We start from the raw sequence: 57,671 nt of genomic DNA, 5'->3' as shown, positions 1-57,671 counted from the left end.
CAAGACGCGGTGAAATAAAACAATTTTCAGGTATTGATTCACCTTATGAACGCCCTGTTGATCCTGAATTACATTTAGATGGTACACTCTCTATTAATAAACTTACTCAGCAAATTCTCACTTACCTACAGCAACATCAAATCTACCGTGAGTTTTGAAGTAAAATTCAATTATCTCTACACAAATACCCTATGAAAGTAGGGATGTGTAGAGTTATCAATGTGTTATATGTATAAAACACATTTATCATCTCATCTGCTTAAATATCATTAAGTCTTTTCATCTGAAATGGATTTATTTATCAATTAAGCCCTAATCTGAATATTATAAAAGTGCCCCACGTTTATAGTGAGCTGAATACAAATAATAATGTAATATATTCCAGCGCTTTTGTGGCGTCTGTGGTTGAGTTGTGGGATGATTAGCCCATTAATCTTGGGGGTGGTAATGGGGAAATTAACAGTCTTACTTCTGATTTTACTTGGTTGGCTACAATATTCATTGTGGTTAGGTAAAAATGGTATCCATGATTACAACAAAGTAAGTCAAGAAGTTGAATCTGCATTGGCGCAAAATACGCAGTTAAAAGAGCGTAATGATCGTCTATTTGCAGAGATTGATGACCTCAATGGCGGGCAAGAAGCGTTAGAAGAGCGCGCTCGTAGTGAATTAGGGATGATTAAGCCTAATGAGACCTTCTTCCGTATTGTGAATGATAAGTCTCAACCACGTCGTTAATTTATTGAATTAATAGTGTGTCCTGATACAAATACCATAATGAATATAACAAACTCTACTCTTCCTATTGTTGCCGTTATTCCGGCTGCTGGTATCGGAAGTCGAATGCAATCAATCTGCCCAAAACAATATTTGAAGATTGGTGGATTGACTATTCTTGAACATACCATTAATGCTTTATTAAAACACCCACGCATAATGAAAATTATTGTGGCAATTAGCCCGGATGATCATTATTTTCAAGCTTTGCCTTTAGCTCAAGATGAAAGGATCATTACAGTTAATGGCGGAGGGGAGCGTGCGGACTCCGTATTATCGGGTTTAGAGTACGTCACTCAGCATTTTTCTGATAAGACTTGGGCTCTTGTCCACGATGCAGCTAGGCCTTGCTTGCATTTTGGCGACCTTGATCATCTTATTAAATTAATTGATGAAAACTTTTCAGATCCACAGTTTTGCGGTGGTATTCTTGCAACTCCTGTACGTGATACGATGAAACGTAGCCATCAACAAGATAATCATATTGAACAAACAGTAGAGAGAACAACACTATGGCATGCTTTAACGCCACAGTTCTTTCCAGCCTTGTTATTAAAACAAAATATAGAAAATGCACTCTCAGAAAAAGCAACTATTACTGATGAAGCATCAGCAATGGAATATGCTGGATATGAACCTCTATTAGTGAAAGGGCGTGCAGACAATATCAAAGTAACTCAGCCAGAAGATTTGGCGCTTGCAGAGTTTTTTCTTTCACGCCAAATCACCAATATAAGGAACACACAATAAAATGAGAATTGGACACGGTTACGACGTACATAAATTTGGTGGTGAAGGTCCTATTATTATTGGCGGAGTCAGAGTTCCTTATGAACAAGGCTTATTAGCTCACTCTGATGGTGATGTTGTATTACATGCGGTAACTGACGCTATTTTAGGCGCAGTGGCAATGGGTGATATTGGTACATTGTTCCCTGATACTGATCCGGCATATAAAGGTGCTGATAGTCGAGTATTACTTCGTGAAGCATTTTCACGCGTAAGAGCCAAAGGTTACCGAATTGGTAACTTGGATGTCACTATTATTGCTCAAGCTCCTAAAATGTTACCTCATACACCACAAATGCGTGTCAATATTGCAGAAGATCTTCATTGTCATATTGATGATATTAATGTGAAAGCAACAACAACTGAAAAACTTGGATTTGTGGGTAGAAAAGAAGGTATTGCCTGTGAAGCGGTTGTTTTATTAATAAAAGAGTTATTACCTGAATGAGTGAATTACCAGAACTCCATTGGTTACATGGAAAACCACAAGCAACAGGTTTATTGAAGTCAATTCCTGAAGATTTTATTGTCTGTGAAGATCTTGGTTTCACCCTTGATGGTGAAGGTGAGCATGTCATGGTGAAAGTCAGGAAAACAGGATGTAACACCGCTTTTGTTGCTGAAAAACTGGCAAAATTTGTGGGGATTCACCCTAAAGATGCAAGCTATGCTGGACTAAAAGACAGAAATGCTGTCACTGAACAATGGTTTTGTCTGCGTATGCCGGGTAAAGAGATGCCCGACTTCAGCCAGTTTATTTTAGAAGGTTGTGAAATTTTAGAAACAACTCGCCAACAACGTAAATTACGTATAGGAACACTAAAAGGTAATCACTTTACATTGGTGTTGAGAGAAATTTCAGACCGTACCTTTGTTGATGCACGATTAGCTCAAATTAAAGCTAAAGGTATTCCCAACTATTTTGGTATTCAACGATTTGGGCGTAATGGTGAAAACTTACGTCAAGCAATGCGTTGGGCAACCGATGAAATTCGTGTTAAAGAGCGTGGTAAACGCAGTTTTTATCTTTCAGCAGCACGTAGTGCCATGTTCAATCATCTTGTCAGTAAAAGATTAGAGTGTGATTTATATTCGAAAGTAATACTCGGTGATGCAATGCAACTTCATGGACGAGGCAGTTGGTTTGTTGTCGATGAAGCTGAACTCACTTCAACACAAACTCGCTATGAAGAACATGATGTTCATATTACCGCACCTTTACCGGGCAAGGGTGACTTAGGTACACAAGCACAAGCATTGGATTTTGAAACTGAAAATCTGGCAGAATATGAAACATTATGGTCATTGGCCCGACAAGAGCGTGTTGATAATACAAGGCGTGCTATCAATGTGTTACCAGAAAATATGTCATGGAATTGGGTAGACGACACCACTGTTTCTCTGTCATTCTTTTTACCCGCAGGAAGCTTTGCAACTAGCGTTGTACGCGAATTAATTTTATTAGGGAATGATGATGCTGAAAATATTGGTGAGTAATGACGATGGTGTGATGGCGAAAGGGATACAGACCCTCGCTAAAGCATTACGCCAGCGCTATGATGTACAAATTGTTGCACCTGATCGTAATCGTAGTGCTGCCTCTAACTCTTTAACTATTGATCGGCCATTACGCAAGCAAGAGCTGGAAAATGGCGATATCGCTATTGTTGAAGGAACACCAACAGATTGTGTTTATCTTGGTGTAAATCATTTAGTGCGCCCTCGTCCTGATATTGTGGTTTCTGGTATTAATCATGGCCCTAATTTAGGTGATGATGTTATTTATTCAGGTACTGTGGCTGCAGCAACGGAAGGGCGTTTTTTAGGTTTACCTGCGATTGCTGTCTCATTAGACGGTGAAACGCACTTTGAGACAGCGGCTCAAGTAACTTGTGACGTGCTGGCAATGTTACAACAAGTGCCTTTAAGAGCCGGGAATATTCTCAATATTAATGTGCCAGATATTCCACTAAATGAAGTAAAAGGGTTTCGTATCACACGTTGTGGGAGTCGTCATGCTTCACAGCACGTTTATACTCACACTGATCCTAGAGGGAATAGCCTTTATTGGATTGGGCCTCCAGGCGAAAAAAACGATGTAGGCCCTGATACAGATTTTGCTGCTGTTGACGAAGGTTATGTGTCGATTACACCTTTACATGTCGATTTAACAGCATACAAGGCACTAGATTTACTACAAAATTGGTTAAATAAAGCAGAGGTCAAAAAAACATGTTAAGTCGGTCAATGAAAGACTTACTGACAATGTTAAAGCAGCATGGTATCAAGGATGAAAGCCTGCTGGAAGCAATGAGTAAAGTACCCAGAGAGCTCTTTATTGACGAAGCGCTCTCTCATAAGGCTTATGAAAATACGGCTTTACCTATTGGTAATGGCCAAACTATTTCACAACCTTATATTGTTGCTAAAATGACAACGCTACTAGAATTACAAAGTACAGATTCTGTTTTAGAAATTGGAACAGGGTCAGGGTATCAAACGGCCGTTTTAGCAAATTTAGTCCATCATGTCAGCTCTGTTGAGCGTATAAAGATATTGCAATGGCAAGCTAAACGACGTTTTAAGCATCTTGATTTACATAATATTTCTACACGTCATGGTGATGGATGGGAAGGGTGGTCATCAAAAGCGCCTTTTAATGCCATAATAGTGACAGCATGTGCAACAGAAGTACCACAACAGTTATTGATGCAATTAGCTGATGGTGGCAGGATGATAATACCTGTAGGCGAACAGCAACAAATACTGAAGTTTATCCGACGTTTAGGTAATGATTTTCACTATCAATCTATAGAAGCAGTTAGGTTTGTTCCTTTAATTTCAGGTGAGTTAGCATAACTTCCAGATAAATCTGACCGCTTTTTATTACTGCTTTTTAATAGCTTGTCGTAATCTGCACTAATAAATGAAACATTTTCAAAAAATTGCAGTCTTTTTGTTTAACTCGACAAATTGCTAGACGCTAATGCCTTTTTAAAGGGAGAAGGAAGTATGAATTCAGAAAGCCCAATTAAGCATGTCCGCTGGGCAATCATGTGTTCGGTAATTGGATTTGCATTAACAGGCTGTGCAGACACACCTTATCGTCCTGCACCCATTACCTCTGTAAATGATAGCTCTTCAAATAACACGGTTTCAACTGCGCCTGTGATGACTAACAGTAATGCGACACCGGTTGAAAGAACGACCCCTTTACAATCGTCACCTCCTCCTTCAATTAAGGTGAATAGTGCTTCATCTAATGGAGGCACACATCAGCCCCAAAATCAGCCTCGTCCACAAACATCAGTAGCGACTCAAAATGTGAGTACAGATGGTACTGGTCGCATTGTGTATAACCGTAATTATGACAGTATTCCTAAAGGGAATTACAGCGGTAATACCTATACAGTAAAACGTGGAGATACCATGTTCTATATCGCGTGGATAACAGATAGCGATGTAAAAGAGCTGGCATCAATGAATAATATTCCAGAGCCTTACAGTTTAAATGTGGGGCAGGTGCTGAATATTGGTAACCGTCAAGTCAATACGGGAACCAATACAAATGTGAACACATCCGTTATCAATCAACCAAGTAGTGCTGGTGTTCAAACAGCTCAAACGAAACCGACAAATAACACATCAATGGGGCCATTGATCACTAAACCGGCAACAACACCACCGAAAACAACAACTCCGCCACCAACAACCAACACGAATACCACAACGGCAGCAACACCGGCACCAACAACGGTTTCTGGTAAATGGATTTGGCCAGCACAAGGTAAGATAATCGAAAGTTATTCAAGTGCACCAGGAGGCAATAAAGGTATCGATATTGGTGGTACTAAAGGCTCTCCAATAGTTGCAACGGCGGCTGGTAAAGTAGTTTATGCCGGTAGCGCATTACGTGGTTATGGTAACCTTGTTATCATTAAGCATAATGATGAATATCTCAGTGCATATGCGCATAACGATACCATTTTGGTGCGTGAGCAACAAAATGTAAATGCAGGTCAGCAAATTGCGACGATGGGTAGCTCAGGAACAAGCTCTGTCCGACTTCACTTTGAGATCCGTTATAAAGAAAAATCACTTAACCCAATGAGCTATTTACCTAAAAAATAAATAAGTGATTTTTAACTCGTATTGTGAATAATCCTAAAGTTAAGCCCTCTCTTTTATAACAAAGAGAGGGCTTTTTGTTATCTGTAATTAATTAAAATATTGAAACAAAATACATTTTAACTAAGTAAAACTGCTTAATTAAAGATAAGTAAAAATGAGAGGTCGATATAAAATTATAGATAACGTTAAATTAGACGGTTGATTCTCAAGCAATGAATGCGTATGCTAAAAAATGTTATATAAAAAATGAATAAAGATTCGTCATTGCTAAAGGATGAACTATAAAATAACCCCTTGTTTGAAAGGGTGTTTTCTTTATTAGATTATCTTTTTAATAATAGTAAATAATAAAAATTATTTACTATTACTTTATTATTCTGGATTTTTATTTATTTTTTTAGATACAAATAGTTACAGCTAGCGCATTAAATGAAGTAATTTTACGTATAGATAAATATACGTAAATATAATAAAAAAACTGTTAATAACCTGCACTCAATAGCTAAGTTATATATTGAATAAAGAAAGATAAAATTAACAGTAAAATAGATTATGTTATCTTTTATTTTGTAATTCGTTACAAGGGAAAATCAGTAAACCCGTTGTGTCGTGACACAGCGATAAACTGGTAAATAGACTTTAATATCAAACGTCGTTTACCTAAATTATCAAGGGTAGGAGCAGCTGATGAGCCAAAGTACGCTAAGAGTAGACGAGTTATATACAGATGAAATTGAAGAGAACATGGAAGAGTTCGATGAAGTTGCTGCAAAAGAAGCAGAAAATGAGTCTGATGCTCAAGACGAAATTGAACTTATTGAAGGAGTCAATCAGCGTGCGCTCGATGCAACTCAGCTTTATTTAGGAGAAATTGGTTATTCTCCGTTGCTGACCGCTGAGGAAGAAGTTTTTTTTGCCCGTAGAGCGTTACGTGGCGACATTCCTTCAAGACAACGAATGATAGAAAGTAATCTTCGTTTAGTTGTTAAGATATCTCGTCGTTATACAAACCGAGGTCTTGCCCTGCTTGATTTGATTGAAGAAGGGAATTTGGGACTGATCCGTGCAGTTGAAAAATTCGATCCTGAAAAAGGTTTTCGTTTTTCAACTTATGCGACATGGTGGATACGTCAAACCATAGAACGTGCCATTATGAATCAAACTCGTACCATTCGTCTGCCTATTCATATCGTTAAAGAGCTGAATGTTTATTTAAGAACTGCGAGAGAACTAGCACACAAGCTTGATCATGAGCCTAGTGTTGAAGAAATTGCGCAAACACTTGATAAACCAGTTGAAGATGTGAGTAAGATGTTGCGTTTAAATGAACGTATTACTTCTGTTGATACCCCAATTGGGGGCGATTCAGATAAAGCCTTACTCGATATTATCTCTGACGAAAATGAAGAAGGGCCTGAGGCGACAATTCAAAATAATAACCTCAAGGAAAATATCATAAAGTGGTTATTTGAATTAAATCCTAAGCAACGTGAAGTACTAGCACGCCGTTTTGGATTATTAGGCTACGAGGCTGAAACTTTAGAAGATGTTGGTAGAGAAATTGGTCTGACAAGAGAAAGAGTTCGTCAAATCCAAGTTGAAGGATTACGCCGACTAAAAGACATTCTGCAAAGTCAGGGGTTATGTATTGAAGCTCTTTTCAAAGCATAACTAGCCTTTATTTCTGTCTACAGCGTTATTACCAAAGCCGATTAGTGAGTTGCTAGTCGGCTTTTCTTTATCTTGTATTATGTGATTTAACAAGATAAAACAAGCGTGTGATGTTGCATCTCGTAAATCGGGTAAAAGAGATAAAGGAAGATATGAAAGATTATTTTTTAAACGTCAAATTAGAGAGTTGCCATTTTGACCAAAATAAAACCTCACCGAAAGGAATGGTGAGATTAATAGCATCAGGCAAAGTGTTTTATCTCAATGAAGATGATTTCACTCACTCTCAAGATTTTCTGAAACGTTTAAAACAAGGTGATGAACTTAAAATTTGCGCTGAATTGCTTAATGACGGCAGTTTATGGGTACAATGGATTTATCATGATTACAAAGGAAGGCTTGAGCCAGAAAGAACCTTTACACTTACCACTAAACCAAAAAAATGGTTATTGCTTGCTTTTGTTCTTACTGTAATTGGGAGTGGGTGGAACTATTATTCTCTGCTTTATCTAGAGGCTAATTTCTTTATCATCATTTCCATGGTTATTTCATTTGGTGCTGTAATGGCTGGAGTGAGTTATCTAGGAGAAAAAGCCTATCGTTTTTTTCAGCGTATTAGACCTAAGCATAAAAAAAGAATCAAAGCGCTGGATAAAGTAATGGCTAAACAAGATATTATTGCTCCAGATGGTGAACAACTGATTATTCCCGAAATAAAAACAATACCACTGTTAAAGCATATAACACGTAAAAACCCAACCTTTCATATCAAACAAAGTAAAGTGCAACGAGTACGAGGGAAAATAAAACTCCATCATGTTGATAAAATTAAAATACACTCCCGCAATGCAGAGAATGTGGTGATGCAAATATCTTGTCAGATTGATAAACATCCTTTTATATTTAGTTATAAAGAACGTTTATTTTATTCTGATCATAATTTATTTTTGACTGATGGTGATGATGTTGAATTGTTCTTTTGGCAAGCAGAAGATAACAACTCTGGGCCTGTTGTCTTAGGTGTTTATAATCATACTGATAATGGTGCTTATTCAATTTCAGGACAGCTGTACCTTGGACACCAGCGAACTAAACGATTATCGTTGTTAATTACAGGACTAATCAGCACCTTTATTTTCTCGTTGTTCGCCATTTTTTCTATTTCAGATGTTTACGATAATGGCAATTATTGGGATAAATGGGACTGGTTTTTTGTTGGTGATACTTTTTTAGGTCTGGGGATCATCTACGGTTCAATAATGACAGGATTTGCTTTTTTAATTGCCTTATTTTCGAATCTTTATATTTTACTATCACAAAAGGGAAATTGTAGCTTTCAAACCTATTTTTTGCTTCAACAGCAATGTGTTGAAAATAAAAAGCCGCTTTATGTTACGGAGTTAAGCCAATGAATCCTTTTTTCCGTAAACCCTTCATTATCATCACTGGTTTATTTATTTTAAGCCTATTCCTTTTTTATGGCGTACTTTTTCACGGTTTTGCTTCTAAGTGGCAATGGAAAAATGAAAAAGACGCGGATTTATCTTCCTATCCTTATTCTCGTTATGATTGGCGTAATACGTTTAATGCGCCAAGTGGTATCTTAATTAAAACAGAATCGGATCAAGGGCGATATGATGTTGATCTTTATGGCCGACTCTATAGGCAAGATAACCAGAGAAAATATACACTCTATTTTTCTGACAAAGAAGGCACTCGTTTTATGTCTCAGGGGCAAGGGAGTTTTTATAACGCCTATTGTATTTCTGAAAAGTGTGTTTTATTTACAGAGCAAGGACGGCAAGTGGTGAACTTAGCTAAGTTTATGCTTGATGATTTAATTCCTTGGCAAGAGAGTAATAATGGCTATTACCGTTTTCCTTTAGCACTTATTGGAGGCAAATTATTATATTCAGAGGCGACATCGCAATTAGTATTAGTTGACAATAAAACGATAATGACAAGTTTAGATGAGGGAGAGAGTTGGGAATATTCCATTAATACAGAAGAATTCGTTAAGCAGTATTATGCAGAGGATTTTGGTGAGTTTACACAATTCCATTATGCTTTATCGGGTGATTCTCTCGTTATTTTTTATAATCATCATTACACAACAAATACATTAGAAATTACATTAAATTTAGTTAATAAAGAAGTGACAAAAACACGTTGGCTTCCTGTGCGCGTAAAAGAAGTTGCTCAAAATGACAAAGGTGATATCTATTTTATTGCTCAACATGCTTCTCGTGATCTCTATTCTGTTGTTCAGCGCCAAGTTGATGGAAATATAGAAACTTTCTATGAAAGTGGTTATAAATATCTAAATGATTTGATGATAAGTAATAATGACTTGATTTTAACTAAAGGTCGTAATGATGATAGAGTTACATTGGTTTTTTCATTAAAAACAAAAAATTATACTTCTTATGATAAAATTACTGACGATATGATGTTTAATCCTGCGTTATCTTCATTTATTCGTTTATTTGACAACTATAGTGATGATGACACTTTATTGTTATTGGGTGAGCGACTGAAATATAGTCATGCTTCAATCAATTGAAGTGGTCTTTATCTCTGATTATTCTAGCTTAAAAATGCAGTCTCAAAAGACAATGACACAAATAAAAAACGATATAACAGCGAATCACATAAGTGAAATAGTGTAATTAACTGTGATAGAAATAGAAAAACTGTTATAAAAATGGCGCAGTGAAGATAAACACCACGCCATTTTTGATCATTCATTTGATTTTTATGTCCTATTTGGACATCTCTTTTAATCGATAAAGTTGTTCTAAAGCTTGTCGTGGCGTTAGAGCATCCGGATCGATTTTATCTAAAGCTAATTCAATCGCAGAAGGTTCAGCCTCTGTTAATAACATCAATTGTGACGTTTCAACATGACCAGAGCCAGAGTGACCAGATAACATTTCGAGCTCTTTTAACTTCTGTTTGGCTCGACGAATAACCTCTTTAGGAACACCCGCTAGTGCGGCTACAGCCAAACCATAACTTTTACTTGCGGCACCTTCTTGAACGCTATGCATAAAGGCAATGGTGTCACCATGTTCGACAGCATCTAAGTGAATGTTTGCAGTACCCTCAAGTTTTTCAGGTAATGTGGTTAATTCAAAATAGTGGGTCGCAAAGAGTGTCATTGCTTTAATGCGATTAGCTAAGTTTTCAGCACAAGCCCAAGCTAAAGATAACCCGTCATAAGTTGATGTACCTCGACCAATTTCATCCATTAGAACCAAGCTGTTTTCAGTCGCATTGTGCAAAATATTGGCTGTTTCGGTCATTTCCACCATAAAGGTAGAGCGACCAGAAGCAAGATCATCAGAAGCCCCCACGCGGGTAAAGATACGGTCAACAGGGCCAATTAATGCCTTTTCTGCGGGAACAAAGCTACCTATATAGGCAAGTAAAGTAATTAATGCAGCTTGTCGCATGTAAGTGCTTTTACCACCCATATTCGGGCCAGTAATAATTAATAAGCGACGTTGAGGTGCCAATTGTAATGGGTTAGAAATAAAAGGTTCACTAAGAACTTGTTCAACAACAGGGTGACGTCCTCCTGAGATTTGAATACCTGTTTTCTCACTTAATTCTGGGCGAGTATAATTTAATGATTCAGCGCGCTCTGCAAGGTTAGAGAGAACGTCTGTTTCAGCTAAAGCTTCTGCACTGATTTGTAATGCAGTAAGGTGTGGCAATAATTTTTCAAAAATTTCTTCATAGAGCATTTTTTCAATTGCCAGCGCCTTACCTTTCGAAGTCAGGACTTTATCTTCATACTCTTTTAGCTCAGGAATGATATAACGTTCTGCATTTTTCAATGTTTGACGGCGAACATAATGCATAGGCACTAAATTGCTTTGTCCGCGACTGACTTGAATGTAATAACCATGTACACCATTAAAGCCAACTTTAAGTGTATCAATACCCCATTTTTCACGTTCACGAATTTCAAGTTTATCAAGGTAATCACTTGCGCCATCGGCTAATGCTCGCCATTCATCTAATTCAGTATTATAACCAGAGGCAATAACACCACCGTCACGTACTAATACTGGCGGTGTTTCAACAATGGCTTGTTCAAGTAGTTCACATAATTCATCGAACTGGCTAATACGCTTTTGTAATTCTTTAATGTAAGGCATATCAGCTTGTTCAAGCACTTGATGAATATCATGATATTGCTGAAAAGCATGACGCATACGAGATAGATCACGAGGGCGTGCTGAACGTAGCGCTAAACGTGCTAATACACGTTCTAAATCGCCGATTTGACGTAAAAAAGGTTGTAACTCAAAATAGAGAGGCTGCAATGCGCTAATTGCGTCTTGACGTTTAATAAGTTGTTCACGTTGGCGTAATGGTGTGTGTATCCAACGTTTTAGCATACGGCTTCCCATAGGGGTAACACAAAGGTCAAGTACAGATGCCAGTGTGTTATCAGTACCACCTGCAAGATTTTGTGTTAATTCAAGATTGCGACGAGTTGCCGCATCTAAAATAATCGAATCTTGAGGACGTTCCATGGTAATGCTACGGATATGAGGTAGAGAGGTACGTTGTGTATCTTTCACATATTGCAATAAACACCCAGCAGCGCAGAGCGCGAGATGTGCATTCTCAACACCAAAACCTGTTAAATCGCGAGTACCAAATTGTAGATTGAGCTGTTGTTTTGCTGTTTCAGGTTCAAATTCCCAAATAGGGCGACGACGCAAGCCTTGCTGGCGCTCAATCAATGCCATTGATTCAAAGGTTTCTGGATAAAGTAATTCAGCTGGATGGGTACGTTGTAATTCAGCTATCATGCTTTCACTATCAGGCATTTCAGTAACTCGAAAACGTCCTGATGTGATATCTAATGTAGCATAACCAAATGCGCCATTTTTATCTTGCCAAATAGCGGCTAAAAGGTTGTCTTGGCGTTCTTCAAGTAAGGCTTCATCAGTGACAGTACCTGGTGTCACAATACGAATAACTTTGCGTTCAACGGGACCTTTGCTTGTTGCAGGATCACCAATTTGCTCACAAATAGCGACAGACTCACCTAATTGCACTAATTTAGCGAGATAATTTTCAACGGCATGATGGGGAACTCCTGCCATAGGAATAGGTTGTCCCGCAGACTGACCTCGTTTTGTTAATGAAATATCTAATAAGCGAGAGGCTTTTTTAGCATCGTCAAAAAACAGTTCATAAAAGTCACCCATACGATAGAACAGTAAGATTTCAGGATGCTCTGCTTTAATTTTCAGATACTGCTGCATCATCGGTGTGTGGGAGTCTAAATGTTGAATGTCAGTCATGTTGTTGTCTGTCTTAACGTATTGAAATTTGGTTTATTTGTGAAAATCAATTGTTACACTGAATGTCGTTTTATTTCACAAGCATTGTGTGATCATATCACAAGGTTTCAGTCTGTTGTTTTAATTATCTTATAGTCAGCACTAAACAAGGTAGCACTTATGAGCCAAAAGTAGCCAGCAAAATGAGGCCATGAAACCGAATAGTAAAGTTAGGGCTGATACGAGTGAGAATACAGGTTACGTGTATTTTGTGGCGCAACAGGCATTAAGACATTTTTCTACCGTTATAGTAGCCCAGTTACGCCCAATTTGGCTGATGCCCTGTCACTGAGATAAAAGAAGAAAAGCAATATAAAAAACAGGAACAATGATCTGCTTTAATCAAACAGGACACTTTAATAATGGAATATAATCCAATTATGTGCAGATATTATTAGTTGGACGATTTACATTTTGTGTTAGTTGTTCCATGTTTGGCGTTAATGTATTCAATTTGGTCAAATCAGCTTATTAAATCTTACATTTAGGCAGTTTATTGCTTAAAACGGATGGTATATATCCTTATTCATTCAAACTGCAGGTTCGTTGGCCGTACCTAATCAGCTGGGTCACATACTGATGTATGTTCCCTGTCTATCTTCCCTTGCCGCCTTCCTGCATCTTGAATGACGTTGGGTATAAAGAGCAGGGCATTCCGGCATAAACTCTGAATGCAGGCTTAATACGGTTTCATCCTGAGCTGTTAGCTGTAATTTGAAAGCTATAGGGTATATGGTATCGTACGCGTCAGAAATACCTTTAAGAGAGCCCTTCACGGTGGAAAAAAAGAAAACCTTCCTACAGCAGAAAAGCGGCTTGCACCCGCGTAACCGTCATCGCTCACGCTATGATTTTCCGGCTTTGATCGCCAGTTGCCCTGCACTGGAGCCGTTCGTCAAGCCGAATGCCTGGGGCGATAGCTCGGTAGATTTTGCCGATCCTGCGGCGGTTAAAATGCTCAACCGTGCGTTGCTGCAACATTTTTATGGCATCGAACACTGGGACATTCCCGCCGATTATCTGTGCCCGCCGATCCCTGGGCGTGCCGACTATTTACACCATCTGGCCGACCTGCTGGCGACCAGCAACGGCGGTGAGTTCCCTCGCGGTAAAGGCGTGGCGATCCTTGATGTGGGTGTTGGTGCCAACTGTATTTATCCGATTATTGGCCTGTGTGAATACGGCTGGCGTTTTACCGGTTCGGAGATTGATCCGGTATCGCTCAATACGGCCAAAATGATCGTGGAGATGAATCCGACACTGAGAAACGGAGTGCGCCTACGTTTACAAAAACAACCCGAATTTATTTTGAACGGCATCATCGGCGTGGCGGAGAAATTTGATGCCACACTGTGTAATCCACCGTTTCACAGCTCTGAACAGGAAGCGCAAGCCAGCACCCGCCGCAAACTGCACAAGCTGGGTAAAGGCGAGGTAGCCGACAAGCCGGTACAGAACTTTGGCGGCAAAAATAAAGAGCTATGGTGTGAAGGCGGTGAAGAAGCCTTTGTGCGTAAAATGGTAGAGGAGAGCGTTAGCTTGGCGCAAAACTGCCTGTGGTTCACCTCGTTGATTTCTAAAAACACTACCTTGCCTTCGATTTATCACGCGTTGAAGCTGGTGGGTGTGGCCGAAGTCCGTACCATTGAAATGGCGCAGGGGCAAAAAATCAGTCGCTTCGTGGCTTGGACTTTCCACGACGCACAACAGCAGGTCGCCTGGGCGACAGAACGCTGGCGTTAATTTCCCTGGTGCCGGTTATTTAACCGGCACCGATAAACCTTCGCATTTCCCTTTAAATTTCTGCACGTTGCGTTATTCTCAATATGTCTTCCAATACTAAAAACATTAAAAAAGTTATTTATTCAAAATACAATACTTACCTTACTTAATTGATATTTTAATCCGGTATATATACCCAATGTAATTCAAGCTGCAGGCTGAGCGCAGCCAACGAACCTGCGGTTTGAATGAATAAGGGTATATGATCACATCATAAACACATTAAGGAAGATGCATGGTTTGGAGGAAATCATTCAGGCTTGAAATGACGCAAGGAGCTGCTTGTTTGAGTATACATCCCATGAGTCTCCTTTCCTCCCTCCTGTTTTAAATGACTGGCAGAACTAGCAGCCTCATAATGTCGCAGTACTCACTGCGGCATTATTCATCGAATCCGTTTCTGCTAATAAAATCTATCGTACTTGAAGAGGATCGGAAGTAATTCACGGTCAAGCAGCTTAGCCAGCCCCCATTTATTGGTGCTTAGAATTGTTCGTAATCCTTTATCAGCAGCGAGAACATCAGGTAGGGGCTGGGCAATACAAGTGGCAGCGACAGTGTATTGATAACTTGTTTTTTTGGTCAACTTCATCATTTATGCCTATGTTGGGTTAATCAGATTAACCTTCCCGATAAACAAGGTCCTCATTCACCGACCGAACTCACACCTAGCGACTCATTTACTAGTCGCCTAGCTACACTTTGAATTGGCCGAATGGGACGATTATGGCAATCTGTTATTTTAAGTAAATCGCGTACAGGGTTAGTTTGGTTGCCAGTTGAAACACTTATCCAGCAACATCAAGATGATTATTATCGAGTATTAGGTGAGGTTGATAAACAGAGTGATAGTACCTGCTTTATGGATTTTATATTAAAGCTTATTGCTCAGGCGTTAAAAGAAGGAATTGAAAATAGTTAATATAGATATCTATAAAATCTTTAAAAAATACTTATAAATATATAATATTATGTTTAAGTAAATGTACGTCGTTAATCAAATGTTAATACTCTTATTAAGAGTGTTATTATGTTTCTTAAAATTAATTTAATAAATAATAGTCATTAATTATTAAACTCATTATAGTCTATAGCGAGTTAATTACTTAATAATATAATGAGGGATTATGAGAAAGAGCATATTAGCATCGATAATAAGTCTTTTATTAATATCAGTAGTAGGTTGTGATAATTCAAATGAAAATTCGAATACAGGAACACCCTCGCAAGATAAAAATAAAACAGAGCAAACAACACAATCTCAACCTGATTCAAAAAATATCCAATCAGATGAAGTTCAGTTTAGTCAAAAAATTGAAAAAGGTAATTTGTGGTTAGCAACGTTTAACGAAGATTTTGGCACCATTATACAGAAAAAAACGGGCAGAATTTCAGGCACAATTAACGTTAATCTTTTAGATAATACGAAAACAGTTTTAACAAGTTTAAGTTCTGATAATGGTGAAAGCATTGATTTAACACCTTTCAAAATATTCGAAACTGAAACAGACCAAATAAAAAAAATGAAAGCGAGTAGTGCGATAATGCCTGTTAGAAGCGCTTTCTCTATGCATTTGAGTGCTTCAGGAGCAGAGCGTGCTAAAGAATCTTTTGAATTTATGAAAACTCTTCCTCCCACACTTCCAGAATTAGATGCTGTAGGTAATGCTTATGGTGAAAGTTATGTTGATTTATATGAAAAACTGCTAAAGCTGGGTGATTATCTGGTTGTAAAAGAGACTTATCGTTTAGATGATTTTGCTCAAGCCAGTAATTTGTATGAAGAAGTGAAAAATGCTTATGCCAAACTAATCGATGAGAAAGAAAAAGCTGCTGATGCATATGAAAACTATTATCAAGCAATGCATATTGAAGAGCTTGAATTAGTGAAAAAAGAAGGTCTGGTTGTTCGCTATCAAATTATGCAATCACTGGATACAGTAACCAACACACTTGATTCAATGAACCCAGATAAAATAGATGTGGCTATACTCTCTGCTGCAATTACCAAAATTGAAGCTCAATCAATTGAATTAGAAAAAATATTTGGTGACGAAACATTGCTGAATAAAGAAAATATGAAAGGCTCTGATTATTCAGTTAAAAAATATTTAGAATTATACCAACAACTTGTTATTGAGTTAAAAGTGTTAGAGAAAAAACTCAATGAGAATAAAGATATATCGAGTAGCATAAATACGATTTCAAATGAATATAAATATTTGATAGAGAATTATAACTCTTTAATAGCGAAGTAATATTTGCGCCGAGAAAATGTAAATCGCACTTTAATAGTGCGATTCTTCTCGCAAAAATTGCCTTTTATTCTGTATTTTATTAAACATAAAATGATTATTAGAAAAAGATGATTCAAACTAAAGTTCAGAAGAGTCTTGAAATAGAGTTGAATGCTAGGAAAAAAATATTAAGAATGTAATCTGTCTTTATATACTTATTTATTAATAAGTACTAATGCTTATTTACTTACAGAAACCCTAATTATTTCAATTTTTGACTTAATTTTACTGATAAAAAAATGTATTTTTATCAGAGCAATCTAGGACTATCTATATGGATGTATTGCGCTTTTTACTTAGCCTTCCGTTTAAACTGATCCGTTTATTGGGTTGGGCTATTGTTTTTTGTATTCGTCTTCTTGAAAAAATACTTAGCCCGTTTATAGGACAAATACAATGGAGTACACCTATATGGATTAGTTTTGTTGCTCGGCATTTGAGAAATATTGAAAAGGGTATAGTGGACCACCCGAAAACGGTATTAGGTTCTATTATTTTTCTTCTAGTCGCATCATTCGGTAGTTACTACGGTTATCACAGTTATCTTAATCGCCCTGTTCCTATTGATGTTGCTCCCATTGTTGTGCAAAAAGTTGATATAAAACTGACTGCCCCTACGCCAATCAATTATGCCAGTGACAATCCTCAATCACAGAAAATAACGTTATCTTTTTCACGTTCTGCCGCACCGATTACACTTATTGATAAAGAAGTCACTGAAGGTGTGACATTAACACCTGCGATTGAGGGTAATTGGCATTGGCAAAATGGTTCAACCCTTGTTTTTACAGCGAAAAAACCATTTGCAATGGGAAGCGAATATCAAATAGAACTCGATGAATCTCTGTTGTTAGCACCTCAGTTTTCACTTAAATTAAAAAAATATGAATTTAAAACGTCCATTTTTGATTATCGCTTAGGGAGTGGTGAGTTTTATCAAGATCCTCAGAATCCTGCTCAAAAGCACGCCATTATTAAAATTGCATTTAATGCCCCTGTCGATATTCAGAGCTTTGAAAAACGGCTTTCAATGAAATATGGCGATAATGAGAAACTAAAATATGTTATTAATTATGATAATAAGAAATTAACGGCATGGGTTCATTCTGAACAGTTAGCACTAAAAGATATTAGTAGCAAAGTGTTCCTTAAAATTGCACCTGGTGTTGTGAGTGCAGTGACAGCAAATTCAACATCAAAAGAAAAAACCTATAGCGTGGATGTTCCAAGCTTATATAGCCTTAGTGTTTCCAATATAGAAAGTGAGCTTGTTGAGTCTGAAAATGGTAAAGATGCGCGTGTGCTTATTGTTTCTTTAAATGATGCGTTGAATGAGAAAGAGATAAAAAATGAAGTTAGTGCATGGCTACTACCTCAACATAATTTAGAAATACAAAATGCTGACCTTAACCAAGGTGAAGATGATTATTACGATTGGAATTTGAATGATGTTAGTAACACTATTCTTGAACAGTCAGAAAAATTAACACTTGAGATAAGTGATAATGAGCAAGAAAATCAGGCTACCTTTGCTTTTAAATATAATGCACCTGCTTATCGCTCCTTATTGGTTAAAATTTCAAGTGGAATAACATCTGTTGGAGGATACCAATTAAAAGAAGATCGTTATCAAATCGTCCGTGTCCCTGATTACCCACAAATGCTGAGTTTTGTATCTGAAGGCGCTTTACTTTCTATGACAGGAGATAAACGGATCACCGTTTCTGCTCGTAATCTTCCGGGGTTACAATTAGATATTAAGCGAGTTATTCCAAATCAGTTACAACATATCGTTTCTTTTAAAGATAAATATTTTACTTCAACAAATTTTAACCGTCTGAATGATGAATATTTTACAGAGCATTTTACTTATCAAACAGCGCTTAACAATGAAAATAAAGGTGAAACCCAATATAAGGGTATCGATTTAAGTCGCTATTTATCTGCTGATCCTAATGCTAAACGTGGCATATTTTTATTAAAACTGACTTCTTGGGATCCGAACAAAGCATCAAGAACAGATGATGAAGACGAAGAATATTATGAAGATGATGATGACGATGATGAAGAGGTTTCTGATGCTCGCTTTGTTGTTGTCACTGATTTAGGCATTATCGCGAAATCCTCGATTAATGGTTCAAGAGATGTTTTTGTACAATCTATTTATAGTGGTGAACCGGTTAGTAACGCGAAAGTCTCTGTCATTGCTAAAAATGGAACAACGTTACTTAGCAAAATAACTAATGCTGATGGGCATGTTGCTTTTCCAACGCTTAAAGACTTTAGAAATGAACAAACTGCGGTTCTTTTTTTAGTGGAAAAAGAAGGGGATATTTCATTTTTACCGACAAATGCTTATTACGATAGACAACTAAATCTTTCTCGCTTTGATGTTTATGGTGATGAAACGCCCAATGATCCTCGGACTCTTGATAGTTTTCTCTTTTCTGATAGAGGTGTTTATAGACCTGGTGAAACTTTCAATATTGGGCTAATTACACGGACATTTGACTGGAAAACGGCTATTGAAGGTGTACCTCTACGTGTTGAAATTCGTGATCCTCGTAATACATTAATGTTAAATAATTCCATGACATTAAACGAGTTTGGTTTTAATGAATTGAATTATACTACTTCAGAAAATTCGCCTACTGGAGATTGGAATATTTATCTTTACTTGGTGGGTAAGAATAATGAAGATGCCAGTTTATTAGGCAGTACGAGCATTGTCGTTAAAGAATTTGAACCTGATTTACTTAAAGTTGCACTTAATCTGAAACCTAATAGGCAACAAGGGTGGGTTAAACCTTCTGAATTAAAAGCATCAATTGACGTACAAAATTTATTTGGTACACCAGCACAAGATAGACGTGTTGTATCTAAATTAACGTTACGACCAATTTATCCTAATTTCTCACGTTATTCTGATTATCGTTTTTATGAAAACCGCCGTAATCATGATAGCTTTGAAACAGAGTTAGAAGAGACGACAACAAATGATGAAGGGATAGCTGATATTGATTTAGGGCTAGAGTCCTATGATGATGCAACTTATCAATTACAACTTATCTCTGAGGCTTTTGATGCAGGAAGTGGTCGCTCAGTCACTGCAGCGGCCCGTGTAATGGTATCTCCTCACGATTATCTCGTTGGTGTAAAAGCAGACGGAACACTTGACTATATCAATCAAAATGCACAACGTAATCTCAATTTCATCGCCATTGATCCAACATTAAAACAAGTCACCCAAGAGGCGCTCACACTAGAACGTTATGAGCAAAAATACCTTTCTGTTTTAACTCGCCAAAATTCGGGTGTTTATAAATATCAATCTAAATTAAAAGAAGTTTTTATTAATGAAGTACCATTTTCTATTGATGAAAATGGTAGCCACTTTTTATTAGAGACGCAAACACCGGGTAATTTTGTATTATTAGTCAAAAATAAAGCAGGTAATGTGCTCAACCGTATCAATTATACGGTCGCAGGAAACGCGAATGTTACGCGATCTCTTGATCGGGAAGCAGAGCTACAACTCACTTTAAACAAAGACACATACAAAGCTGGTGAAGAGATAGAAATTGCCATTAATGCGCCTTATATCGGCAGTGGCATTATCACTATAGAAAAAGATAAGGTTTATCATTGGCAGTGGTTTACATCATCAACAACAAGTTCAGTACAAAAGATCCGTGTTCCTGATGAGTTACAAGGTAATGGTTATATCAATGTCCAATTTGTTCGAGATATTAACTCTGATGAAATATTTATGAGTCCACTTAGCTATGGTGTTATACCGTTTAAAGTGAGTCGTGAAAATTTCCAAGCTAATATTGAATTGCAATCACCAGAGGTTATTAAGCCAGGTGAGACCTTGCCGATCACTGTAAAAACAGAGACTCCACAACAAGTTGTTGTATTTGCTGTTGATGAAGGCATTTTACAAGTTGCACGATATAAATTAAAAGATCCGTTGGATTACTTCTTCCGTAAACGATCATTAGAAGTTGAAAGCACACAAATACTCGATCTTATCTTGCCTGAGTTTAGCAAAATGATGTCACTGACATCGGCACCGGGTGGAGATGCGGGAGAAGGTGTTGATCTCTATTTAAACCCATTCAAACGTAAAAAAGAAGAACCGGTGGCCTATTGGTCTGGTATTACGGAAGTAGAGAGTGGATCTGTCTTTAATTATAAAGTGCCTGAATATTTTAATGGCAAGATCCGCATAATGGCGATATCTGTTACCCAAAATCGTATAGGGAATGCACAACGTTATACTACAGTGCGTGATGATTTTGTATTAAGCCCACATATACCGACGACTGTCGCACCAAATGATGAATTTGATGTGACTTTAGGTATTGCAAATAATCTCACTGATCTTAATGGTGTTAAAACAAAACTGGATGTCACGATAACACCAGAAGCTCAATTAGAGGTAATAGGACAAAAGAGTTATCAACTAGAATTAGGTGAGAAAAAAGAAACGGTAGTTTCCTTTAGAGTAAAAGCGAAATCGCAATTGGGTAATGGCGCTATCACGTTCTCAGTGAATAATGAAGGCAAAGTGACTCAAAGAACGATGAATCTTTCTATTCGCCCTGCTTCAGCTTATCGAACTCAATCAAGCTTAGGTCGTATGGATGGAAAAGAGCAGAGTGTCACGTATATTCGTCAAATGTATGATGAGTATGCGCAAAGAGATGCGCGTGTATCTTACTCTCCTTTGGTGCTCAGTAGTGCATTAGCTCAATATCTAGCTAATTATCCTTATAATTGTTCAGAGCAAATAACCAGTCAGGCAATACCGTTGTTATTCCATCAACGTAACCCTGAAATGAAGGCGATCTATTCACAAGATAAAATTCGTTCTCAGCTTGAACAAACAATGGCGACATTACTCACTCGTCAAAATGGGCAAGGGGCGATAGGAACATGGCGCTCTACACCATCGACAGACCCTTTTGTCACCTTATATGTGGTTCAATTTTTACTAGAGGCACAAGAAGCAAATTACCCTGTATCTGATACATTATTACGATCATCTAATGAATATTTAACTAAGCTTGCCGTCAATGTAGGGTTAAATAATCAAGATGAACTTAGAATGCGTGCTTTTGCAGTCTATTTGCTAACGCGTCAAGGCAAAGTTACTACCAGTGAAATAGCTGCTATTCAAACGCGTATGCAAAAGAACTATCCAAAAACATGGCAGAGTGATTTAGGTGCTTTATATTTAGCTGCTTCTTACAAAATGCTGAAAATGGATAAGCAAGCTGACGAGTTGTTAAAGCCCACATGGCAAGAGCTAAGCAAGGCTTATAGTAAAGCATGGTGGTCGCAAAACTATTTAGATCCGCTGGTTCTAGACAGTACAAGATTGTATTTGATTGTGAAACATTTTCCTGAAAAAGCGACTGATATTCCACCGCAGCTCTTAGAGAATATGGTATTGCGCTTTAAAGAGGAGCGCTATACCACACAATCATCAGCGATGAGTATTTTGGCATTAGAGCATTACACTAAACAGATCCAAAGCACCACAGCGTCAGCACAACCATTAACAGTGAGCGTTAAAAAAGGTGAAAATCCGCCAATAGTGATCTCATCAATGACAAATGCAACTGCGATTGGCCAGTTTGGTGCAGGTATTAACGAAGTTTTATTTAATAACTCAACAAATAATCCTGCTTGGTATGTTGTTACACAGTCTGGTTTTGATAGTGAGCAACCTAAAGAAGCGCTTTCACGAGGATTAGAAATTTCTCGTGATTACGTGAATGAAAAAGGTGAGTCTGTAAATAGTGCAACGTTAGGTGAAAAGCTTTATGTACATATAAAAGTCAGAGCCAATGCAAAGCAGGGTGTTGATAATGTTGTGCTGGTGGACTTACTTCCGGGAGGATTTGAGGTTGTACAGCAATCAATGGATGATGTTGATAACCCTGAAGTGGAATGGTTGTCACCAACGGGATCAAAAGGAACACGCTGGTCACCAGAATACAGTGATATTCGAGAAGACAGAGTCATTATTTATGGTAGGGCTAACCAACAGGTACAAGAATTTGTTTATCAAATTAAAGCGACTAATTCTGGGGTATTTACAATACCGCCAGCATTTGCAGAAGCGATGTATGATAGAGAAATACAAGCATTAGCTGTTGGTAAAGGAGTTATGACTGTTAATAAACCGACGTTAAATAATGGCAGTGTAAAATGAAATTAAGTTGGGTTTCTAACGCTGATTTGTGGTTATTCTAAGATGGTCAGAAGTCAGCGTGTTTTACAAAATATTTTGATGGGTGGCTTTTTAGTTGCCCTTTTTTGTGTAGGATTTCGATTATTTCCTCATCCAGCACTTTCAGAGGGTTTCTTATCTTCAACAGCTTATTATGATAGCAATGGCAACCTACTTCGCTTAACACTTGCTAATGATGAGCGTTATCGATTATGGACAGATTTAGACGACATTTCGCCTTTAATGGTTGAGAGCGCCATGCGATATGAAGATCGCTGGTTTTATTATCATATAGGTTTTAACCCTTACAGTTTAATTCGTGGTTTTTTCGTCAGTTATATTTATGGTGAACGATTACAAGGTGGCTCTACAATTACAATGCAATTAGCGCGTATGCATTGGCAATTAAATACGCGAAATGTAGGGGGAAAACTTGTTCAAGTATTACGCGCTATTCAATTAGAACTTAGTTATTCAAAACATGATATTTTAGAAGCGTATTTTAACTATGCACCTTATGGGCGAAATATAGAGAGTGTTGGGGCAGCAAGCCTGATTTACTTTAATAAAAATCCTAAAGAATTAACGTTACCTGAGGCGTTAACACTTGCCGTATTACCTCAATCACCGAGTTACCGAATCGAGCCAAATAGTGATGGCATTAGCCTTTCTTTAATGAAAACGCGAAACCAGCTTTATGATTATTGGTTAAAAGAGCATCCTAAAGATGCCAATTTATCAGCACTCTTTCAATTACCGCTTCGGCTACGCCAGCCTGAGAAGATGCCTTATATAGCGCCTCATTTAGTTGAACAAATTGAAAAGCAGGAAAGGTTTAATCCAAGAAAGCCTACAACCATAGTGACAACAATTGATCTCCCATTACAAAAATTAGTTGAGAAACAAGTTGATGCATTTATTGAACGAAATAAACACCTTGGTGTTAAAAATGCCTCAGTGATCCTTGTTGATACACGAGATATGGGCGTTAAAGCGCTAGTTGGTTCGGCTGATTATTATAATGTTGATATTCATGGGCAAGTTAATGGCACCAATGCAAAGCGTTCACCGGGTTCAACATTAAAGCCTTTTATCTATGCATTAGGATTAGAGCAAGGCATTTTACATCCTCGAACAATTTTAAAAGATGTGCCTTCAACCTTTGGCAGTTATGCGCCAGAGAACTTTGACTTACGCTTTTTAGGGCCTATTTCTGCTACTCAAGCTCTCAATTACAGCCGAAATATCCCAGCAGTAGCCATAGCTTCGCAATTGAAACAGCCTACGCTCTATCAGTTTTTACAAATGTCAGGTGTTAGTAATATGGCCAGTGAAAAACATTATGGTTTATCGCTGGTGCTTGGAGGCGGTGAAATTACGGTACAAGAGTTAGCAAAGCTTTATGGAATATTAGCTAATCAAGGAGAGCTTAAACCATTAAGAATGCAAAGTACGGATACTATTGCCAAACCTATTCGATTGCTAAGTGAAGAAGCAAGTTTTATCACGCTAGATATGTTAGGGCAACATCGAAGACCTGATGATACTTTGGCGCAAAAATCTATGGCTTTACCCATTTATTGGAAAACAGGCACCTCTTGGGGATTTCGTGATGCATGGAGTAGTGGGATCTTTGGCCCCTATGTTTTAGTGGTTTGGATAGGTAACTTTGATGGTAAAGGAAACAGCGCATTAATTGGTGCCGAAGCTGCTGCACCTCTATTTTTTAATATTATAGATAATATAGTTGCAGACTATCCGAAGTTAAAAGAGCCTCGATTTAAACTGCCTGAAAATATTAAACAAGTCGATATTTGTCTGGCGAGTGGTAATTTACCTACACCATGGTGTCAACGTAAGGGTAAAACATGGTTTATTCCAGGAAAATCACCGATTAAAGTGGATGCTATTTATCGGCCTCTAGCAATTGATAAAACGACGGGAGAGGTTGTCTGTCCCCCGTATAATGAAGATCAGGTAAATATCGAAATTTTTGAATATTGGCCTTCTGATTTAGCTAAAGTATTTGCTCAAGCAGGGCTACCGAAGCGAACCCCTCCTTCTACTGCTCATTGTAAAAATGGGGATATGGCAGTGACAGGAACACCTCCTCGTATATTATCGCCATTACGAAATACAACTTACACCTTTAGACGAACATCAACGCCGAATACATCCATTGTATTTAATGCAACAGCAGATAATGACAGTAATATAATTTACTGGTTTGTTGACGATGCTTATTTGGGTAACAGTACCAATCAGCGTTCAATAGAGTGGCAGCCAAAAGAAAGTGGCCGTTACCGCATTCGTGCGGTGGATGATAAAGGACGGGCAGACACTCGTAATATTCGAGTTGATATTATTGGTGTAATGAAAATACAAGTGGCAGAAGTAGATTAATATTAGTGTTAAAAACCACCGGTTTTACTTAATGATTGTCTTAAAATTTTAATATTAATTTCTATCGTGATCTTATTCTAACTATTATAACTCGATATTGTTGCAAGATAATTATTAGGTAAAATATTGAAAAATATTTTATCTTGTCAGCAAGGAAGAAATAATCAGCATGAAAACTCGAATTCTAAAATTAGCATTATTAGGCGCATTAACATTACCTTTGGTTGGATGTGGTGATGGAACACCTAATTGTGATAGTACTGAAGCAAAGAACTTAGTGGTTGATATTACAAAAGACGAATTACGTGACCAAAAAATGGCAGCCGTGATCGATCAAATTAAGATCAAAGTGGAAAGTGTACGTACACGTGAACATGACGAAAAAAGAGATACTTATTCGTGTGCTGCTGAACTTTCTTTTGAAGGTAAAGGCGGTAAGAACTCTATTCCAATTACTTATACCATCGAAAGCACGGATGATGGCAAAGAATTTTATGTCAATGTATTTGGTTTATAATTGATTCAGATAAAAAACCATCGTTATGATGGTTTTTTTCTTAAGAGGGTATATGACTGTTTTTGATAAACAGGGAGATTTTTGTGATGGATCAGTAAAAAACAAATACTTAACCATCATAAATTTAGCAAGAAATACGGTTTTAAAACATGATGAATTAGAAGATAATCTTTTATGCTCTACTAATTTAGTCGATGTTCTTAATATTAATGAAAATAAGCATAGTATTATTTTAAAGAAAATATTAAATAATAAAAAAGGTAATGAGTATAAATTTATCCCTTCTTTTTTAAAACGGGTTTTAAAGAAAGAAATTATCTTTAATTATAAAGAACTAAAAATTAAAACAGAAAAGAATCGAGTTGATATTAGTATTGAAGATGGATTTTATGCAATCATAATAGAAAGTAAAGTTTGTAATGCGCCAGATCAAGAACGACAATTAGAAAGATATATTGAAAAATTTATCTCTGATGGGTATCAAGAAGAGAATATTTTTGTTTTGTATTTAACGGGATATAAGAAAGAAGATTACCTGCCTGAGAGTCTTGGTAAGTATAAAGAGAGTAATAAGGTTTATTTTAAACTTTCTTCATTTGAATGTGAAATATTAATGTGGTTAGAAAAAGATGTTTACCCTCAGATAAATAAAACTGATAAAAATAATAAAGTTTTTGATTCTTTTGTGTATCAATATAAAGATAGCTTGGAAATTAAATTTCTAAATAAATATGAAAAAGAAAAAAATAAAATGAATGATGAAATAAATGACTATATTCTTAATGCAATAAATGTATCTGATAATTACATTGATGACGGAATTGATGAAATAAAAAAGATCATTAATGATACAGAATCATTAAGAAAAAACTTAAATACTCTCTTAATTAGAGAAATAGAAAGAGTTTTTACTTTATGGGGAAATAAAATAAAAAATGATTATCCTCAGTTAGAATTTTCAGATGACAACTGTGAGATAAATGAAAAGTATGTTGGTGTTTTAATCGATTATAATAAAAATAAATTTTCTGTTGCTATCGAAAAAGATAGTTCGAATATTTATATTGGTGTGAAAGTTCATTCTTATAAAGAACCAGGACTTAATGAAAAAATTGTTAAACTATTAAATAACGTATTTGATACCTCTTATAAAATAGGAGTAAATTATTGGTATGGATGGAAATATATCGATGATTATGGGCAGGTTTACTCTAATTTTGAATTGTTATTGAACAAGATAAACCAAGAAATAGAACTGCTATCTGAGAATAAAAAGTAGATATATAAATACCGCCCTATATATCTACTTGCAATGAAAATTACGCTAGATCATCCATAAACTCGGGTGATGGAACAAAGAATAATGTGCCTGTTACAGGGGTACTGAATTTAAGTAATTTATCAGTATGACCTTCAGGTGTGCCTGCAAACATATTTTCTAACATACGATGGGTTGTTGAAAAATAACGTGCATAACCAATAAAATAAGTACCATATTCATTCTTTGATGGATTGGAAAAAGGCATATTGGCTCTGACAATTTTCAAATCATCACCGTTTTCATCTTGAATATTAGTGACAACATTATGAGAACCGGGCTCTTTCTCTTCATCGGTTAATTCAACATCGTTGAACTTATGTCTACCAATGACTTTTTCTTGTTCGATAAGAGGCTGTTTTTCCCATGCTTCCATATCATGAATATATTTTTGTACAAAGGCGTAACTACCTCCTGTAAATTCAGGATCTTCATCACCAATAACGGCATAAGAAGCACGCTCATCTTCATATTCAGGATTTTCAGTTCCATCGACAAAACCAATAATAGAACGCCCATCAAAATATCTAAATCCATGTACTTCATCGACAGGTGTAACAATATTCTTTAGCTTTTGGCTGATGATAGAGGCTAATTCGTAACAAGCAGAAACTTTGAGAGCACGAATATGGAAAAAGAGATCGCCAGAAGTAGAAACCGCAGTATAAGTATCACCTTTGATTTCTTTAAAGGTATTTAGTTCTTTGGGTTTTGCTTGATTGGGGAATAATGTTGTCCATGCATTTGCACCGAATCCCATTACACAGCTTGTTTCCAATTCAGGAAAACGTGTCCTCATACTACGTATTAGGCCAGAAAAATTATTACAAAAATCGATCAGAATTTCGCGATTTTCAGGTGAGTGGGTGAGGTTAAAAACTAAAAAATAAGCATTCTCACAGGGTGATTTCGTAACATCTTGGTATTTCATGGTGATCCCTAAATGACGAATAATAGATAAATAATAATTAAGTCATATTTACAAAATATTGTTTTTTAGTTTTACACCAAAACTCTCCCTATTACAAAGAAAGGGAGAGTTTTTTGTCCTGATTTTTATAAAAAAAGAATGGAAGGCTATGTTATTCTTTTTATTTCGTAGCATATTAATGTGATATGTTAATTAATACTTTCATGACTACGATAAATTAAAGATAAATGAGGATGTTGCCATAAACTTGCTGGAGTGACGGTCGTTCTTTCCCACGGGATTTGCCCAATAAACCATAATTTCCAGAATTTTAATTTAGCATTGGGATTTTTACTTAATAACTCTTGGAAGGTTTCGATTTCACCTACACGAATAGAAAGTGCTGATTTATAAATATCGAAAACAAATTTAGAGCAAAATTGCCGGGAAGAATCGTATTTAAATCCTGTGTGGTAAAGCTTATTTAATCTTTCAGGGACTTGTGCGATAAGTGCATTTTTTTGTTCATCTGATAATTGTGTTGATAAACGGCGTATTGCATAGCGTTTACCTGATGAACGATTAATAAAGCGAGTTAATGTCGTTGTTGTTGATAGTGGAACACGGCTTTCTGCCACTAAATAATCTTCACCATTATGGCCAACAATAATGCCAACATGATTACTCCAGCATAAAGAAGCGGAGGAAATTTGACGAAATAAAGAGGTACCAATACATGTAAATACGATATCACCAACTTCTAATTCTTGTGGATAATCAAGTTTTATCATCATTATATTACCTATTAAATAGAAGCATAATTACCATTCTTTGACTCTAATAAATAGATATAGTTTCTATTTGATAATTCAATGACTTCCAAATAAAAAGTAGGCTATATTTTAATAAAGTCTTAATTTTAAGAATAATGTAATCTTTTATTGATAATAGGAAGTTTAATTTAGAATGTTAAAAATAATTACTGTGATTAATCCAATTGTTCATCTGAAATATCATATTTTACGACAACACTATTTTTATAAAGTAATTCAGATTTCAGTAATTTAGGGAAAGCACCTACATTATTTTTAGTATAAATATCTCGCCAAATTTCATTGCAGCGATACACATGCTCTCCTTTTTTGATAAACGCAGAGGATTTTTCGTAGATATGATAGCGATACTCCCTCGCTTCGCTACAGAGCAATTCTCCTTCTAATTGATGCTCTGCTACATGTAATTTAATTTGATAATCATAAGGTGTTGGATTATATAAAACTAAATCCACATAATTATAGAAAATAGCAGCGCCAGATCCAAAAGGAAGAACTCTTCCCTCATCAGGAAAAGGATCAAAACTATGATTAGCTTTTTCAATCACCTTTAATTCAGAATGTAGTGCTAGCCAATGAATTAAATTACTTGCCTGACAAATTCCGCCGCCGACACCTTTTCTAGCTTCACCGTAAGAAAGTTGCATGCCGTCAATAAAACCTCGTTTATAACTAGGTTTTCCAACTAGATAGCAAAAAGAGAAATACTCACCAGGATGGATAATGACGCCATCAAGTGCTGTTTCAACTAATTTAAGATTTGTTATTTTATTGTATTGTAATTGAATATCACTTTCGCCACGGCGACTAATTAATTTAGATGTATGTTTCAGATAACGGTATAAAAGTCGTTGTTTTGGTTGAATGTCTCTACTGTATTTCCGGCCTGAAAATCGCCAGCTTAGCGAACGAAATAAACGACGTTGTGCCACTCTCAAAGTATAAAGAATAGGGTGATAGGATGAGAGTGTTTTACGCATAAAATCCTTTTAAACGGTATTAGAGAAAAGGTAGAAAATTGAGGATGTATCATAACGATTTAACAGAGATATTGATACGCGAATATCCCTAAAACAAGGTAAATAAGAGATTGGATAATCAATTTACTTATTGATATCTTTAGTTAAAATCTGAGCTTGAGATTGTAAAACGGATAAAAAATTCTTAGTAGCAGGAGAGATATACTTTTCTTTATGATGAAAGTAACGAATGCCTCGGCTAAATTGAATATCATCAAAAGAAATCTCACATAAAAGGCCTGATTTTAATTCTTGTAAAATAGATAAGCGAGATAAAACAGAAATTCCTAATCCATGAATAACACCTTGCTTGATCCCCTCTAAGCTATTTATTTCCATTATATTTTTGATCTCTGTATTATTTTCTTTGATCCTGTCTAATAAAAAATCACGAGTGGCAGAGTGCTCTGGCTTGATCAGAAAAACTTCAGATTCAATATCAGAAAATCTGCAACGTTTCTTTTTGGCTAACCAATGTGTTGGAGAACAGATAAGCACGAGGGGATCGATAAGGAAAGTATCAAGATGATATTCAGTCGGATCTAAATAGATATGATCTGACATGATTAAAAACTCTAATTCTTGGGTATCAAGTTTATGGATAAGTTGTGTCGAACTGGAAATATCCATGCTGAGTTTTACGTCAGGATACTGTTCTCTAAATTGCGCCATAATTTGTGGTAATAGGTAAACACCAACAAAATGGCTAGCGCCAAACTTAATTTCACCTTTAGAGGGATCATCAAATTGTCGCATATGCTCAGAAGAGGATTTTACTAAATTAATAATCTGGGTTGCGTATTGTTGATATACCTTACCTTGAGGCGTTAAATAAAGCCGATTGTTGATCCTTTCGAACAATGTTGTTTGTAACTCCTCTTCCAATTTTCGAATTTTTATACTGACACTGGGCTGAGTGCAAAATAGGCGCTCTGCGGTTTCTGTCACATTAAAACCGTTAGCAAGTAATAGAAAGGCATCTAATTGGCTTAAATTCATATCAAAACCATAAATTATTTTTATAGTAATAATATATTAATACAATTATCTTTATACCTCAATATTTCTATACTGAATTTTCCTACCCTACATATTAAGAGGAATCGGTTATGGAAAAGACTGCGAAGCGAGATGATATCGCTAAACCAGCGCCATCATCACCAAAACAAAACGGTAATAAAATAACGTTAAAAACAATAGGAATACCTTTAGCTCTATTAGTATTGCTAGTTCTATTTTTTATGCCAACGCCAGATGGATTAAGTATTGAAGGGCAAAAAGCGATTGCTATTTTTTGCGCAGCGTTAATTTTATGGGTTTGTGGTTCTTTGCCTATTTATTTAACCTCGATGCTAGTCATTGTGTTATTACCAATAACAGGCACTGTAGCAAAAGAGAAAGTTGTTTTTGGGACGTTAGGTTATGACGTTATATGGTTGATGGTTTCAGCTTTTGTTTTAACTTCAGCGATGATCAAATCGAATATCGCCAGACGCTTTGCTTTATGGATGATCACAAACTTTGGTCAGACACCCAAAAAAGCATTATTTGTCCTGATATTAATTAACTTCTGTTTAGTTTTCTTTGTACCTTCAACAACAGCACGTGCGACATTAATGGTGCCGATTTGTATGATCTTATTAGAGATACATAAGGCGATCCCTGGAAAAAGCAATTACGGGAAATTAATGATGTTGCAAGGGGTACAGGCTGACGCTTTAGCAACATCCGGTGTTATGACAGGAACTGCTGCCAATATTATTGCGGTTGGATTTATTAATTCACAAGCAGGTGGTTCTATTGGTTATATGGATTGGCTAATTGCCTCTTTCCCATTGGCAATTGTTGGTATGACTATCTCCTTTTTTATTGGATTAAAATTATTTTCCTTCAAAGGAGAGGTGGATTTCGAAGGTTCACTGGGAAAATTAAAACAAGAACGCTCTCAGCTTGGTGCGCTTACTAAGAATGAGAAAAAAGCCATGTATATCTTTTTAATGGCAGTGTTCTTATGGGCAACCGAAAGCTATCACCAAGATATGTTTGGCTTCAAGATTAGCGTTTATATGACCGCTGTTATTGCTGCCATTCTTTGCCTGATGCCTCGTATTGGCTTATTAACGTGGAATGAAGCCAATATCAAATGGGATCTAATGATATTTGCAGCAGGTGCTTATGCGGCTGGTAACACCTTAGAATCTACAGAAGGCGCACAATGGCTAATTGGTAAAATGGTTTATGGGCTTGGGCTAGAAAATATGAGCACTACAATGGTTTATATTGTGGTTGTCTTTATCTGCATGTATAGCCATTTAATTTTTACCAGTAAAACAGTAAAAACAACCATCTTAATTCCAGCCATTATTGCACTTGCTAAAACATTGGGCATGGATCCGGTTACATTGGCATTAGCTGCGTCATTTACACTGACTTATACCATTACCTTACCACCACATTCGAAAGTAAATACTATCTATTTCTCAAGCGGCTACTTTAGTGTGTTAGAGCAAATGAAATATGGATTAATTACTTGTTTTGTTGGGGCATCGGTAATTTCTATTGCGATATTTACTTGGTTCCAAATTCTTGGATATGGTCTTTAAACCATTAAATTAAGGAATAATAATGAGACTAATTTTATTAAGACACGGTGAAACCTTATGGAATATGGAATCGCGCTTACAAGGACATGCTAATTCATGTTTATCACCAAAAGGTATTAATCAAGCAATGGCGATAAAAGAGAGCATTAAATTGTTATCGCCAACTCGGATTATTACGTCAGATTTAGGCAGAACAGTACAAACCGCAGAGATTGTCGGTCATCCAGAAGCAGTTAAAGAACCGTTATTGCGTGAGCTAAATATGGGGGAATGGACAGGACAAAGAAAACCAGAACTTATAAGACACCATGCAGACAAATATAAAAATTGGCGAGCAGGTACATATACGCCACCTAAAGGCGAAAATTGGTTTGATTTTTGCGATCGTATTGGTGCGGCATTACAAGGATGGGTACGTAAAGAAGATAGTGATTTATTAGCTGTTGTGCATAGTGGTGTGATCCGCGCAGCTTGCAAAGTCTTTTTAAATCTATCTCCAGAGTTTTTATTACCTGCAACACCAGGAACAATAACAATATTAAATTTTGACTTAAATTCTGATAAAGCACCAAAATTAGAAGCTTATAATATTGGTTCCTATATGCCAGATAAGAATGTCGCTGATTAAGATTAATAAGAAGTGGTTTTCAAATTAATCGTTGTAATTGAGATTATGTAACTATCTAAAAAGCACTCCGATATTAAATCAGAGCAAGGGAAACCTTGCTCTTTTTTTGTCTATGACAATAAAGCCATACATTTTATAAATAATATTTTTTATTCTTTTTTCATTCAATTTGTAACTGATAGGTTAAGTCGGAATTTGTTCAAAAATAACACATTAAAGAGTTATTTTAATCAAATAGAATAAAAAGTAGCTTTTATTATTAAGAGGAAATAATACTTTTTTTTATTCACACCATATGCGTTATAAAATGAAATAAAAGATGTGTTTATTAATAAAAAATAGTATTTAACTTTTATTTTGATTTAACAATGTTGTATCAATATATGAAAATTTAAAATAATCAAAAATAAACTTCATTGATTAACTAATAAAGGGTTTGCTTGGTTTTAAATTCTGATTTAAATCAAAAAAATGAATATTATACCGCTATAACCAAAACTTGTTTATTATAAAAAACAATTAGATAATACTCACATACTGAGTTAATTAAGTGTTTTTTAATTAATTTGGTTTTATTAATAAAAATTAATCGGAGAAAAAAATGAGAAAAAGCTTACTTGCAACATTAATTGCTGCAGCGACTATCTTTGTCACTAATAATGCATTAGCAGCGGATGGTACTATTGATTTTACAGGGGAAATTATAGATAACGCATGTGAATTAGCTGCGGGTTCTGATGCTTTAAAAGTTAATTTAGGTACCGTCTCTAAAAAAGCATTACCAAGTACCGGAAGTACTGCCGCAGCGACAAAATTCACAATTAAATTAATTAATTGCCCTAAAACAGTGACCACTGCATCTGTTAAATTTGACGCAGATTCATATGTAGGTGATGACAGTGTTATTGCCCTGAAAAAAGAGTCGGGTGTAGCAACTGGAGTGGGTATTCAAATTACGGATGATGCGAATGTTGTAGTACCTTTATTTACAGCATCTAAAGCCTATCCATTAAAAGAAAATATTGAAAATAATTTAGATTTTAGAGCTCGTTATATTGCTAAAACAGATTCTGTTACTGCGGGTTTAGCAAATGGTAATGCAACATTTACTATTAACTATAACTAAATAAGATTAAATATAAATTAAGGTTTAAAAGGACTTGAACCTTATTATAAAAATACAGTGGTGATAATATGAAGTCTATTATTGTCTTTTTAATTTCTATTCTTTTTTTTATTAATCAATCTTCTGCTGGCGTTATTATTGGTGGAACTAGAGTTATTTATACAGAAGGGAATAAAAACGTTAGTATTAATGTTGAAAATCCAGATAAAATTCCCTATTTAATCCAGTCTTGGATAGATGATGTTAATGAAAATAAACAGTCAAAATTTACCATTACTCCACCTTTATTTAGATTAAATCCAGATAAGGCGAATACGCTGAGGATTTTTTTAACTGAAGGAAATTTGCCTAGTGATAAAGAGTCTCTATTTTGGCTAAATATAAAAACAATACCTGCTACAGAAAAAACAGAAAATTCATTGCAGATTGCTTTTAAGACTCAAATGAAATTAATTTACCGACCTGAAAATTTAAAAAAGGTGAATTTTGAGGAAGAGCAGAAAAAATTAATATGGTCAAAAGTTGGAAATAAAATCAGTGTGAATAATCCAACACCTTATTATTTTAATTTTCAGATGATTAATTTTAATGGGAAATCAGTAAATGATGTCTCTTATGTTGAACCTTTTTCAACAAAATCATTTGATATAAATGATGGTAATGAACATGGCACGATAAACTGGGAAGTTATTAATGATTATGGTGCTAGCGTTAACTTATCAGAAGTTAAAATATAATAAATTATAAATTTAGGTTTTAATATGAAAATTAGCAAAATATGTATTAGCCTAATTTTATATTTGGGCTATACGGCTTTATCATATGCGGAAAACGACAAGTCAGATAATATTTATTTTGATCCTGATTTCCTTGAATCGTCGGATAAAGAAAGTATCGATTTATCTCCTTTCGAAAATAACCAACAATTAGCGGGGAATTATTACGTTGATATTTATGTAAATACTAACTTGATTTTAACTAAAAATATTAGATTTGAAAAAAATAAAAACAACCAACTTATTCCCTGTTTATCAATGCAAGATCTTAATGATTTTGGTGTTAAAACAACGGATTATCCAAAACTGTATACAATGACTGATAGCTGTGTGAATTTATCTGCGATACCTGATGCTAAAAGTGAATTAGAATTTGATTCTCAAAGATTATATTTGAGTATTCCTCAAATTGCTTTATCTAAGGATCCTCGAGGGTATATAGATTTAAATAAGATAGATAATGGTATCACTGCACTTTTGCTTAATTATAGCTACAGTGGGTCGAGAAATTACGATCGCAAAGATAATAATTCAAGTGAAACATCTCATTATATAAATTTAAGACCTGGATTGAACTTTGGACCGTGGCGATTGCGCAATTATACCACATGGTCAAATTCAGATAATCAATCAGGAAAGTGGAATACTGTTTACACTTATTTATCGCGTAATATAAATAAGATAAAAAGCCAATTAATGTTAGGTGATGGTGTTTCTCCATCTGCTATTTTTGATAGTGTGCCATTTAGAGGTGTTCAATTATCAACAGATGATGATATGTATCCTGAAAGTTTAAGAGGTTATGCTCCCGTTATTAGAGGTATTGCGCGCAGTAATGCCCAAATTACTATTAAGCAAAATGGATATATTATTTATCAGACAGAAGTCGCCGCAGGGCCTTTTGAGATTAATGATTTATATCCCACAGGGAGTAGTGGGGATTTATACGTCACGATAAAAGAATCTAATGGGAGTGAACAGCATCAAATCGTGCCATTTGCTTCTTTACCTGTTTTACAACGTGAAGGCTATTTATCTTATAGTGTGACGGGAGGTGAATATCGCTCTTATGATAAGAATGTGGATAAAACTAAGTTTGGGCAATTTACATTAATTTATGGCCTACCTTATGGAGTGACAACTTATGGTGGTAGTCAATTAAGCCAAGACTATCAATCTTATTCTTTGGGTGCAGGAAAAAACTTAGGTGTTTTTGGTGCAATATCTGTCGATATTACACATGCAAGTTCAGCTTTTGATAATGGTATTAAGCAGCAAGGGCAATCTTACCGTTTTAGATACAATAAAAATCTGAACGATGTGGGCACAAATATAGCGTTAGCGGGTTATCGTTATTCTACAAACGGTTTTTATAGCTTATCTGAAGTATTCGATAGTTTTCGACGTACAAATTATAGTCCAGAAGTTGAACGTCGCCGTAATCGTGCTGAAATTACGATTAATCAAAATTTAGGTGAAGGAAATGGTTCTTTAGCCATAGGCTATATAAAAGAAGATTACTGGAATAGTGATAAAAAAACGCAATCAGCAACGTTAGGCTATAACAATAGCTGGCAAGGTATCAGTTATGGGATGAACTATACCTATAATAAAAATACTAATCGTTACTCTTATGTGACGGGAGACAAAACACAAAGTGATGATGAACATCAATTCGCCTTTTCAGTAAGTGTACCTTTTAGTGTATTTGACGATACTTTCTATTATAACTTTAATACAAATAGTAGTAGTAACAATGCAAGTACAGGAAGTGTCGGAATTTCTGCGTCTCAGCTCAATAATCAATTAAATTGGAGCGCACAGCAAGGATTTACCAACCAAGATCAAGGATCTTCTGGAAATATCAATGCATCCTATAAAGGTCAACTAGGTGATATTACGGGGGGGTATAGTTATAGCAAAGATAACCATAATCTTTATTATGGGGTCAATGGTAGCGTAGTTGCTCACTCTGGAGGAATAGTCCTTGGACAACAACTGGGTGAAACGTCTGCAATTGTTGATATTCCCAATGCAGGTGATGTTGCGATACTAAACCAAGCGGGTGTCAAAACTAATAGCATGGGTTATGCATTAGTGCCTTATGTTACACCATATCGCAAGAATACCTTAGAAATTGATACATTAATGCTGCCTGAAAATACAGAAATGGAATTGACTAGCCAAACGATTTCACCTAGTCGAGGTGCTTTAGTCAAAGCTGATTTTTCTGCTAACGTGGGTTATCGCGTATTGATGACGGTTAATCTTGCAAATAAAAAACCAGTTCCATTTGGTGCTCAAGTTATTTTTAAAGATAACAGCCAATTGAATAGTATTGTTGGTAATGATGGAGAGGTTTATTTATCTGGGTTAGAACAACGCGGAAACTTAACTATTAAATACAACAATGAAACATGTCATGTAAATTATGATTTATCAAGTGTTCTTGATTATTTAGGACTCTATAAAATCACTGTGACTTGTCAGTAGTAAATTTAAATAGCATTAAAGTTAATATATTAAACCCAGTTATTTCTTTTATAGCTGTCGATATTTGCTACGCGTAGGAAAGTGAAATGACTATATTAATAAGATTTTTTGTTTTAATAACCAGTGTAATAATAAGTTTTCCTTTACTCGCTGGGAATACGGTTACGGTTAATTTTTCTGGAAATATTAAAGCAGCAACTTGTAATATTTCTGGAGGAAGTAATATTAATATTGATTTAAAAGAGATGCCTGCAAATTTATTTAAGACAACAAATTCGAGTTCGGTGTGGAATAATTTCACGATTAAATTAATTGATTGTTCACCCACAATAAATCAAGTAAAGCTAACATTTACCGGTACACCAGATAATGCTGATGTCGATAATTTATATAAAAATGAAGGAACTGCAAAGAATATTGCTGTGCAATTGCAGAATGAAAATAGTAATGGATTAATACCATTAGGCAATCAAAAATCACTGTATATCGCGGTTAATGGTCAGTCATCAGTGAATATTCCTTTAAGAACACGGGCATTTAGTAAGCTTGGAAATGCCACACCAGGTACGGTATCTGCAAAGATCACAGCAACCATAGTCTATAGGTAGAGGCAGAATATTATGTATAAAATCATACTCTTATCCTTATTTTTTTTATTTTCTCCTTTTGCAGTAGGAAGTGTTGTTAATATTAATGTTTATGGATCTGTGATTGCATCACCTTGTGAATTAGAAACAAAAAATTATTTGATTGATCTTAACAAAATAAATATTAGAAATATTAAAAACAATCAAAAATCAGATTGGGTTAATTTCTCTATAAAGTTTAAAAATTGCCCAATAACAACGAATAAAATCACAATGACCTTAAAAGGGATTGTTGATCCTAATTATCCAGAATATTTTATTAATAGTGGCACAGCAAAAAGTACGGCATTAAATATCGCGACACAATTAAATAAAAGTATTATAAAAAATAATGAAAAATTAATAGTGAACGTTAATCAGCAGACACACAATGCTGAATTTCCTTTATCGGCAAGAATTATAGGTTATGGAAGTAATATCACTGTGGGTTCATTTAAAAGTCATCTTGAATTTACGCTTCTTTATAATTAACGAATAATGAAGGAAATAAAAATGAGTCATATTTATCCTGCCTCAAAAATGATTGGAAAAAAAATAGCTTATTATAGAGTTATGAATGGGTACACTTTAAGTGAGCTGGCAGAAATAATTGGTATCAGTCAACAACAGCAATCAAGATATGAACGAGGTATTAATAGAGTTAGTTTGGATAGACTTTATCAATATGCTCGTGCTTTTGATATTTGTTTAAGTCAATTTTTTATTTTAGATGAAGAAGAACAAAAAGAGATGAAAACTAAAATAATAGATAAGTTAGGAGATAAAAATGCGCCATGTAAACACTAAAACTATTCTTTTATTAAGTGGAGTCTTATTTTATTCAACATACACTTTTTCCGCTTGTATTCAAAATCCAAATCTAAGAAATATTAGAGTGGATATACCGAATAAAGTTTATTCAATTCAATATGATGATATGGGAACACGTGTATTAGATGAATTTCGTATAAATTATAAAAATGGACCTATAAATACATTTTCTGGTAACGATGGGCAATGTGGTAATGCAACAGTCTCAGGTACTTATATTAATGGTTGGGTGCCTAATGCTAATAAAATAGTGCAGACCAATATTCCTGGTATTGGTATACAAGTTAAACTACATGAGTTAGGACTGTTAAATTTAACTCATAGTAATATAGTAAATCCATCAGGAAATCATTATACAATAATAAATCCATACTGGACTGTTAAAATATTAAAAACAGGTAGAGTTACTGAATCAGGAAGTGTGAATTGGGGAATGCTTGCTAAAGTTGTACAAAATAATACATTACCTAGAAATACTACTTGGAATATATCATCATTATATTTGCCGTTAAATGCAATAAGAATAAACTCTTTAAAATGTACAACTAAATCATCGACTTATAATGTTAATATAGGCACTTGGTATGATACCCAATTTAAAAATATTGGCGATGTAAGTAAAAATGTTGATATTCCTATTACGTTAAGTTGTGCTGCGGGAACCAATATTAAAGCTACTGTAACGAGTAGTGCTGGATATATTGATGTAAATACAGGTAAATTAAAATTATCGGGTACAAATCCAGCAACAGGAATTGGAATTCAGTTATTAGATAAAAATAATAATCCTATTAAATTAAATACTAAAAATAGTTTACAAAATCAGGTTGCATCTGGCGATTATATTTTTGGTTGGAAAGCGCGCTATATAAAAACAGGAAGCACTATAACACCAGGAAGTGCAAACTCAATTGCTACAGTAAATATTTTGTATGAATAATTAATGAGTGTATTTTTGATATTATCAATTTTATTTTTGGAGATGTTATGAATAAAGAAATATCAAGATTAGTTGGCGCTAAAATTAGAGAGTTAAGAATAACACACAGTATGAGTGGCAGTGAGTTTGGTGCTTTATTGGGAATAAGCCAGCAACATCAATCTCGTTTTGAAAATGGTGAGTCAAACATCCATGCAGAAAGTATTTATATTTTATCCTATCTTTTTGATGTTGATTTAAATTATTTTTTTGATGGCGTTCAACATACCGTTGAGAAAGATAAAATAGAGAATAAAAAAAGTCATTATCAATCAGAGTCAATTATCGCAAGTAACGATATCTGGCGTTAACTTTATAAGATGCCTAACAATAAACTAGGCATCTTATATTTGTTTTATTTAAGGCTATTTTTTTTAAATCTTACCAATATCCTAATACTTTCCACCATACACTACCCAACGTTATCCAAACAATAAGGTTAACTACACTCATCACAAAGCCAGCTTTCCACCATTCGCCCAATGTGGCGTAACCTGAACCAAAAATAATTGGCGCAGTACCAGTGCCGTAATGTGTTAATGACATCATTAATGAAGATGAGAACGCCAAAATAAGCCCTAATAACATTGGTGGTGCGCCAAGGGCTAAGCCTGCGGCATAGAAAGCGGCAAACATTGCGGTAATATGCGCGGTGGTACTGGCAAAAAAGTAGTGAGAATAAACATAAATTAGTACCAGTAATATCATGCCACTGACCCAACTTATTCCCATACTATCAATACTTGCCCCTACGCTGAGTGACAACCATTTAATCAATCCTAATTTTCCTAAGAAGGATGCCATCATTACTAAGGCAGAGAACCAAACAACGGTATCCCATGCACCTTTGTTTTTTAAAATATCATCCCAATTTAAAACACCTGTACATAATAAAATCGATAAGCCAATAAATGCGGCTGTTGTGGCATTAACACTAAATCCATCACCAAATAACAATGCAGGTACACCCGCCCACATAATTAATAATAAGGCGAAGACTGCAAGGGTTATTTTTTCAGGTAACGAAATAGGGCCTAATTGTGCTAAACGCTCTTTAGCAAAATGTGGAGCATTCGGGGTGCTGGTTATTTCAGGTTTATAAAGAAGGTAGATAACAATTGGCATTAATATTAATGAAACGATAGCGGGCACAAACGCAGCAATTGCCCACATAGACCAACTAAGTTCATGTGTAGGGTCAGTTTCACTGATAATTAAACTCACAATAAGTGGGTTAGGAGCTGTTGCCGTAATAAACATGGCAGAAGTAATTGGATTTATATTGTAGTTCACTAAAGAGAGGTAACGACCTATTTTTCCACTTGTGCCATCTTCTGCTTTAGAGTTAAAACTGTCTGAAATTGAACGCATAATTGGGTGAATAATACCGCCACCCCGTGCGGTATTACTGGGCGTTACTGGCGCTAATATTGTTTCGGCAATGGCTAATGAATAGGCTATTCCAATCGTTTTTTTACCAAATAACGAAATAAAATAATAACCAATTCTGGCACCAAGCCCAGTTTTATTTAGGCTCATAGAGACCATAATGGAAATACCAATTAACCAGATAAGATCATTGGAAAAACCACTTAATGCATCACCGATAGCAGCTTTAGTTGAATTAGGGTTAGTGACACCTGTAACAGCCACTAATGCGATAGCAATAATAGAAACAGCACCGATAGGAAGTGCTTTACCAATAATAGCAGCGATAGTACCAACAAAAAGGGCTAATAAATGCCAAGCATTGGGATCAACGCCTTCTGGAACGGGAATAAAAAACCAGATAATAAGGGTAATAGAAATAGCGATTAAGGTAGGTATGGGTCGTAATGGAGTTAATTTGTTCATCAGGTTATTCCATTAGGTTGCAGGTTAAATAAATAATCGGAAGTAAAAATAAAGCTAATAAGTATTTTTATTAAGGATGATCTTATTAACATATTATTAAATATTCATTGATTAATGTCATAAAAATAAAATTATTTATTAACTTGTTTTTAAAATAAGTTTTTTTATGTAACTTGATGTTATTAATATGCAAAGTAATTATCTATCTTTATGTTTTATAATAAATTTTACTAAATCAATCAAAATTTAATAATAAAAACAAATTTCAGTGATAGGTGGTAATAAAATTCAATTATGGTAAGTGAATTAATTCAATGTCACATTTGTAATATTAATTTAATTGGTTTTTTTTGAATTATGATATTATTTTAGGTCGTCTTTATTTTATTACCCCATGTGATTATAATGTTATTAACAAAAGTTGAATAATGGAAAATAGTAATTACAATTATTTTCTCCATAACATCAATAACTGAAACAATTCAGCTTAATATGTTAAATAACCTAATGGGTGATACACAATGAAGTATGATTTAAATGACCTCTACTATTTTGTGAAAGTCGTTGAGTTTGGTGGTTTCTCTCAAGCGGCTGAAACATTAGGAATACCTAAATCTAAGCTGAGTCGCCGTATTGCTGATTTAGAACAAAAGCTCAATGTTTCTTTAATTTATCGTTCTACGCGACAATTTCATGTCACCAAAATTGGGCAAACTTTTTATCAACAATGTAAAAATGTGGTTGCTGAAGCTGAGATTGCGGAAGAGGTTATTTGTTCAGCACAAGGGCATCCTCATGGCACAATTAAACTCTCTTGTCCTGTCGCATTATTACAAATATATATTCAAGATATTTTGGTCGATTTTATGGAAAAATATCCGGATATTAATATTCAGATATTAGCCATTAATCGCCCAGTTGATGTGATTAGTGAAGGCCTTGATCTTGCATTACGAGTCAGAGCATTGCCACTAGATGATTCAGGTTTAACAATGAAAATTCTAGGTTATTCTCGGCGAGTGTTAGTTGCTAGCCCATTGTTATTTCAAGGGAGAGAGATCCCCAATTCCCCCGAACAACTTACAGATTATCCCATTTTGGCAAATAGCGAACATTCCCAGCATTATACACTCACACTCACTCATGAAGATGGTGCGGTTTCTACACAACATGTTATGCCTAAATTAGCCACAACCGATGTTTTGACTCTTTATAAAGCAACATTAAAGGGATTGGGAATAACAAGATTACCCTTAAGTGTGGTTGAAAAAGAGTTACAGGATGGCAAGTTAATTGAGGTATTGCCATCTTGGCGTTTTCCTAAAGATGTGGTTCATGCTGTTTATCCATCAAGAAAAGGGCTATTACCTGCAATCCAAGTCTTGTTGGAATACCTTGCTGATAATATGTCACCAATGAAAGAGTAAGATTGATATAAAAACGGCTCCGAATAGAATAGGGAGCCGTTTGATTTCATTGTTTTTGTATAAAATAAAAACGTTATTCGTTAGATATACGACCAAATTTACCTTGGTTAAAATCATCAATGGCTTGTCTGATTTGAGCTTCGCTATTCATTACAAAAGGGCCATAACCTGCAATAGGTTCATTAATAGGCTCACCACTGAGATATAAGATAACGGCATCTTCAATGGCTTCAAGATTAACAGAGCCTCCTTCATTATCTAAAATAACCAAATCTCCAGTTTGTAATTGGGTTTGATTATCAAGATAAACACTGCCATGTAAAACCACTAAACCAACATAACGATCTTTTTTCGTTAGTAATGTGGTCGATTTTGCACTCTTTAATTGAATATCCCATACATCAACAGGCGAAAAGGTTTTTGCTGCGCCTTTCGTATCGTGATAATCCCCTGCAATAACGCGAAGCAGCCCTGCATTATCAGATAAAGGCAATACAGGGATCGCACTTTCTTTCAGTAATTGATAACCAGCAGGTGCTGATTTGGCATCTGATGGGAGATTAACCCATAATTGCACCATATCTAATACACCACCTTCTTTGGTAAAAGCATCAGAATGGTATTCTTGATGCAAAATACCCGATGCCGCAGTCATCCATTGGACATCTCCGGGACCAATAACACCGCCTTCACCCGTTGAATCATGATGTGCAACCTCACCTTTGTAAACGATGGTCACTGTTTCAAATCCACGGTGAGGATGTTCACCTACCCCTCGGTTATGGCCTTGAGATGCAGGAAAATCAGTAGGCCCAGCTCGGTCTAATAGTAAAAATGGATTTAAATATTTACCATGGTTGCTATAACTAAAGAGTGAACGAACATGAAAGCCATCACCAACCCAATGTTGACGAGGTGCTTTATAAATACCAATAATCTTTTTCATCATAATGTTCCTATAAAATTTCTATAGGTGTATTTTAAAGTGATTAATATATTTAAGTAGTATTAAAAATAGATTTCATTATTCTGAATATAGAACAATAATAATATGTTTCAGTGTTCTATTTTTGGAATAGTGTTTATCATAATTGACTCTATCGATATTTTAATTAATTGACTATTGTTTATTACAACGAGGGAAATCGATATAAAGATATCATTTTTTAATATTTCTCCTTAACTTAGTTAATAATCAATATTTATTAATTAAAAGGAATAAATAAATGAATGCTCCAGCAAATTTTAATGGACAACGTCCTGTTATTAATCCAGAAGATGCTGTTATGTTATTAATCGATCACCAAAGTGGTTTATTCCAAACGGTTGGTGATATGCCTATGACTGAATTACGAGCACGTGCTTCAGTATTAGCGAAAATGGCAACATTAGCTAACATGCCTGTTATTACAACAGCTTCTGTACCGCAAGGTCCGAATGGCCCATTAATTCCTGAAATTCATCAAAATGCACCACATGCTAAATATGTTGCACGTAAAGGTGAAATAAATGCATGGGATAACCCTGAGTTTGTTGAGGCTGTTAAAGCGACAGGCAAAAAGCAATTAATTATTGCTGGTACTATTACGAGTGTCTGTATGGCATTCCCTGCTATTAGTGCTGTTGCTGAGGGCTATCAAGTCTTTGCAGTTATTGATGCTTCAGGAACTTACAGTAAAATGGCGGAAGAAATTACTTTAGCTCGTATCGTTCAAGCTGGGGTTGTACCAATGGATACCGCAGCAGTTGCTTCTGAAATTCAGAAGACATGGAATCGTGATGATGCAGCACAATGGGCGCAAGCATACACCCAAATTTTCCCAGCTTATCAATTATTAATTGAAAGCTATAGCAAAGCTCAAGATGTATTAAAAAATAACGAGATATTAGATTCTCAGCGTTAATTAATTCTCAACTCTCTTTGTACTTTATATTATCTGTATTTAAAAATGCCTATAAAGTATTTTCTTTATGGGCATTATTTTATAAAAAATAGATTAGGAAATTATAATGAAATTTATTTTATCTACCGTATTATCTTCATTATTACTTGTGCCAGCAGTACAAGCTAATGAATATAAACTTGAACCAACGCATACTAAGGCAATGTTTTACATTGATCATTTTGGGACTTCAACTAACAGTGGTGGTTTCTATGAAATTGAAGGTGATTTAACATACTCACCAGAAAAGAATATAGGAAAAATAAACGTTTCTATTCCAGTTAAAATACTAAATACGGGATTAACGGCATTTGATAATCATGTGAAAAGTGCAGATATCTTAGATGCAGATAAATACCCAACAATTCAGTTTTCTTCAACAAAATGGTATTTCTCTGATAATAAACCCACATCCATTGAAGGGCTATTAACGATGAAAGGAAAAACATTGCCAGTTAAATTAACAACAACCAAGTTTAATTGTTATGAAAGCCCTGTGTTTAATGCGCCAGTCTGTGGTGGTGATTTTAAAACAACCATTAAACGTTCAGATTGGGGGGTGGATTTTTTGGTCAAAGAAGGGATGGCGGATAATATGACATTAAAAATTCAAGTTGAAGCTATTAAGCAATAAATTAAGTCATATTTTATTTTTATTTTATAGAAAAGGCCTTATTAAATATGAGGCCTTTCCTGTTTTTATATAATAATAAATATAATTTAAGTTAGGCGTTAAATTCTAAAAATAGAGTTAAAAGAGAGTTTATTTTTAATCGTTGATAATAATGATTTAATGTTGTATGTTATCGAAATGTTGCTTTACTTTTATTTCCTATTGTTTTATATGATTTTTATCACTATTGTTTTGTTTATTATCCGTTAAATTTTACCTTTCTATTTTTGGTTTTATCTCTGAATTAATAAACTTTCCTCATCATAATTTATTTAATAAATATCATCCGATTAAATAAAAATTTTTTACAATAAATAAGTGTGACTTCAATCACTCTACATTTCGATATTTCTTCAGTATGTTTATACGCAGAGATTCAAAATTAATAAATCAGACATTTATTTATATTGCTTAACAGTTTAAGCAAATAGGCTTCTTATTATCAAAAAAACGAAATGCAAATAGATATGTGCTGTTACATATATTAAATGCGTTAAGGATATCATAATGATCCATGCTTTTATTAAAAAAGGGAGCTTTCAGGATTCAGTTAGCCTGATGATTATTTCCCGAAAATTAAGTGAAGCCCCAGAGGTGGAAGAAATTTCCGTCATGATGGGAACACCAGCGAATAAATCTCTTCTTGATGTCACCGGCTTTTGGCATGACATGTTTAACGAAGCAACGCCGAATGACATTTGTGTTTCGATTAAAGCAGAATCAGACGATCCTGCCATTATCGATATGATTTCTACTGCTTTAGAAGAAGCATTAGCTGAAATTGCAAGTGGCCAGAAAGGCGGTAACAAATTAACGACAGTACGTAGCTGGCGTACCGCTAAACAAAAAAGCACTAATGCCAATATGTTACTTATCTCTATTGCTGGTGAATATGCCGCGGAATTGGCTGACACGGGCTTAGAAGATGGTTGTAACGTCATGCTGTTCTCTGACAATGTCTCTATTGCAGATGAAAAAGCACTAAAAGAAAAAGCAGCAGCAAAAGGTCTGATTGTGATGGGGCCTGACTGTGGTACTGCAAATATTGCAGGTGCACCTCTTGCTTTCGCTAACATTGCACCTAAAGGCTCTATTGGTATTGTTGGCGCATCAGGTACGGGTATTCAAGAAATTACCTCTCAAATCGTTTTACAACGCCAAGGTATTTCTCATTCAATTGGCCTAGGTGGTCGTGATTTAACAGAGCAAATTGGTGGTATCAGTGCAATTACTGCTATCAATATGCTAGCGGCAGATCCTAATACGCGTGTTATTGCTTTTGTTTCTAAGCCACCAGCGCCAGCGGTTCGCCAAAAAATTATTGCTGAAATGAAACGCCATAATAAACCGATTGTGGCGCAATTCTTAGGAACAACACCTGAGAAATTCCAAGACGACAATATCTATTTTACTCGCACGTTAGATGAAACGGCGCGCATTGCGGCTGAACTAGCGCGTGTTGAAGATATCGCAGCGGAATTACCAAAAGTTACAGGTAAGAAAATCATTGGTCTTTATGCCGGTGGTACGCTAGCGGCTGAATGCGCCATGTTGTTATCTGAAAAACTTAATGTTGAAGTCGATAACGAGCATAAACAAGGCACAATGCTAGATGCTGATGGTCACAAAATCATCGATATGGGTGATGATTTTTATACACAGGGTAAACCACACCCAATGATTGACCCATCTACACGTAACAAATTTATCAGTGAGCTAAGCAATAAAACAGAAGCTGGCGTGTTACTGGTTGATTTTGTTATTGGTTATGGTGCAACTCAAGATCCTGCCGGTGCGTTAATTCAAGAAATCAAAAAACTGAATGAAAAACGTGGCGAAGCCAATCCATTAATCACCATCGCAACCATTACTGGTACTGAAGACGATCCGCAAAACCGTAGCGAACAGCAAAAACAGCTAAAAGAAGCGGGCATTATTGTCATGGATACGTTGCCAGAAGCGGTTTTATTAGCAAAAGAATTAATCCAGCCACATCCAGCAGAAGCACATGCTGAAGTGTCACCACTGCTTAACGGGATCTCCGTGATCAACGCCGGTCTACGTAGTTTTGCAGATGATCTGCAATCAAGTGGGACTCCTGTTGTGCATTATCAGTGGGCACCTGTCGCAGGTGGTAATAAAAAACTGGCTGAAATATTAAAGAAATTGAAATAAGGAATTGCAGATATGTATTCAACTATCGAACAAGCGAATGAAGCAGTTATCGAACGTATCCGTGAAGCCCGTCCTCACTGGTGTGATGTTAACTTAGCAAAAGAAGTTGTACCGGCTTTAGAAACAGGCAAAAAATTACTTCATGCAGGTCCTCCTGTAACTTGGGGTGAAATGAGTGGTCCTGTTCGCGGTGCATGTATCGGTGCTTCTTTATTTGAAGGCTGGGCAGAAACTGAAGAACAAGCATTAGCGATGTTAGAAGCGGGTGAAATTGAGTTTATTCCTTGCCACAACGTAAATGCAGTAGGCCCAATGGGCGGTATTACTTCTGCTCATATGCCAATGTTGGTGATTAAAAACCACATTCACGGTAACTACGCTTACTGCAACATGAACGAAGGCATCGGCAAAGTGATGCGTTTTGGTGCTTACGGCCCAGATGTGCAAGAGCGTCTACATTGGATGCAAAATAGCTTAGCGCCAGTATTAAAAGCCGCAATAGCAACGTTTGAAGATGGTATCGATCTGACTGCAATTATGGGGCAGGCAATTACTATGGGTGATGAATTCCACCAACGTAATATCGCAGCTTCAGCCCTGTTACTGCGTCAATTAGCTCCAGTATTAAGTACATTAGATTTTGAAGATGCTGAAATCACAAAAGTGACTAAATTCCTGAGCATTACAGATCAGTTCTTCCTGAACTTAGCAATGGCTTACTGTAAAGCTGCGATGGATGCAGGTGCTCAAATCAAACAAGGCACTATCGTTACCGTTATGACCCGTAATGGTAGCAACTTTGGTATCAAAATCAGTGGAATGGGCGACCAATGGTTTACTGCCCCAGTAAATACACCACAAGGTCTGTTCTTCTCTGGTTTTAGTCAAGCAGATGCAAATCCAGATATCGGTGACAGTGCGATTACTGAAACTTTCGGTATTGGTGGCGCAGCAATGGTTGCAGCTCCGGGTGTAACACGCTTTGTTGGTGCATCAGGTGGTATGGATGCAGCACGTGAAGTGACTGAAGAAATGGCTGAGATCTACCTTGCTCGTAACATGATGTTGCAAATTCCAACTTGGGATTTCCAAGGTGCATGTTTAGGATTAGATGCTCGTCGCGTTGTTGAAACGGGCATTACCCCGCTGATTAACACGGGTATTGCACATAAAGAGCCGGGTGTTGGCCAGATTGGTGCAGGTACTGTACGCGCACCTTTAGGTTGCTTTGAAAAAGCGATTGTTGCATTGGCAGAAGAATTAGGCATCGACGCTTAATCGTGCTTTGTAACGATTAATCACAGCAATAAAGGGGGCATTATGCAAATTCAAGCACTTCAAACCAGCCAGCATATCACTGATTTTGAAGGTGAAATTAAATGTGTGGGCATTTATGACCATGCTTTGAATTTCATTTGCCCTCAACAACGCTTAATCACTTTTCATCGCGAAGGGAGAGGATTAAGCCCGATGGGATGGTTATTGAAACAAGATGATTTCGATTATTTTGCTAAACAGTGCCATCCCTCGGTCATGATGAGTCTAAAAGATCATCAAGCAATACTTGCAAATAAACTCACTCTACTCGCAGGTCAGAGTGAAAATTTACGTTTACAAGATAAAGCGGAACTAGATTTGCGTTGGTTAGAAAGTTTTTTTTCTCTACTCTCACCCTCAATTGCAACAGGGTTATATGGACCATTAAAAAATTATCGCCAAATCGCGCAACTCAGTGAAATTAAGTTATTAATTAAGCTATTTCATAATCAGTTAGTGGGCAATGCTGTTAACTGGGCCATTTTTACAGGGAAAGGTCCAGGATTAACGCCAAGTTCAGATGATATGCTAGTGGGAATGTTATTTGCACATTATTTAGCAGAGCCAGAAAAAAAACTTAATTATTTTTTTAATAACACACCTCCTTTATCTGAATTGACCACCGTTGTCAGTAAGCATTATTTGGAATATGCCACCCAGGGAATATTTTCTACCTATCTCATTCAACTAGGTAAAAAAATAAAGAATAAAGAGATTATTTTTAAGGATATGTTGGAAATACTCTCTATTGGTCATCATTCCGGTGCAGATACATTACTGGGATTATGGATTGGTTACCAAACTAAAAAACAACAACAGCATATTGATTAAATTTCTTTAATAAAAGAATTTATATAAACATTCGGATACGGATAATTATGAAAACAATTGTTATTGCTTTAGGCGGAAATGCATTATTGCAACGCGGAGAAGTTTTGTCTGCTGAGAATCAATATAAAAATATTGAATTAATGTCAGAGACAATTAATAAATTAGCAAAAGAGTACCGTGTTGTATTAGTACACGGCAATGGGCCTCAAGTTGGATTGCTTGCACTACAAAACCTGGCATATCAAGATGTTCCTGCATATCCGTTGGATATTCTAGTGGCTGAAAGCCAAGGTATGATTGGTTATATGATGATGCAAAAAATTAATCAAAATAACCCAGATCAAGCTATTACAACGGTAATGACGCGAGTTTCTGTTGATATTAATGATGAAGCATTTAACGACCCAAGTAAATTTATTGGCCCTATTTATGATGAAGCTGATAAAGAAGAATTAATTGCGAAGTATCAATGGACATTTAAGCAAGATGGTAAACATTATCGCCGTGTTGTGCCATCACCAACACCGAAAAAGATTATTGATATCGAAGCGGTAAGACTTTTATTAGATAAAGGTCATGTTGTTATTTGTGGTGGTGGTGGCGGTATTCCAGTTAACAACACAAATAATGAATTTATTGGTAGTGAAGCGGTTATTGATAAAGATTTAACAGCGGCTTTAATTTCTCGTGAATTAAATGCAGAACACTTTGTTATTTTAACAGAGGCTGATGCTATTTATAAAAATTGGGGTACACCAGAACAAGCCGCAATTCGTGAAGCAACACCAGAAGAACTTGCACCAATGGCTGTCGCTGATGGCGCAATGGGACCAAAAATTATGGCGGTGAGTGATTTTGTTAATGCAACTGGGCAACAAGCACATATTGGTGCATTACAAAATATTCAACAAGTTATTGAAGGTCAGTCTGGCACTTTAATTTATAAGTCTTAATAAAAATTCTTTCAGGAGCGTCATTATGAACGATGCACAAGTGAATGAGAAAGGCAAAGTCCCTTATTGGGTCAAACTGACCATTATCTTCTTCTTTGGTTGGATTGCACTTTATGGTAGCCGCGCCATTGTCGGCCCATTAATGGTAAATATTGGTGCTGAGTTTGATCTTACTAAAGCTCAACTTGGTTCTATCATGAGTATTTTCTTTATCGGATATACTGCACTCAATATTCCATCAGGCATGATTGGTGACTATTTAGGTAAGAAAAAAGTATTAGTAACTGGGGTTGTGCTCTTTGGTGGATTCACCATTATTGCGGGGATGATGCCAACTTACGTGACCTTTATGTTTGCATGGGTCATGGTGGGGATCTTCCAAGGCTTCTATTATGGCCCTCAGTATGGCTTATCTTCAGAAGCGATACCGAAACATCGTATTACGCTAGGTAGTGCGATTATCAATAGTGGTATGGCATTTGGTCTGTCTATTGGTTATTACATCTCAAGTATTTCTGTTGGTGAGATGGGAATGAGCTGGCGTGCGCCGTTCTATATTATTGGTGTCCCTATTATCATCATTGGTTTGGTGATGTTATGGATCATTAAAGATAAACCAAAAGCACAATCTGCGACAGAAGCTGGAGCACCAAAACAGAAAGTTAAACTGACATTTAAAGATTTATTTGGTAATCGCAATATCAACCTTGCGTATGTCACTATCTTCTGTTCAATCTATGGTTTCTTTGTACTAGTTACTTGGTTACCGTACTATTTAGAAACTGAACGTGGAATTACAGGGACACAAATTTCAACTATTGCATCATTAATGCCATGGTTTGCTATTCCTGGTTCACTTATTTTTAGCTGGGTTTCAGATAAAATTGGTCGTCGTAAACCTGTATTACTGATCATGTTACCGTTGTCATTAGTCGCTATTTTGGCTGTACCAATGTCAGAATCAATGCCTGTGTTAATTGGTGCACTGATCCTTTACGGTATTGTAGGTAAAATCAGTACAAACCCAGTATTAGTTGCTGTAGTTGCTGATAACTCACCGCGTCATGCGTTAGGTACATCGTTTGGTGTTTATAACTGTATTGGTATGTTAGGTTCTGTTTTTGCGCCAACACTAACGGGTTTCTTATCAGATAAAACAGGAAGTATGGACTCAGGTTTCTACTTTGCCGCTATTCTGATTTGTATTGGTATTGTGGCAAGCCTCTTTATTAAAGAAAGCAACAATAATAATGAAGAAGCAAAAGCATAATTATCTATTCAGATAGTTACTGAATTAGCAGCAAAAGGGCAAACTTCGGTTTGCCCTTTTAATTTAAAGGATCATAAAACGATTGCACGCTGGGATGATTTTGCTTAAATAATTCCACTAAATAACTGACTACCGCACCTTTTTTATCTTCACACCACGCTAAAGAAAGTGGTGAATTATGACGACGATTCCTTACTTCCTTGGCAATTAGTTGCCCACTATCAATAAGAGGTTTGCATAAACTTAATGGTAAAAATCCGATACCGACGCCTTTTAAATGACAGGCTAATTTGGTGTGTAAATCAGGTACGCGAATTTCGTGCTGACCCGATAAGCGCCATGCAGTGCGTTTAGAAAGATGGCGAGACGTATCTTCGACGTTAACCGCAGAATACATGCGCATTTGGTCATCACTTAATACGCCACTGATATTGGCTAAAGGATGATTAGGTGCGACAACAAATTGCCATTGAATTTCACCCATCGCACAAATGTTAATATTATTCTTAAGGGATTCATTCCCCGTAACGCCAATAGCAAAATGATAATCTTCGTTAATAAGTGCATCCCAAACACCCATATAAACTTGGCGAGTAATATGAAATTGTGTTGAAGGAAAACGTTGATGAAGGCAAGCCAGCATACTGGCAACCGCAGTGCGATCATAAAGAAGATTATTTATGACAATATTCACTTGATGTTCGACACCTGCATTCATTTGCTGAAGTTCCACCGGCATTGATTCTAACCATACAATCCATTGGCGGCATTTTTCTAATAAATATTCACCAGCCGGGGTTAACGTTACGGTTCTGGTTGTACGATTAAAAAGTTGAGTGCCGATATTTTCTTCTAATGTTTTAATTCGATAACTAATGGCTGCGGATGTTTTATGAAGCATATCAGCTGCTTTGGTAAAACTTTGGCAATCGGCGACCTGTATAAAAGTACGGATCATTTCTTGGTCTAACATATCTTTTGTCCTGGTAATAAGAGAGGCAAAATTTCAGCAGATAATGCTGAACTAAAAAAAGCAAACAAAGCAAAGCTTACCTATTTTTTCTAAGGTCTATACTGCAAAGTAAGACAACTTCTTATCGTGTTAATGGATGTTATTATTATTGGCTTGATACTGTGTACCGTATGAAGTTTTGATTATTTATAGATAAGCGATAAAGCATACTAACAAAAATTTCATCGGATGATGGGCGCAAATAAGAATATCTATATTCCATTTGTGTGATTGCTTTCACGTTTCACTCATCCTTTTACCGATGAAGTTAAGATATCAGTAAAAGGTGGTGAAAGTCAGGATAAAAAATCTTCAATAAGAGGTAAAAAAGAGATCAGGCTATTTTAAATGGGTAAGTAAAAAAGAGTAGATGAGTTAAATTAAGCGCAAAATGAAACGCGGTCGAAACCCAAAGCCGACCACTCCACATCCAAGCCAAACCATAAATAATCCCTGCCAACGAAGCGAAAACAACTAACAATATTCCTCCTGCAATATGCGCAAGGCCAAAAATTATGGCCGCAATTAATAGTGCAACATAAGGAGGAAGATAACGTGATAAGGTTTGTTGAATAACACCTCTAAATAAAGCTTCTTCAGCAAGAGAGACAAAAAAGATATTTGCCAAAATAAATGCAGGTAACCAATGTGGTAAATGAAGCTCAATGGCTAATCCCCCTAATTTTACGGCAATAAGTAACAATGCAGGAATAGCGATAATCAACATTATCCATTGTAATTTATTCGCTTTTTTTAATGGAGGACAGACAAAAAGGGTGGGAATGAAAATGAGAAAAATAAAGGGTATCAATGCTTTATCCGCATTGAAATAAAACGTAAAAGGGACGCTTTTTACTCCTATAGAGGTGTGTGAAAGGTAACGTAAATTGTTAAAGCCAGGAATAAGATGAAAGGCTAAGCCACTAGCAATGATAATAAGAGCAAGAATGATAATTGCCCGAAGCAGTGGTTGTGTTTTATAACGGGAATAAGCAAACGTTAATAACAGAATACTAAAGATAATCGGCAAGGCTTGCCATGTAATAATGCCTGTTATAAATGCGCTAAGTGCGGTGACTGCAAGTGTAATAAGTGCAAGTATGCGATTAAAACCTAAAAATAATAAAGAAGCAGCGAGAAGTAGCCAAGTGATCATAATTATAGATATTCAGAATGAAAAGGGGCGTTAGGGTAAAAGATAGCTTCCATTTAGGCTATCATAATGAATAAAAAATACAGAAATCAGACCTCTTGATTAAGAATGTTATTAATTAATAACTTGATTTTATTATGAAAATAATAAAATTTACTTTTAGTCTAAAACCAAAACAATTGTTTAATTATTATGTTGATAATCAATATCTGATATTAAATTAGTATGAGTAATCGGATAAAAGTGAATATATAAAAATGCCGATAATGTGGATATCGGCATGTTTGTTTGTCTTGAATTCGCTTATTTTTGACTAAATAGTGTAAAAATTAAACGTAAAAATAGCGAATAACATGAAAGAAAATAGGGGCCGCAAAACAGAGTGAATCCATTCTATCCATCATGCCACCATGGCCTTCTATCATTGTGCCAAAGTCTTTTACACCACTGTCTCTTTTTATCGCTGACATACATAGACCACCGGCAAAACCCGCCAATGTAATGACTAAAGAGAGTAAAAAGGCTGCCCACCATGAGAAAGGAGTTGCCCACCACAACATCATACCAATCAGGCTGGCAGAAATAATGCCACCAAAAAATCCTTCGACTGTTTTATTTGGGCTTAATTTAGGCACGATAGGATGTTTGCCAAATAATTTACCAAAGACATATTGGAGTACGTCAGAAACTTGTACCACAATCATTAAAAAGAGCAGTAAGTTGATATTACGGCCTTCAAAACCTTCAATAGGTAACATTAATAGTGCAGGCGCATAACTTAGACAATAAATGGCTATCATCACACTCCATTGTACTTTTGCCATACGCTCTAAGAAATGACGGGTATCACCTGAAAGTGCCATGCGTGTTGGGATTAATAAAAAGGCGTAAACAGGAATGAATACTGCCATTAAATTATACCACTGCACACCAACGAGAATGTATTGGATAGGCAAGATCACGAAGAAACACCAAAACAAGGCTTCATGATCGCCTCGATGTGTTGGGGTTAATGTAATGAGTTCACGAAGAGCAAGCCATGAAATAATAGTAAACAGTACCACTGAGCCAATTGCACCAATACCGATTGCAACACCCGCAATAATGCACATTACCCACCAAGCATTGATCCTTGAGTTAAGGTTAGTAATTGTTGATGTAGGGCCTTTAATTGCTGCAAGAATAGCGCCAATAATGCTGGCAACAATTAAGAAAGAGAAGAGTCCGATAAATATCCAGAGGACTTCATTATTAATACGTTCCATTGTGTAACTCCTCTAACGCACTTTTGGCTCTTATCAGAAACTCTTGTTTACTTTCATTTTCATGAGTAGGCACTATGGGAGCGCCAAAAATTGCACTACAAATAACGGGAACAACTAAGCGAGAGCCTTTAGGGAGTACCCGATTTAAGTTTTCAAGATAAATAGGGACTAATTGAACATTCGGATTTTTACGAGAAAGATGCCAAAGCCCCGCTTTAAAATCTTGAATAGATTCGCCATTGCCTCTAGTGCCCTCTGGGAAAATAATTAGAGATTCACCTTGGTCTAAAATATCTTGCATGATAGCTAGTGCATTTACTTTATTCGATGTTGATGATGCAGTTTCGTCCGTTGATTGTTCAAGTATTTTTTCGCATAGGTGACTTTCTTCAGTAATATTCATTTTAGCAGCATGGCGAGGGATAAGGATTGCCCTAAAAATACGGCGAGATAAATAACGACGTAGGCGATTTTTATTCCAGTAATCCTCAGCGGCAACGGGATGTACATAAGGACGAATATCAGGCGCAAGGCAAGACCAAATTACCAAACCATCTAAATGGCTAGAGTGGTTAGCGTAATAAATACAAGGTGTATCTTTCGCTATCGGAGACGTTTGTTTGGCCCGAATTCCCGTTAGAAAACGACAGATAGAGACTAATACGGATGACACCACTTTTGCGTCTAAAGCAAGTTTTCCATTTTTCATTAATCAGACACCTTGTGCTAAATCCCGTAAAATTCGACGGGTTCTGAAAATTGTGGTTAGCGTTGAACCTAAAATAATAATCCATAATGCGATAAAAAAGAGCCATACTCCCCAAAGGTTAGGAATAAAAGCAGCAATTACAGCAATTGAAGTGAGTAAAGCCATTCGGTGTTGTTTAGCCATAGGGCCTGTAAAGTGTTGTTCTAATCCACAACTCCCACCTAACACACGAACATAAGCAGTCATTACTGCAAAAAAAGCACCTACCCAACCTAAAGTAATAGCCATTGAAAAGTCGTTGGATAAACCATAACCGATACCTAAAATGATCAGTGTATCTGCAATTCTGTCTGGTAATTCATTATAAACCGCTCCAACAGGGCTTTTCATTCCGCCTTCAACCGCAACCATGCCATCTAATAAGTTACAAATAAGGCGACCTTGGATCATTAAAGCACCAAGGATCAATAAGAACGAGCGTAATAAGCCATGAGAATAAGAAAGGGCAAAAAAGAGTGATAGGGCAGCAAGCAATGCAAATACAATGCTAAACACCGAAATACCGTTGGGCGTAGCCCCTTTTTGCTGTAAATAGCGACTTGACTTTGTTGCCCAGTTTGTTTGTCTTGCTTTTATAGGACGGCGATTTTTATCTTGATTATTCATTTTTCTTTGTAAAAAAGCGAGTTAGGAGGGGATAGCATAAGGCTATTTGGTCAAGGTGAGAATAAGAATAAACGTATAAGTTTATCTTATATTTCAAAAGTGAATATTTATCCCATCTTATGATGCTCAAATCAAGACTATAAATAAGTATCAATAAATATTTACTTTTCTAGGGGTTAATACTTATTTGATGGTAGTGCATTATACTTACTTGCTATGTTCATTTAATGATTATCTTTATTGGAGCGTTATTGAGTAGAAATGATAAATAATGTATTACATTAATTAAACTATAAAAAGAATA

The 57,671-nt window shown here is 35.9% G+C and carries 48 protein-coding genes (1 of these 48 running past the window's edge); 36 read left to right on the top strand and 12 right to left on the bottom strand.

The features are described 5' to 3' along the window. From cysC to LW139_RS16570, 11 genes are all read left to right on the top strand, one after another. A protein-coding gene (cysC, locus tag LW139_RS16620; protein WP_166539749.1) for an adenylyl-sulfate kinase crosses the window boundary here: on the top strand, positions 1-158 show its final stretch. It extends 454 nt beyond the left edge of the window; 158 of the gene's 612 nt are visible here — the last part of the coding sequence; its start codon lies beyond the left edge, outside the window; it ends in the stop codon at positions 156-158. Between the two features lie 289 nt (positions 159-447). After that, on the top strand, positions 448-738 hold the full coding sequence (gene ftsB / locus LW139_RS16615) for a cell division protein FtsB (RefSeq protein ID WP_072070183.1): 291 nt from the start codon (positions 448-450) through the stop codon (positions 736-738). 39 nt (positions 739-777) lie between these two features. Next, a complete protein-coding gene (ispD, locus tag LW139_RS16610; RefSeq protein WP_166539750.1) occupies positions 778-1,527 on the top strand; it encodes a 2-C-methyl-D-erythritol 4-phosphate cytidylyltransferase in 750 nt (249 codons plus the stop codon). Position 1,528: 1 nt separating this feature from the next. Next, positions 1,529-2,014 carry a 2-C-methyl-D-erythritol 2,4-cyclodiphosphate synthase gene (gene ispF / locus LW139_RS16605; RefSeq protein WP_227335997.1) on the top strand — a complete coding sequence of 162 codons (486 nt, stop codon included), beginning with the start codon at positions 1,529-1,531 and terminating at the stop codon, positions 2,012-2,014. Then, entirely contained in the window at positions 2,011-3,063 is a 1,053-nt protein-coding gene (gene truD, locus LW139_RS16600; RefSeq protein WP_109409752.1) for a tRNA pseudouridine(13) synthase TruD, read from the top strand. Before ispF ends, truD begins: the two co-directional genes overlap by 4 nt. Next, complete coding sequence (gene surE, locus LW139_RS16595) at positions 3,041-3,805, top strand: 5'/3'-nucleotidase SurE (RefSeq protein WP_109409753.1); 765 nt, start codon at positions 3,041-3,043, stop codon at positions 3,803-3,805. The genes truD and surE overlap by 23 nt, the downstream gene beginning before the upstream one ends. Next, positions 3,799-4,425 (top strand): protein-L-isoaspartate(D-aspartate) O-methyltransferase, encoded by a 627-nt coding sequence (locus LW139_RS16590; protein ID WP_072070178.1) that lies wholly within the window; start codon positions 3,799-3,801, stop codon positions 4,423-4,425. Before surE ends, LW139_RS16590 begins: the two co-directional genes overlap by 7 nt. A gap of 153 nt (positions 4,426-4,578) precedes the next feature. Continuing rightward, positions 4,579-5,697, top strand: a complete 1,119-nt coding sequence (nlpD, locus tag LW139_RS16585) for a murein hydrolase activator NlpD (RefSeq protein WP_247850269.1) — start codon at positions 4,579-4,581, stop codon at positions 5,695-5,697. Positions 5,698-6,384: 687 nt separating this feature from the next. After that, positions 6,385-7,368 (top strand): RNA polymerase sigma factor RpoS, encoded by a 984-nt coding sequence (rpoS, locus tag LW139_RS16580; RefSeq protein ID WP_023582671.1) that lies wholly within the window; start codon positions 6,385-6,387, stop codon positions 7,366-7,368. A gap of 152 nt (positions 7,369-7,520) precedes the next feature. Next, complete coding sequence (locus tag LW139_RS16575; RefSeq protein ID WP_247850268.1) at positions 7,521-8,780, top strand: hypothetical protein; 1,260 nt, start codon at positions 7,521-7,523, stop codon at positions 8,778-8,780. Then, positions 8,777-9,931 (top strand): hypothetical protein, encoded by a 1,155-nt coding sequence (locus LW139_RS16570; RefSeq protein ID WP_166539752.1) that lies wholly within the window; start codon positions 8,777-8,779, stop codon positions 9,929-9,931. The genes LW139_RS16575 and LW139_RS16570 overlap by 4 nt, the downstream gene beginning before the upstream one ends. A gap of 199 nt (positions 9,932-10,130) precedes the next feature. Here the strand turns inward: LW139_RS16570 and mutS are convergent, their stop codons facing one another. Further along, entirely contained in the window at positions 10,131-12,695 is a 2,565-nt protein-coding gene (gene mutS, locus LW139_RS16565; RefSeq protein ID WP_166539753.1) for a DNA mismatch repair protein MutS, read from the bottom strand. Between the two features lie 816 nt (positions 12,696-13,511). Between mutS and rlmF the strand changes: the two genes are divergently transcribed. The 7 genes from rlmF (at position 13,512) to LW139_RS16530 (ending at position 27,256) form a co-directional block, all read left to right on the top strand. Then, positions 13,512-14,477 (top strand): 23S rRNA (adenine(1618)-N(6))-methyltransferase RlmF, encoded by a 966-nt coding sequence (gene rlmF / locus LW139_RS16560; protein WP_247850267.1) that lies wholly within the window; start codon positions 13,512-13,514, stop codon positions 14,475-14,477. Between the two features lie 754 nt (positions 14,478-15,231). Continuing rightward, on the top strand, positions 15,232-15,438 hold the full coding sequence (locus LW139_RS16555) for a hypothetical protein (RefSeq protein ID WP_227335989.1): 207 nt from the start codon (positions 15,232-15,234) through the stop codon (positions 15,436-15,438). 205 nt (positions 15,439-15,643) lie between these two features. Further along, the gene (locus LW139_RS16550; RefSeq protein WP_227335988.1) at positions 15,644-16,774 is read left to right on the top strand and encodes a DUF3829 domain-containing protein; all 1,131 of its coding nucleotides are present in this window, start codon (positions 15,644-15,646) and stop codon (positions 16,772-16,774) included. Positions 16,775-17,087: 313 nt separating this feature from the next. Further along, positions 17,088-23,039 (top strand): alpha-2-macroglobulin family protein, encoded by a 5,952-nt coding sequence (locus LW139_RS16545; protein WP_247850266.1) that lies wholly within the window; start codon positions 17,088-17,090, stop codon positions 23,037-23,039. A 42-nt stretch (positions 23,040-23,081) separates the two neighbouring features. Next, entirely contained in the window at positions 23,082-25,460 is a 2,379-nt protein-coding gene (gene pbpC, locus LW139_RS16540; protein ID WP_247850265.1) for a penicillin-binding protein 1C, read from the top strand. Between the two features lie 169 nt (positions 25,461-25,629). Further along, positions 25,630-25,977 carry a hypothetical protein gene (locus LW139_RS16535; protein WP_072070169.1) on the top strand — a complete coding sequence of 116 codons (348 nt, stop codon included), beginning with the start codon at positions 25,630-25,632 and terminating at the stop codon, positions 25,975-25,977. Between the two features lie 52 nt (positions 25,978-26,029). Then, positions 26,030-27,256 (top strand): PD-(D/E)XK nuclease family protein, encoded by a 1,227-nt coding sequence (locus tag LW139_RS16530; protein ID WP_247850264.1) that lies wholly within the window; start codon positions 26,030-26,032, stop codon positions 27,254-27,256. A 40-nt stretch (positions 27,257-27,296) separates the two neighbouring features. Here the strand turns inward: LW139_RS16530 and LW139_RS16525 are convergent, their stop codons facing one another. The 4 genes from LW139_RS16525 to LW139_RS16510 all read right to left on the bottom strand — a co-directional run bounded on the left by LW139_RS16525 (position 27,297) and on the right by LW139_RS16510 (position 31,056). Further along, on the bottom strand, positions 27,297-28,226 hold the full coding sequence (locus LW139_RS16525) for a Dyp-type peroxidase (protein ID WP_227335984.1): 930 nt from the start codon (positions 28,224-28,226) through the stop codon (positions 27,297-27,299). 188 nt (positions 28,227-28,414) lie between these two features. Next, a complete protein-coding gene (locus LW139_RS16520; protein ID WP_247851233.1) occupies positions 28,415-28,996 on the bottom strand; it encodes a YebB family permuted papain-like enzyme in 582 nt (193 codons plus the stop codon). Positions 28,997-29,193: 197 nt separating this feature from the next. Next, the gene (locus LW139_RS16515) at positions 29,194-30,018 is read right to left on the bottom strand and encodes a VanW family protein (RefSeq protein ID WP_166539761.1); all 825 of its coding nucleotides are present in this window, start codon (positions 30,016-30,018) and stop codon (positions 29,194-29,196) included. A gap of 123 nt (positions 30,019-30,141) precedes the next feature. Continuing rightward, positions 30,142-31,056 (bottom strand): LysR family transcriptional regulator, encoded by a 915-nt coding sequence (locus tag LW139_RS16510; RefSeq protein ID WP_227335983.1) that lies wholly within the window; start codon positions 31,054-31,056, stop codon positions 30,142-30,144. A 110-nt stretch (positions 31,057-31,166) separates the two neighbouring features. Here LW139_RS16510 and LW139_RS16505 point away from each other — a divergent pair, with 110 nt between their 5' ends. From LW139_RS16505 to LW139_RS16460, 10 genes are all read left to right on the top strand, one after another. After that, a complete protein-coding gene (locus LW139_RS16505; RefSeq protein WP_166539763.1) occupies positions 31,167-32,660 on the top strand; it encodes an SLC13 family permease in 1,494 nt (497 codons plus the stop codon). Positions 32,661-32,682: 22 nt separating this feature from the next. Next, entirely contained in the window at positions 32,683-33,288 is a 606-nt protein-coding gene (locus LW139_RS16500; RefSeq protein ID WP_109409767.1) for a histidine phosphatase family protein, read from the top strand. 601 nt (positions 33,289-33,889) lie between these two features. Further along, on the top strand, positions 33,890-34,414 hold the full coding sequence (locus LW139_RS16495) for a fimbrial protein (RefSeq protein ID WP_166539764.1): 525 nt from the start codon (positions 33,890-33,892) through the stop codon (positions 34,412-34,414). Positions 34,415-34,482: 68 nt separating this feature from the next. Then, a complete protein-coding gene (locus tag LW139_RS16490) occupies positions 34,483-35,151 on the top strand; it encodes a fimbrial biogenesis chaperone (RefSeq protein WP_166539765.1) in 669 nt (222 codons plus the stop codon). Between the two features lie 24 nt (positions 35,152-35,175). Then, positions 35,176-37,683: a fimbria/pilus outer membrane usher protein gene (locus LW139_RS16485; RefSeq protein ID WP_227335981.1), complete on the top strand. Its 2,508-nt coding sequence runs from the start codon at positions 35,176-35,178 to the stop codon at positions 37,681-37,683. Between the two features lie 86 nt (positions 37,684-37,769). Then, positions 37,770-38,291, top strand: coding sequence for a fimbrial protein (locus LW139_RS16480; RefSeq protein WP_247850263.1), 522 nt, complete (start codon positions 37,770-37,772; stop codon positions 38,289-38,291). Between the two features lie 12 nt (positions 38,292-38,303). Further along, positions 38,304-38,801, top strand: a complete 498-nt coding sequence (locus tag LW139_RS16475; RefSeq protein ID WP_247850262.1) for a fimbrial protein — start codon at positions 38,304-38,306, stop codon at positions 38,799-38,801. A gap of 21 nt (positions 38,802-38,822) precedes the next feature. Then, positions 38,823-39,116 carry a helix-turn-helix domain-containing protein gene (locus tag LW139_RS16470; protein ID WP_109395422.1) on the top strand — a complete coding sequence of 98 codons (294 nt, stop codon included), beginning with the start codon at positions 38,823-38,825 and terminating at the stop codon, positions 39,114-39,116. Then, the gene (locus LW139_RS16465; protein WP_247850261.1) at positions 39,097-40,080 is read left to right on the top strand and encodes a fimbrial protein; all 984 of its coding nucleotides are present in this window, start codon (positions 39,097-39,099) and stop codon (positions 40,078-40,080) included. Before LW139_RS16470 ends, LW139_RS16465 begins: the two co-directional genes overlap by 20 nt. Before the next feature lie 47 nt (positions 40,081-40,127). After that, on the top strand, positions 40,128-40,430 hold the full coding sequence (locus LW139_RS16460) for a helix-turn-helix domain-containing protein (protein WP_109409774.1): 303 nt from the start codon (positions 40,128-40,130) through the stop codon (positions 40,428-40,430). Positions 40,431-40,500: 70 nt separating this feature from the next. Here the strand turns inward: LW139_RS16460 and LW139_RS16455 are convergent, their stop codons facing one another. Then, on the bottom strand, positions 40,501-41,973 hold the full coding sequence (locus LW139_RS16455; RefSeq protein ID WP_166539770.1) for an anion permease: 1,473 nt from the start codon (positions 41,971-41,973) through the stop codon (positions 40,501-40,503). A 521-nt stretch (positions 41,974-42,494) separates the two neighbouring features. Between LW139_RS16455 and LW139_RS16450 the strand changes: the two genes are divergently transcribed. Then, positions 42,495-43,400, top strand: a complete 906-nt coding sequence (locus LW139_RS16450) for a LysR substrate-binding domain-containing protein (protein WP_166539771.1) — start codon at positions 42,495-42,497, stop codon at positions 43,398-43,400. A 73-nt stretch (positions 43,401-43,473) separates the two neighbouring features. On the opposite strand, the gene LW139_RS16445 is transcribed toward LW139_RS16450, so the two are convergent. Then, positions 43,474-44,346, bottom strand: coding sequence for a pirin family protein (locus tag LW139_RS16445; protein ID WP_247850260.1), 873 nt, complete (start codon positions 44,344-44,346; stop codon positions 43,474-43,476). A 280-nt stretch (positions 44,347-44,626) separates the two neighbouring features. Here LW139_RS16445 and LW139_RS16440 point away from each other — a divergent pair, with 280 nt between their 5' ends. The 7 genes from LW139_RS16440 to LW139_RS16410 all read left to right on the top strand — a co-directional run bounded on the left by LW139_RS16440 (position 44,627) and on the right by LW139_RS16410 (position 52,562). Next, complete coding sequence (locus LW139_RS16440; protein ID WP_247850259.1) at positions 44,627-45,304, top strand: hydrolase; 678 nt, start codon at positions 44,627-44,629, stop codon at positions 45,302-45,304. Between the two features lie 106 nt (positions 45,305-45,410). Further along, the gene (locus tag LW139_RS16435) at positions 45,411-45,977 is read left to right on the top strand and encodes a YceI family protein (RefSeq protein ID WP_247850258.1); all 567 of its coding nucleotides are present in this window, start codon (positions 45,411-45,413) and stop codon (positions 45,975-45,977) included. 546 nt (positions 45,978-46,523) lie between these two features. After that, positions 46,524-48,191: an acyl-CoA synthetase FdrA gene (locus LW139_RS16430; RefSeq protein WP_072070148.1), complete on the top strand. Its 1,668-nt coding sequence runs from the start codon at positions 46,524-46,526 to the stop codon at positions 48,189-48,191. Between the two features lie 12 nt (positions 48,192-48,203). After that, entirely contained in the window at positions 48,204-49,469 is a 1,266-nt protein-coding gene (locus LW139_RS16425) for a DUF1116 domain-containing protein (RefSeq protein WP_166539775.1), read from the top strand. A gap of 42 nt (positions 49,470-49,511) precedes the next feature. After that, positions 49,512-50,339, top strand: coding sequence for a DUF2877 domain-containing protein (locus LW139_RS16420; protein ID WP_109409779.1), 828 nt, complete (start codon positions 49,512-49,514; stop codon positions 50,337-50,339). Positions 50,340-50,386: 47 nt separating this feature from the next. After that, positions 50,387-51,292, top strand: a complete 906-nt coding sequence (locus LW139_RS16415) for a carbamate kinase (RefSeq protein ID WP_109409780.1) — start codon at positions 50,387-50,389, stop codon at positions 51,290-51,292. Positions 51,293-51,317: 25 nt separating this feature from the next. After that, on the top strand, positions 51,318-52,562 hold the full coding sequence (locus LW139_RS16410) for an MFS transporter (RefSeq protein WP_072070144.1): 1,245 nt from the start codon (positions 51,318-51,320) through the stop codon (positions 52,560-52,562). 58 nt (positions 52,563-52,620) lie between these two features. On the opposite strand, the gene allS is transcribed toward LW139_RS16410, so the two are convergent. The 5 genes from allS to LW139_RS16385 all read right to left on the bottom strand — a co-directional run bounded on the left by allS (position 52,621) and on the right by LW139_RS16385 (position 57,367). Beyond that, the gene (gene allS / locus LW139_RS16405) at positions 52,621-53,535 is read right to left on the bottom strand and encodes an HTH-type transcriptional activator AllS (RefSeq protein WP_109409782.1); all 915 of its coding nucleotides are present in this window, start codon (positions 53,533-53,535) and stop codon (positions 52,621-52,623) included. Between the two features lie 373 nt (positions 53,536-53,908). After that, a complete protein-coding gene (locus tag LW139_RS16400) occupies positions 53,909-54,730 on the bottom strand; it encodes a CPBP family intramembrane glutamic endopeptidase (protein WP_166539776.1) in 822 nt (273 codons plus the stop codon). A 326-nt stretch (positions 54,731-55,056) separates the two neighbouring features. After that, the gene (locus LW139_RS16395) at positions 55,057-55,992 is read right to left on the bottom strand and encodes a phosphatidate cytidylyltransferase (protein ID WP_166539777.1); all 936 of its coding nucleotides are present in this window, start codon (positions 55,990-55,992) and stop codon (positions 55,057-55,059) included. Further along, the gene (locus tag LW139_RS16390) at positions 55,979-56,701 is read right to left on the bottom strand and encodes a lysophospholipid acyltransferase family protein (RefSeq protein WP_166539778.1); all 723 of its coding nucleotides are present in this window, start codon (positions 56,699-56,701) and stop codon (positions 55,979-55,981) included. Before LW139_RS16390 ends, LW139_RS16395 begins: the two co-directional genes overlap by 14 nt. 3 nt (positions 56,702-56,704) lie before the next feature. Next, a complete protein-coding gene (locus tag LW139_RS16385; RefSeq protein ID WP_227335974.1) occupies positions 56,705-57,367 on the bottom strand; it encodes a CDP-alcohol phosphatidyltransferase family protein in 663 nt (220 codons plus the stop codon). Between the last annotated feature and the right edge of the window lie 304 nt (positions 57,368-57,671).

The sequence above is a fragment of the Proteus vulgaris genome (genome assembly GCF_023100685.1).
In the GTDB taxonomy this organism is placed as follows: domain Bacteria; phylum Pseudomonadota; class Gammaproteobacteria; order Enterobacterales; family Enterobacteriaceae; genus Proteus.
This window is presented reverse-complemented; position numbering and strand designations above follow the sequence as displayed.

Coding starts and splice junctions, on each gene's coding strand:
- LW139_RS16530 (WP_247850264.1), top strand. CDS start 26,030: ATGACTGTTTTTGATAAACAGGGAGATTTTTGTGATGGATCAGTAAAA.
- LW139_RS16395 (WP_166539777.1), bottom strand. CDS start 55,992: ATGGAACGTATTAATAATGAAGTCCTCTGGATATTTATCGGACTCTTC.
- mutS (WP_166539753.1), bottom strand. CDS start 12,695: ATGACTGACATTCAACATTTAGACTCCCACACACCGATGATGCAGCAG.
- LW139_RS16515 (WP_166539761.1), bottom strand. CDS start 30,018: ATGCGTAAAACACTCTCATCCTATCACCCTATTCTTTATACTTTGAGA.
- rpoS (WP_023582671.1), top strand. CDS start 6,385: ATGAGCCAAAGTACGCTAAGAGTAGACGAGTTATATACAGATGAAATT.
- truD (WP_109409752.1), top strand. CDS start 2,011: ATGAGTGAATTACCAGAACTCCATTGGTTACATGGAAAACCACAAGCA.
- ispD (WP_166539750.1), top strand. CDS start 778: ATGAATATAACAAACTCTACTCTTCCTATTGTTGCCGTTATTCCGGCT.
- LW139_RS16570 (WP_166539752.1), top strand. CDS start 8,777: ATGAATCCTTTTTTCCGTAAACCCTTCATTATCATCACTGGTTTATTT.
- LW139_RS16520 (WP_247851233.1), bottom strand. CDS start 28,996: ATGATAAAACTTGATTATCCACAAGAATTAGAAGTTGGTGATATCGTA.
- LW139_RS16465 (WP_247850261.1), top strand. CDS start 39,097: ATGCGCCATGTAAACACTAAAACTATTCTTTTATTAAGTGGAGTCTTA.
- LW139_RS16485 (WP_227335981.1), top strand. CDS start 35,176: ATGAAAATTAGCAAAATATGTATTAGCCTAATTTTATATTTGGGCTAT.
- nlpD (WP_247850269.1), top strand. CDS start 4,579: ATGAATTCAGAAAGCCCAATTAAGCATGTCCGCTGGGCAATCATGTGT.
- LW139_RS16475 (WP_247850262.1), top strand. CDS start 38,304: ATGTATAAAATCATACTCTTATCCTTATTTTTTTTATTTTCTCCTTTT.
- LW139_RS16455 (WP_166539770.1), bottom strand. CDS start 41,973: ATGAACAAATTAACTCCATTACGACCCATACCTACCTTAATCGCTATT.
- LW139_RS16510 (WP_227335983.1), bottom strand. CDS start 31,056: ATGAATTTAAGCCAATTAGATGCCTTTCTATTACTTGCTAACGGTTTT.
- LW139_RS16410 (WP_072070144.1), top strand. CDS start 51,318: ATGAACGATGCACAAGTGAATGAGAAAGGCAAAGTCCCTTATTGGGTC.
- LW139_RS16590 (WP_072070178.1), top strand. CDS start 3,799: ATGTTAAGTCGGTCAATGAAAGACTTACTGACAATGTTAAAGCAGCAT.
- LW139_RS16480 (WP_247850263.1), top strand. CDS start 37,770: ATGACTATATTAATAAGATTTTTTGTTTTAATAACCAGTGTAATAATA.
- LW139_RS16500 (WP_109409767.1), top strand. CDS start 32,683: ATGAGACTAATTTTATTAAGACACGGTGAAACCTTATGGAATATGGAA.
- LW139_RS16450 (WP_166539771.1), top strand. CDS start 42,495: ATGAAGTATGATTTAAATGACCTCTACTATTTTGTGAAAGTCGTTGAG.
- LW139_RS16400 (WP_166539776.1), bottom strand. CDS start 54,730: ATGATCACTTGGCTACTTCTCGCTGCTTCTTTATTATTTTTAGGTTTT.
- pbpC (WP_247850265.1), top strand. CDS start 23,082: ATGGTCAGAAGTCAGCGTGTTTTACAAAATATTTTGATGGGTGGCTTT.
- LW139_RS16415 (WP_109409780.1), top strand. CDS start 50,387: ATGAAAACAATTGTTATTGCTTTAGGCGGAAATGCATTATTGCAACGC.
- LW139_RS16495 (WP_166539764.1), top strand. CDS start 33,890: ATGAGAAAAAGCTTACTTGCAACATTAATTGCTGCAGCGACTATCTTT.
- LW139_RS16435 (WP_247850258.1), top strand. CDS start 45,411: ATGAAATTTATTTTATCTACCGTATTATCTTCATTATTACTTGTGCCA.
- LW139_RS16555 (WP_227335989.1), top strand. CDS start 15,232: ATGGGACGATTATGGCAATCTGTTATTTTAAGTAAATCGCGTACAGGG.
- LW139_RS16470 (WP_109395422.1), top strand. CDS start 38,823: ATGAGTCATATTTATCCTGCCTCAAAAATGATTGGAAAAAAAATAGCT.
- LW139_RS16440 (WP_247850259.1), top strand. CDS start 44,627: ATGAATGCTCCAGCAAATTTTAATGGACAACGTCCTGTTATTAATCCA.
- surE (WP_109409753.1), top strand. CDS start 3,041: ATGCTGAAAATATTGGTGAGTAATGACGATGGTGTGATGGCGAAAGGG.
- LW139_RS16575 (WP_247850268.1), top strand. CDS start 7,521: ATGAAAGATTATTTTTTAAACGTCAAATTAGAGAGTTGCCATTTTGAC.
- LW139_RS16430 (WP_072070148.1), top strand. CDS start 46,524: ATGATCCATGCTTTTATTAAAAAAGGGAGCTTTCAGGATTCAGTTAGC.
- LW139_RS16390 (WP_166539778.1), bottom strand. CDS start 56,701: ATGAAAAATGGAAAACTTGCTTTAGACGCAAAAGTGGTGTCATCCGTA.
- LW139_RS16535 (WP_072070169.1), top strand. CDS start 25,630: ATGAAAACTCGAATTCTAAAATTAGCATTATTAGGCGCATTAACATTA.
- LW139_RS16525 (WP_227335984.1), bottom strand. CDS start 28,226: ATGAAATACCAAGATGTTACGAAATCACCCTGTGAGAATGCTTATTTT.
- LW139_RS16490 (WP_166539765.1), top strand. CDS start 34,483: ATGAAGTCTATTATTGTCTTTTTAATTTCTATTCTTTTTTTTATTAAT.
- LW139_RS16505 (WP_166539763.1), top strand. CDS start 31,167: ATGGAAAAGACTGCGAAGCGAGATGATATCGCTAAACCAGCGCCATCA.
- LW139_RS16460 (WP_109409774.1), top strand. CDS start 40,128: ATGAATAAAGAAATATCAAGATTAGTTGGCGCTAAAATTAGAGAGTTA.
- LW139_RS16545 (WP_247850266.1), top strand. CDS start 17,088: ATGGATGTATTGCGCTTTTTACTTAGCCTTCCGTTTAAACTGATCCGT.
- LW139_RS16445 (WP_247850260.1), bottom strand. CDS start 44,346: ATGAAAAAGATTATTGGTATTTATAAAGCACCTCGTCAACATTGGGTT.
- LW139_RS16420 (WP_109409779.1), top strand. CDS start 49,512: ATGCAAATTCAAGCACTTCAAACCAGCCAGCATATCACTGATTTTGAA.
- LW139_RS16550 (WP_227335988.1), top strand. CDS start 15,644: ATGAGAAAGAGCATATTAGCATCGATAATAAGTCTTTTATTAATATCA.
- ispF (WP_227335997.1), top strand. CDS start 1,529: ATGAGAATTGGACACGGTTACGACGTACATAAATTTGGTGGTGAAGGT.
- LW139_RS16385 (WP_227335974.1), bottom strand. CDS start 57,367: ATGAATAATCAAGATAAAAATCGCCGTCCTATAAAAGCAAGACAAACA.
- ftsB (WP_072070183.1), top strand. CDS start 448: ATGGGGAAATTAACAGTCTTACTTCTGATTTTACTTGGTTGGCTACAA.
- LW139_RS16425 (WP_166539775.1), top strand. CDS start 48,204: ATGTATTCAACTATCGAACAAGCGAATGAAGCAGTTATCGAACGTATC.
- allS (WP_109409782.1), bottom strand. CDS start 53,535: ATGTTAGACCAAGAAATGATCCGTACTTTTATACAGGTCGCCGATTGC.